This is a genomic window from Nesterenkonia pannonica, assembly GCF_019575955.1.
Lineage (GTDB): Bacteria > Actinomycetota > Actinomycetes > Actinomycetales > Micrococcaceae > Nesterenkonia > Nesterenkonia pannonica.
In genome coordinates this window covers 2,091,237-2,143,805 of record NZ_CP080575.1, presented here as the reverse complement: position 1 = coordinate 2,143,805, position 52,569 = coordinate 2,091,237, and the positions used below count along the sequence as shown (strand labels likewise).

At 66.3% G+C, this 52,569-nt stretch carries 69 protein-coding genes, 2 tRNA genes and 14 pseudogenes (2 of these 85 running past the window's edge); 32 read left to right on the top strand and 53 right to left on the bottom strand.

Annotated elements, in window-relative coordinates; genetic code table 11:
• On the bottom strand, positions 1-617 hold the 5' portion of the coding sequence (locus K0H76_RS15310) for a LysR family transcriptional regulator (protein WP_258933525.1). 286 nt of this gene lie to the left of the window's left edge; the window shows 617 of its 903 coding nt (coding positions 1-617); it begins with the start codon at positions 615-617; its stop codon lies beyond the left edge, outside the window.
• Between the two features lie 71 nt (positions 618-688).
• Here K0H76_RS15310 and gabT point away from each other — a divergent pair, with 71 nt between their 5' ends.
• The 5 genes and pseudogenes from gabT (at position 689) to K0H76_RS15285 (ending at position 5,011) form a co-directional block, all read left to right on the top strand.
• Positions 689-2,020 carry a 4-aminobutyrate--2-oxoglutarate transaminase gene (gene gabT, locus K0H76_RS15305; RefSeq protein ID WP_258933524.1) on the top strand — a complete coding sequence of 444 codons (1,332 nt, stop codon included), beginning with the start codon at positions 689-691 and terminating at the stop codon, positions 2,018-2,020.
• A 44-nt stretch (positions 2,021-2,064) separates the two neighbouring features.
• On the top strand, positions 2,065-2,571 hold the full coding sequence (locus tag K0H76_RS15300) for an aldehyde dehydrogenase family protein (RefSeq protein WP_258933523.1): 507 nt from the start codon (positions 2,065-2,067) through the stop codon (positions 2,569-2,571).
• A 151-nt stretch (positions 2,572-2,722) separates the two neighbouring features.
• Positions 2,723-3,259: an aldehyde dehydrogenase family protein gene (locus K0H76_RS15295; RefSeq protein ID WP_258933522.1), complete on the top strand. Its 537-nt coding sequence runs from the start codon at positions 2,723-2,725 to the stop codon at positions 3,257-3,259.
• The gene (locus K0H76_RS15290) at positions 3,199-3,441 is read left to right on the top strand and encodes an aldehyde dehydrogenase family protein (protein WP_258935437.1); all 243 of its coding nucleotides are present in this window, start codon (positions 3,199-3,201) and stop codon (positions 3,439-3,441) included. Before K0H76_RS15295 ends, K0H76_RS15290 begins: the two co-directional genes overlap by 61 nt.
• A 212-nt stretch (positions 3,442-3,653) precedes the next feature.
• Positions 3,654-5,011 (top strand): annotated as a pseudogene (locus tag K0H76_RS15285) (APC family permease).
• On the opposite strand, the gene K0H76_RS15280 reads toward K0H76_RS15285, so the two are convergent.
• The 19 genes and pseudogenes from K0H76_RS15280 to K0H76_RS15190 all read right to left on the bottom strand — a co-directional run bounded on the left by K0H76_RS15280 (position 4,964) and on the right by K0H76_RS15190 (position 18,246).
• Entirely contained in the window at positions 4,964-5,326 is a 363-nt protein-coding gene (locus K0H76_RS15280) for a hypothetical protein (RefSeq protein ID WP_258933521.1), read from the bottom strand. The pseudogene K0H76_RS15285 and the gene K0H76_RS15280 sit on opposite strands and share 48 nt — an antisense overlap.
• A gap of 136 nt (positions 5,327-5,462) precedes the next feature.
• Positions 5,463-5,636 (bottom strand): hypothetical protein, encoded by a 174-nt coding sequence (locus K0H76_RS15275; protein WP_258933520.1) that lies wholly within the window; start codon positions 5,634-5,636, stop codon positions 5,463-5,465.
• Positions 5,637-5,783: 147 nt separating this feature from the next.
• On the bottom strand, positions 5,784-6,185 hold the full coding sequence (locus tag K0H76_RS15270) for a zinc-binding dehydrogenase (RefSeq protein ID WP_258935436.1): 402 nt from the start codon (positions 6,183-6,185) through the stop codon (positions 5,784-5,786).
• Positions 6,186-6,506: 321 nt separating this feature from the next.
• Positions 6,507-6,667: pseudogene (locus K0H76_RS15265) on the bottom strand (alcohol dehydrogenase catalytic domain-containing protein); the annotation flags it as partial.
• Positions 6,668-6,782: 115 nt separating this feature from the next.
• Positions 6,783-8,144 (bottom strand): cytosine permease, encoded by a 1,362-nt coding sequence (locus K0H76_RS15260; RefSeq protein ID WP_258933519.1) that lies wholly within the window; start codon positions 8,142-8,144, stop codon positions 6,783-6,785.
• Between the two features lie 85 nt (positions 8,145-8,229).
• Positions 8,230-8,460: a hypothetical protein gene (locus K0H76_RS15255; RefSeq protein ID WP_258933518.1), complete on the bottom strand. Its 231-nt coding sequence runs from the start codon at positions 8,458-8,460 to the stop codon at positions 8,230-8,232.
• A gap of 101 nt (positions 8,461-8,561) precedes the next feature.
• The gene (locus tag K0H76_RS15250) at positions 8,562-9,317 is read right to left on the bottom strand and encodes a nitrilase (protein WP_258933517.1); all 756 of its coding nucleotides are present in this window, start codon (positions 9,315-9,317) and stop codon (positions 8,562-8,564) included.
• A gap of 131 nt (positions 9,318-9,448) precedes the next feature.
• Positions 9,449-9,892 (bottom strand): FAD-dependent oxidoreductase, encoded by a 444-nt coding sequence (locus K0H76_RS15245; RefSeq protein ID WP_258935435.1) that lies wholly within the window; start codon positions 9,890-9,892, stop codon positions 9,449-9,451.
• Positions 9,859-10,050: a hypothetical protein gene (locus K0H76_RS15240; RefSeq protein WP_258935503.1), complete on the bottom strand. Its 192-nt coding sequence runs from the start codon at positions 10,048-10,050 to the stop codon at positions 9,859-9,861. Before K0H76_RS15240 ends, K0H76_RS15245 begins: the two co-directional genes overlap by 34 nt.
• Positions 10,051-10,149, bottom strand: a pseudogene (locus K0H76_RS15235) (hypothetical protein); the annotation flags it as partial.
• 1,099 nt (positions 10,150-11,248) lie between these two features.
• Positions 11,249-11,778 (bottom strand): annotated as a pseudogene (locus tag K0H76_RS15230) (cyclase family protein).
• A 47-nt stretch (positions 11,779-11,825) separates the two neighbouring features.
• On the bottom strand, positions 11,826-12,251 hold the full coding sequence (locus K0H76_RS15225; protein WP_258933516.1) for a nuclear transport factor 2 family protein: 426 nt from the start codon (positions 12,249-12,251) through the stop codon (positions 11,826-11,828).
• Positions 12,235-13,252, bottom strand: a pseudogene (gene speB, locus K0H76_RS15220) (agmatinase). Before speB ends, K0H76_RS15225 begins: the two are co-directional and overlap by 17 nt.
• On the bottom strand, positions 13,249-13,539 hold the full coding sequence (locus K0H76_RS15215) for an Lrp/AsnC family transcriptional regulator (RefSeq protein ID WP_258933515.1): 291 nt from the start codon (positions 13,537-13,539) through the stop codon (positions 13,249-13,251). Before K0H76_RS15215 ends, speB begins: the two are co-directional and overlap by 4 nt.
• Before the next feature lie 251 nt (positions 13,540-13,790).
• Positions 13,791-14,228 (bottom strand): Lrp/AsnC family transcriptional regulator, encoded by a 438-nt coding sequence (locus K0H76_RS15210; RefSeq protein ID WP_258933514.1) that lies wholly within the window; start codon positions 14,226-14,228, stop codon positions 13,791-13,793.
• Positions 14,182-15,558: a cytosine permease gene (locus tag K0H76_RS15205; protein ID WP_258933513.1), complete on the bottom strand. Its 1,377-nt coding sequence runs from the start codon at positions 15,556-15,558 to the stop codon at positions 14,182-14,184. The genes K0H76_RS15210 and K0H76_RS15205 overlap by 47 nt, the downstream gene beginning before the upstream one ends.
• A gap of 278 nt (positions 15,559-15,836) precedes the next feature.
• Positions 15,837-17,207: pseudogene (locus K0H76_RS15200) on the bottom strand (phosphomannomutase/phosphoglucomutase).
• A 297-nt stretch (positions 17,208-17,504) separates the two neighbouring features.
• Positions 17,505-18,044 (bottom strand): hypothetical protein, encoded by a 540-nt coding sequence (locus K0H76_RS15195; protein WP_258933512.1) that lies wholly within the window; start codon positions 18,042-18,044, stop codon positions 17,505-17,507.
• A 111-nt stretch (positions 18,045-18,155) separates the two neighbouring features.
• Positions 18,156-18,246 (bottom strand) — tRNA-Ser (locus tag K0H76_RS15190).
• A gap of 207 nt (positions 18,247-18,453) precedes the next feature.
• Between K0H76_RS15190 and K0H76_RS15185 the strand changes: the two genes are divergently transcribed.
• Positions 18,454-18,738, top strand: a complete 285-nt coding sequence (locus K0H76_RS15185; protein WP_258933511.1) for a hypothetical protein — start codon at positions 18,454-18,456, stop codon at positions 18,736-18,738.
• Positions 18,739-19,010: 272 nt separating this feature from the next.
• Here the strand turns inward: K0H76_RS15185 and K0H76_RS15180 are convergent, their stop codons facing one another.
• The 9 genes from K0H76_RS15180 to K0H76_RS15140 all read right to left on the bottom strand — a co-directional run bounded on the left by K0H76_RS15180 (position 19,011) and on the right by K0H76_RS15140 (position 24,895).
• Positions 19,011-19,751 (bottom strand): hypothetical protein, encoded by a 741-nt coding sequence (locus K0H76_RS15180; RefSeq protein WP_258933510.1) that lies wholly within the window; start codon positions 19,749-19,751, stop codon positions 19,011-19,013.
• 5 nt (positions 19,752-19,756) lie between these two features.
• Positions 19,757-20,227 (bottom strand): hypothetical protein, encoded by a 471-nt coding sequence (locus K0H76_RS15175; RefSeq protein ID WP_258933509.1) that lies wholly within the window; start codon positions 20,225-20,227, stop codon positions 19,757-19,759.
• The gene (locus K0H76_RS15170) at positions 20,212-20,373 is read right to left on the bottom strand and encodes a hypothetical protein (RefSeq protein ID WP_258933508.1); all 162 of its coding nucleotides are present in this window, start codon (positions 20,371-20,373) and stop codon (positions 20,212-20,214) included. The genes K0H76_RS15175 and K0H76_RS15170 overlap by 16 nt, the downstream gene beginning before the upstream one ends.
• Positions 20,374-20,379: 6 nt before the next feature.
• A complete protein-coding gene (locus K0H76_RS15165) occupies positions 20,380-20,613 on the bottom strand; it encodes a hypothetical protein (RefSeq protein WP_258933507.1) in 234 nt (77 codons plus the stop codon).
• A 40-nt stretch (positions 20,614-20,653) separates the two neighbouring features.
• Positions 20,654-21,415, bottom strand: coding sequence for a hypothetical protein (locus tag K0H76_RS15160; protein WP_258933506.1), 762 nt, complete (start codon positions 21,413-21,415; stop codon positions 20,654-20,656).
• A 139-nt stretch (positions 21,416-21,554) separates the two neighbouring features.
• Positions 21,555-22,265, bottom strand: coding sequence for an ABC transporter ATP-binding protein (locus K0H76_RS15155; protein WP_258933505.1), 711 nt, complete (start codon positions 22,263-22,265; stop codon positions 21,555-21,557).
• On the bottom strand, positions 22,240-23,679 hold the full coding sequence (locus K0H76_RS15150) for a thiamine pyrophosphate-dependent enzyme (RefSeq protein ID WP_258933504.1): 1,440 nt from the start codon (positions 23,677-23,679) through the stop codon (positions 22,240-22,242). The genes K0H76_RS15155 and K0H76_RS15150 overlap by 26 nt, the downstream gene beginning before the upstream one ends.
• Positions 23,673-24,164, bottom strand: coding sequence for a thiamine pyrophosphate-binding protein (locus tag K0H76_RS15145; RefSeq protein ID WP_258933503.1), 492 nt, complete (start codon positions 24,162-24,164; stop codon positions 23,673-23,675). The genes K0H76_RS15150 and K0H76_RS15145 overlap by 7 nt, the downstream gene beginning before the upstream one ends.
• An 89-nt stretch (positions 24,165-24,253) precedes the next feature.
• Complete coding sequence (locus tag K0H76_RS15140; RefSeq protein ID WP_258933502.1) at positions 24,254-24,895, bottom strand: TetR/AcrR family transcriptional regulator; 642 nt, start codon at positions 24,893-24,895, stop codon at positions 24,254-24,256.
• A gap of 307 nt (positions 24,896-25,202) precedes the next feature.
• Here K0H76_RS15140 and K0H76_RS15135 point away from each other — a divergent pair, with 307 nt between their 5' ends.
• On the top strand, positions 25,203-25,484 hold the full coding sequence (locus K0H76_RS15135) for a Flp family type IVb pilin (RefSeq protein WP_258933501.1): 282 nt from the start codon (positions 25,203-25,205) through the stop codon (positions 25,482-25,484).
• A 112-nt stretch (positions 25,485-25,596) separates the two neighbouring features.
• Positions 25,597-25,689: pseudogene (locus K0H76_RS15130) on the top strand (pilus assembly protein); the annotation flags it as partial.
• A 14-nt stretch (positions 25,690-25,703) separates the two neighbouring features.
• Here K0H76_RS15130 and K0H76_RS15125 read toward each other — a convergent pair.
• Positions 25,704-25,841, bottom strand: a complete 138-nt coding sequence (locus tag K0H76_RS15125; RefSeq protein ID WP_258935502.1) for a hypothetical protein — start codon at positions 25,839-25,841, stop codon at positions 25,704-25,706.
• A 114-nt stretch (positions 25,842-25,955) separates the two neighbouring features.
• Here K0H76_RS15125 and K0H76_RS15120 point away from each other — a divergent pair, with 114 nt between their 5' ends.
• The 12 genes and pseudogenes from K0H76_RS15120 to K0H76_RS15065 all read left to right on the top strand — a co-directional run bounded on the left by K0H76_RS15120 (position 25,956) and on the right by K0H76_RS15065 (position 32,863).
• The gene (locus tag K0H76_RS15120; RefSeq protein ID WP_258933500.1) at positions 25,956-26,324 is read left to right on the top strand and encodes a pilus assembly protein TadG-related protein; all 369 of its coding nucleotides are present in this window, start codon (positions 25,956-25,958) and stop codon (positions 26,322-26,324) included.
• Positions 26,325-26,334: 10 nt separating this feature from the next.
• The gene (locus tag K0H76_RS15115; RefSeq protein WP_258933499.1) at positions 26,335-26,703 is read left to right on the top strand and encodes a hypothetical protein; all 369 of its coding nucleotides are present in this window, start codon (positions 26,335-26,337) and stop codon (positions 26,701-26,703) included.
• A 33-nt stretch (positions 26,704-26,736) separates the two neighbouring features.
• On the top strand, positions 26,737-26,994 hold the full coding sequence (locus K0H76_RS15110) for a hypothetical protein (RefSeq protein ID WP_258933498.1): 258 nt from the start codon (positions 26,737-26,739) through the stop codon (positions 26,992-26,994).
• A 10-nt stretch (positions 26,995-27,004) separates the two neighbouring features.
• The gene (locus tag K0H76_RS15105; protein ID WP_258933497.1) at positions 27,005-27,190 is read left to right on the top strand and encodes a hypothetical protein; all 186 of its coding nucleotides are present in this window, start codon (positions 27,005-27,007) and stop codon (positions 27,188-27,190) included.
• Positions 27,187-28,197, top strand: coding sequence for an RcpC/CpaB family pilus assembly protein (locus tag K0H76_RS15100; protein ID WP_258933496.1), 1,011 nt, complete (start codon positions 27,187-27,189; stop codon positions 28,195-28,197). The genes K0H76_RS15105 and K0H76_RS15100 overlap by 4 nt, the downstream gene beginning before the upstream one ends.
• 14 nt (positions 28,198-28,211) lie before the next feature.
• Positions 28,212-28,901 carry a hypothetical protein gene (locus K0H76_RS15095; protein ID WP_258933495.1) on the top strand — a complete coding sequence of 230 codons (690 nt, stop codon included), beginning with the start codon at positions 28,212-28,214 and terminating at the stop codon, positions 28,899-28,901.
• The gene (locus K0H76_RS15090; RefSeq protein ID WP_258933494.1) at positions 28,898-29,119 is read left to right on the top strand and encodes a hypothetical protein; all 222 of its coding nucleotides are present in this window, start codon (positions 28,898-28,900) and stop codon (positions 29,117-29,119) included. The genes K0H76_RS15095 and K0H76_RS15090 overlap by 4 nt, the downstream gene beginning before the upstream one ends.
• Positions 29,107-30,361 (top strand): annotated as a pseudogene (locus K0H76_RS15085) (CpaF family protein). Before K0H76_RS15090 ends, K0H76_RS15085 begins: the two are co-directional and overlap by 13 nt.
• A 58-nt stretch (positions 30,362-30,419) precedes the next feature.
• Positions 30,420-30,704: a hypothetical protein gene (locus K0H76_RS15080; RefSeq protein ID WP_258933493.1), complete on the top strand. Its 285-nt coding sequence runs from the start codon at positions 30,420-30,422 to the stop codon at positions 30,702-30,704.
• Positions 30,705-30,736: 32 nt separating this feature from the next.
• Complete coding sequence (locus K0H76_RS15075) at positions 30,737-31,255, top strand: type II secretion system F family protein (RefSeq protein WP_258933492.1); 519 nt, start codon at positions 30,737-30,739, stop codon at positions 31,253-31,255.
• A gap of 75 nt (positions 31,256-31,330) precedes the next feature.
• The gene (locus K0H76_RS15070) at positions 31,331-32,230 is read left to right on the top strand and encodes a type II secretion system F family protein (RefSeq protein WP_258933491.1); all 900 of its coding nucleotides are present in this window, start codon (positions 31,331-31,333) and stop codon (positions 32,228-32,230) included.
• 372 nt (positions 32,231-32,602) lie between these two features.
• Positions 32,603-32,863 carry a hypothetical protein gene (locus K0H76_RS15065; RefSeq protein ID WP_258933490.1) on the top strand — a complete coding sequence of 87 codons (261 nt, stop codon included), beginning with the start codon at positions 32,603-32,605 and terminating at the stop codon, positions 32,861-32,863.
• Positions 32,864-32,879: 16 nt separating this feature from the next.
• Here K0H76_RS15065 and K0H76_RS15060 read toward each other — a convergent pair whose 3' ends face one another.
• The 5 genes and pseudogenes from K0H76_RS15060 to K0H76_RS15040 form a co-directional block, all read right to left on the bottom strand.
• Entirely contained in the window at positions 32,880-33,089 is a 210-nt protein-coding gene (locus K0H76_RS15060; RefSeq protein ID WP_258935501.1) for a hypothetical protein, read from the bottom strand.
• Positions 33,086-33,505, bottom strand: coding sequence for an alanine:cation symporter family protein (locus K0H76_RS15055; protein WP_258935434.1), 420 nt, complete (start codon positions 33,503-33,505; stop codon positions 33,086-33,088). The genes K0H76_RS15060 and K0H76_RS15055 overlap by 4 nt, the downstream gene beginning before the upstream one ends.
• Before the next feature lie 64 nt (positions 33,506-33,569).
• Positions 33,570-34,048, bottom strand: a pseudogene (locus K0H76_RS15050) (alanine:cation symporter family protein); the annotation flags it as partial.
• Between the two features lie 414 nt (positions 34,049-34,462).
• Positions 34,463-34,765, bottom strand: a complete 303-nt coding sequence (locus K0H76_RS15045; RefSeq protein ID WP_258933489.1) for a metal-sensitive transcriptional regulator — start codon at positions 34,763-34,765, stop codon at positions 34,463-34,465.
• Between the two features lie 8 nt (positions 34,766-34,773).
• Positions 34,774-36,706 (bottom strand): annotated as a pseudogene (locus tag K0H76_RS15040) (heavy metal translocating P-type ATPase).
• A gap of 48 nt (positions 36,707-36,754) precedes the next feature.
• On the opposite strand from K0H76_RS15040, the gene K0H76_RS15035 reads away from it, so the two are divergent.
• Together K0H76_RS15035 and K0H76_RS15030 are read left to right on the top strand one after the other, a co-directional pair.
• The gene (locus K0H76_RS15035) at positions 36,755-36,940 is read left to right on the top strand and encodes a hypothetical protein (protein WP_258933488.1); all 186 of its coding nucleotides are present in this window, start codon (positions 36,755-36,757) and stop codon (positions 36,938-36,940) included.
• Positions 36,941-37,236: 296 nt separating this feature from the next.
• Positions 37,237-37,479 carry a hypothetical protein gene (locus K0H76_RS15030; protein WP_258933487.1) on the top strand — a complete coding sequence of 81 codons (243 nt, stop codon included), beginning with the start codon at positions 37,237-37,239 and terminating at the stop codon, positions 37,477-37,479.
• Positions 37,480-37,484: 5 nt separating this feature from the next.
• On the opposite strand, the gene K0H76_RS15025 is transcribed toward K0H76_RS15030, so the two are convergent.
• The gene (locus tag K0H76_RS15025) at positions 37,485-37,664 is read right to left on the bottom strand and encodes a hypothetical protein (protein ID WP_258933486.1); all 180 of its coding nucleotides are present in this window, start codon (positions 37,662-37,664) and stop codon (positions 37,485-37,487) included.
• Positions 37,665-37,860: 196 nt separating this feature from the next.
• On the opposite strand from K0H76_RS15025, the gene K0H76_RS15020 reads away from it, so the two are divergent.
• From K0H76_RS15020 to K0H76_RS14995, 6 genes are all read left to right on the top strand, one after another.
• Positions 37,861-38,370 (top strand): cytochrome P450, encoded by a 510-nt coding sequence (locus K0H76_RS15020; protein ID WP_258933485.1) that lies wholly within the window; start codon positions 37,861-37,863, stop codon positions 38,368-38,370.
• A 40-nt stretch (positions 38,371-38,410) separates the two neighbouring features.
• Positions 38,411-38,872 (top strand): ABC transporter substrate-binding protein, encoded by a 462-nt coding sequence (locus K0H76_RS15015; RefSeq protein WP_258933484.1) that lies wholly within the window; start codon positions 38,411-38,413, stop codon positions 38,870-38,872.
• Entirely contained in the window at positions 38,818-39,396 is a 579-nt protein-coding gene (locus tag K0H76_RS15010) for an ABC transporter substrate-binding protein (protein WP_258935433.1), read from the top strand. Before K0H76_RS15015 ends, K0H76_RS15010 begins: the two co-directional genes overlap by 55 nt.
• 552 nt (positions 39,397-39,948) lie before the next feature.
• Positions 39,949-40,206 (top strand): hypothetical protein, encoded by a 258-nt coding sequence (locus K0H76_RS15005; protein ID WP_258933483.1) that lies wholly within the window; start codon positions 39,949-39,951, stop codon positions 40,204-40,206.
• 54 nt (positions 40,207-40,260) lie between these two features.
• Positions 40,261-40,383 (top strand): hypothetical protein, encoded by a 123-nt coding sequence (locus K0H76_RS15000; protein WP_258933482.1) that lies wholly within the window; start codon positions 40,261-40,263, stop codon positions 40,381-40,383.
• Between the two features lie 40 nt (positions 40,384-40,423).
• A complete protein-coding gene (locus tag K0H76_RS14995; RefSeq protein WP_258933481.1) occupies positions 40,424-40,942 on the top strand; it encodes a MarR family winged helix-turn-helix transcriptional regulator in 519 nt (172 codons plus the stop codon).
• Positions 40,943-40,995: 53 nt separating this feature from the next.
• Here the strand turns inward: K0H76_RS14995 and K0H76_RS14990 are convergent, their stop codons facing one another.
• From K0H76_RS14990 to K0H76_RS14950, 9 genes and pseudogenes are all read right to left on the bottom strand, one after another.
• The gene (locus K0H76_RS14990; RefSeq protein WP_258933480.1) at positions 40,996-41,676 is read right to left on the bottom strand and encodes an L-lactate permease; all 681 of its coding nucleotides are present in this window, start codon (positions 41,674-41,676) and stop codon (positions 40,996-40,998) included.
• Between the two features lie 98 nt (positions 41,677-41,774).
• A complete protein-coding gene (locus tag K0H76_RS14985; protein WP_258935432.1) occupies positions 41,775-42,215 on the bottom strand; it encodes an L-lactate permease in 441 nt (146 codons plus the stop codon).
• 62 nt (positions 42,216-42,277) lie between these two features.
• Complete coding sequence (locus tag K0H76_RS14980; protein WP_258933479.1) at positions 42,278-42,517, bottom strand: hypothetical protein; 240 nt, start codon at positions 42,515-42,517, stop codon at positions 42,278-42,280.
• 58 nt (positions 42,518-42,575) lie between these two features.
• Positions 42,576-42,929 (bottom strand): universal stress protein, encoded by a 354-nt coding sequence (locus tag K0H76_RS14975; RefSeq protein WP_258933478.1) that lies wholly within the window; start codon positions 42,927-42,929, stop codon positions 42,576-42,578.
• A gap of 169 nt (positions 42,930-43,098) precedes the next feature.
• On the bottom strand, positions 43,099-43,251 hold the full coding sequence (locus K0H76_RS14970) for a universal stress protein (RefSeq protein ID WP_258933477.1): 153 nt from the start codon (positions 43,249-43,251) through the stop codon (positions 43,099-43,101).
• A 10-nt stretch (positions 43,252-43,261) separates the two neighbouring features.
• Positions 43,262-43,585, bottom strand: coding sequence for a universal stress protein (locus tag K0H76_RS14965; RefSeq protein ID WP_258933476.1), 324 nt, complete (start codon positions 43,583-43,585; stop codon positions 43,262-43,264).
• An 857-nt stretch (positions 43,586-44,442) separates the two neighbouring features.
• Positions 44,443-44,970 (bottom strand): Hsp20/alpha crystallin family protein, encoded by a 528-nt coding sequence (locus K0H76_RS14960; protein ID WP_258935431.1) that lies wholly within the window; start codon positions 44,968-44,970, stop codon positions 44,443-44,445.
• Between the two features lie 208 nt (positions 44,971-45,178).
• Positions 45,179-45,825: pseudogene (locus K0H76_RS14955) on the bottom strand (response regulator transcription factor).
• Positions 45,822-46,157: a hypothetical protein gene (locus K0H76_RS14950; protein WP_258933475.1), complete on the bottom strand. Its 336-nt coding sequence runs from the start codon at positions 46,155-46,157 to the stop codon at positions 45,822-45,824. The pseudogene K0H76_RS14955 and the gene K0H76_RS14950 overlap by 4 nt, the downstream one beginning before the upstream one ends.
• A gap of 44 nt (positions 46,158-46,201) precedes the next feature.
• On the opposite strand from K0H76_RS14950, the gene K0H76_RS14945 reads away from it, so the two are divergent.
• The gene (locus tag K0H76_RS14945; protein WP_258933474.1) at positions 46,202-46,483 is read left to right on the top strand and encodes a hypothetical protein; all 282 of its coding nucleotides are present in this window, start codon (positions 46,202-46,204) and stop codon (positions 46,481-46,483) included.
• A 156-nt stretch (positions 46,484-46,639) separates the two neighbouring features.
• Here K0H76_RS14945 and K0H76_RS14940 read toward each other — a convergent pair whose 3' ends face one another.
• On the bottom strand, positions 46,640-47,080 hold the full coding sequence (locus K0H76_RS14940) for a GAF domain-containing protein (RefSeq protein WP_258933473.1): 441 nt from the start codon (positions 47,078-47,080) through the stop codon (positions 46,640-46,642).
• Positions 47,081-47,082: 2 nt separating this feature from the next.
• Positions 47,083-47,445, bottom strand: coding sequence for a GAF domain-containing protein (locus K0H76_RS14935; RefSeq protein WP_258933472.1), 363 nt, complete (start codon positions 47,443-47,445; stop codon positions 47,083-47,085).
• A gap of 443 nt (positions 47,446-47,888) precedes the next feature.
• Here K0H76_RS14935 and K0H76_RS14930 point away from each other — a divergent pair, with 443 nt between their 5' ends.
• The 3 genes and pseudogenes from K0H76_RS14930 to K0H76_RS14920 all read left to right on the top strand — a co-directional run bounded on the left by K0H76_RS14930 (position 47,889) and on the right by K0H76_RS14920 (position 49,155).
• Positions 47,889-48,365, top strand: a complete 477-nt coding sequence (locus K0H76_RS14930) for a universal stress protein (protein WP_258933471.1) — start codon at positions 47,889-47,891, stop codon at positions 48,363-48,365.
• A gap of 50 nt (positions 48,366-48,415) precedes the next feature.
• Complete coding sequence (locus K0H76_RS14925; protein WP_258935430.1) at positions 48,416-48,703, top strand: universal stress protein; 288 nt, start codon at positions 48,416-48,418, stop codon at positions 48,701-48,703.
• 82 nt (positions 48,704-48,785) lie between these two features.
• Positions 48,786-49,155 (top strand): annotated as a pseudogene (locus tag K0H76_RS14920) (metalloregulator ArsR/SmtB family transcription factor).
• Between the two features lie 22 nt (positions 49,156-49,177).
• Here K0H76_RS14920 and K0H76_RS14915 read toward each other — a convergent pair.
• The 6 genes and pseudogenes from K0H76_RS14915 to K0H76_RS14890 all read right to left on the bottom strand — a co-directional run.
• Positions 49,178-50,117, bottom strand: a pseudogene (locus K0H76_RS14915) (cation diffusion facilitator family transporter).
• A gap of 218 nt (positions 50,118-50,335) precedes the next feature.
• A pseudogene (locus K0H76_RS14910) lies at positions 50,336-50,389 on the bottom strand (hypothetical protein); the annotation flags it as partial.
• 959 nt (positions 50,390-51,348) lie between these two features.
• A tRNA-Thr gene (locus K0H76_RS14905) sits at positions 51,349-51,424 on the bottom strand.
• A gap of 80 nt (positions 51,425-51,504) precedes the next feature.
• Positions 51,505-51,654 (bottom strand): universal stress protein, encoded by a 150-nt coding sequence (locus tag K0H76_RS14900; protein WP_258933470.1) that lies wholly within the window; start codon positions 51,652-51,654, stop codon positions 51,505-51,507.
• A gap of 2 nt (positions 51,655-51,656) precedes the next feature.
• Entirely contained in the window at positions 51,657-51,881 is a 225-nt protein-coding gene (locus K0H76_RS14895) for a hypothetical protein (protein ID WP_258933469.1), read from the bottom strand.
• On the bottom strand, positions 51,878-52,569 hold the 3' portion of the coding sequence (locus K0H76_RS14890) for a universal stress protein (RefSeq protein ID WP_258933468.1). Its footprint extends 52 nt past the window's final position; 692 of the gene's 744 nt are visible here — the last part of the coding sequence; its start codon lies off the right edge, out of view — the gene reads right to left on this strand; it ends in the stop codon at positions 51,878-51,880. The genes K0H76_RS14895 and K0H76_RS14890 overlap by 4 nt, the downstream gene beginning before the upstream one ends.

Sequence of the window (52,569 nt, the reverse complement as noted above, 5' to 3'; positions counted from 1 at the left end):
TCCAGCAGCTCCCGCGCCCTGAACTCGCCGGACGGGGTGATGATGACCTCCTGGGCCAGGTCCGCCGTCTCGACGGCCTCACGCTCTGCCCACCGGTGATGAGCGGGGACGTAGGCCCACACGGGCAGGCGCGCCAGATCAAGCGTCTGGGCGGGCAGCCCCGTGGGAAGCGCTGATGCGGGGCGGGCGGTGACCACCAGGTCATGCTCGGAGAGTGATCGCTCCAGGTCGGGGTCGATGCTGATCTCGCTCACATCAGGCACGGGGTCCTGCTGGCGGAAAGTGGCCACAAAGGGTGCGACGATGTCGATCAGCGTGGTCCGCGGCGCCGCCAGCGACACGCTGGAGAGCTGCCCCTGAGCCAGCACCTGCGCCAGCTGCGAGGCCTCGGCCTGCTTGGCGAGCACAGCCCGTGCGGCGCCGAGGAACTCGCGCCCCTCCGAGGTGAGAATGTTGCGCGTGCCTGCCCGTGTGAACAGCTGAAGGCCCACATCCTGCTCCAGCTTCTTCATCTGCCGCGAGAGCGAGGGCTGGCTGATCCGCAGGACCGACGCGGCCTCAGAGACGGTGCCGTGCTCAGCGACGGCGGCGAAGTAGCGGAGCAGACGGAGTTCCATGCCTGAAGCGTATACTCAAACGCCCAATCAGGCATTGGACGGCATGAACAGCTCACCCTGATCATCGGAGTATGACGTCTGCCTCCACGCCCCTGCCCCAGTCCCGCTGCCTCGTCACCGACCTCCCCGGCCCCAAGGCCGCCGAGCTCCTCAGCCGCCAGAAGGCCGCCGTGCCCGCGGGCGTCGCGTCCCTGATGCAGACCTTTGCCGTGCGCGCAGAGGGCGGCATCGTCGAGGACGTCGACGGCAACCGGCTGATCGACCTCGGCTCGGGCATCGCGGTGACGTCCGTCGGCGCCTCTGCGCCCAGGGTCGTGGTAGGCGTGCAGGAGCAGGTCGAGCAGTTCACGCACACCTGCTTCATGGTCACTCCCTACGAGGGATACGTGGCCGTCGCCGAAAAGCTCGGAGAGCTCACGCCGGTGCCGGGACCCACGCGCACAGCGCTGTTCAACTCCGGGGCGGAGGCCGTGGAGAACGCGGTGAAGGTCGCCCGCGCCTTCACCGGCAAGCAGGCAGTGGCCGCCTTCGACCACGCCTATCACGGGCGGACCACGCTCACCATGGCTCTCACCTCGAAGTCGATGCCCTACAAGCACAGCTTCGGCCCCTTCGCCTCCGAGATCTACCGCGTTTCGGGCTCCTACCCCTACCGGGACGGACTCAGCGGAGATCAGGCCGCCGATCGCGCCATAGACCAGCTCGAGAAGCAGATCGGAGCATCCAGCCTCGCCGCCGTCATCATGGAGCCCATCCAGGGAGAGGGCGGCTTCATCGTGCCCGCCCCGAGCTTCCTTCAGCGCATCACCCAGTGGTGCCGCGACAACGACGTGGTCTTCATCGCCGATGAGATCCAGACGGGCTTCGCGCGCACCGGACAGTGGTTCGCCTCCGAGCACGAGGGCATCCAGCCCGACGTCATCACCACCGCCAAAGGAATCGCCGGCGGCATGCCGCTCTCGGCCGTCACCGGGCGCGCGGACATCATGGACGCCGCGCACCCCGGCGGCCTGGGCGGCACCTACGGCGGCAATCCTGTGGCCTGCGCGGCAGCACTGGGCGCCATCGAGACCATCGAGCAGGACGACCTGCTCCAGGAGGCCTCTCGCATCGAGGCCATCGCGATGGAGCACCTGCGCGCCGCCCAGAAGCAGGACGCCCGCATCGGTGAGATCCGCGGCCGCGGCGCCATGCTCGCCTTCGAAGTGGTCGACCCCGGCACCGGAGAGCCCGACGCGGCCCTGACGTCCGCCGTCGCCGCCGCAGCGCGCAGCGCGGGCGTCATCACCCTGACCTGCGGCACCTACGGCAACGTGATTCGCCTCCTTCCGCCCCTGACCATCAGCGACGAGCTGCTCCGCGAAGGGCTCAGCGTCATCACTGACGCGCTTGCCGCACACTGAGCCGCCCGAACCGCTTCGTTCCTACGACCAGAGAGAGACCGCACATGACGACGCTCACCGTCACCAACCCCGCCACCGGGGAGACCATCAGCACCGTCGCCGACACCGCGCCCCACGAGGCCGCGGCTCAGGTGGACGCGGCTCAGGCCGCCTTCGAGCAGTGGCGGACCTCCGCACCGCGTCACCGTGCGGAGGTGCTCATGGCCGCGTTCCACGGCATGCATGCGCAGGCGGAGCGGCTTCGGGACCTGATTGTTGCGGAGAACGGAAGTCGCGGGCCGACGCGACGGCGGAGGTCACCTATGCGGCAGAGTTCTTCCGCTGGTACGCCGAAGAGGCTGTCCGGACTCCCGGCCAGTACGCCGAAGCACCCGCCGGGAGTGCGCAACGTCGTGACCCGGCATCCGGTGGGGGTGGCCGTGCTCATCACCCCGTGGAACTTCCCCGCCGCGATGGCCACGAGGAAGATCGGTCCGGCGCTGGCCGCAGGCTGCTCCGTGCTGCTCAAGCTTAGCTGCCGAAACTCCGCTGACCGCCTTCGCCATCGCTGAGATCCTCCGCGAAGCCGGGCTCCCGAAGGTCTCGTGCAGGTGGCAGCGACCTCTGATGCGGCGGGGTCGTCTCCGCGTGGCTGGCCGATGACCGGGTCCGCAAGCTCTCCTTCACGGGCTCGACCGGGGTGGGCAGCGTGCTGCTGCGCCAGTGCGCCGAGCGTGTGATCAACACGTCCATGGAGCTGGGCGGCAACGCCCCTTCATCGTCACCGCCGACGCGGACATCGACGCTGCTGTGGCTGGTGCCATGGTGGCGAAGTTCCGCAACGGCGGTCAGGCCTGCACCGCGGCGAACCGCTTCTACGTCCACGAGGATGTGGCTGAGGAGTTCAGCGCGAAGTTCGGCGAACGCATCGCAGCTCTGCGGGTCGGCGACGCGGCGCAGGGTGCGGAGATCGGGCCGGTCATCAGTGAGAAGGCGGCGGACGGCATCCGCACCCTGGTGGAGGCAGCAGCGGCAGACGGTGCCCAGGTGCGCGCTCAGGCTGAGCTGCCGCCGTCAGTAAGCCCCACCTTTGTGGCGCCCCAGCTGCTCACCGGGGTCGCCGCAGACGCAGCCATCCTGGGGAGGAGATCTTCGGTCCTGTCGCTCCTCTGGTCACGTGGCGCGACGAGGATGAGGTCATCGCTGAGGCCAACCGCGCCGCCGTCGGACTGGCGTCCTACGTCTACGCGGGCGACCTGAAGCTGGCCATGCAGATCGGCGAACGCCTCGAGGCGGGGATGGTTGGGATCAACCGCGGCATCGTCTCGGACCCGAGTGCGCCGTTCGGCGGTGTGAAGCAGTCAGGCATCGGCCGCGAGGGAGGGCAGTTCGGCATCGAGGAGTTCACCGAGCCGCAGTACCTCAGCGTCGACTGGAGCTGACTGCAAGGATGCCTCAGAAGCATATGTAGGATAGCTCGGTCGCATTAGCGCTTGCGTCCTTCGTGGCCTCAGAATCTGTGGGACGCATCACTCGCAGGGAGAGGATCACACTGATGGCTACAGAGGCCGCAGCAGAGCACCAGGGACGGGCGGATCGCCTTTTCCGGAAGACGTTGGGCAAGTACGAGCTGTTCTTCCTGGGCTTCGGCTCCATGATCGGCTTCGGGTGGATCACCCTGACCGGCGGTTGGATCCAGGACGCAGGGGTGGGCGGCGCCGTCGCCGCTTTCCTCATCGGCGGGGCGATCATGGCCCTGGTGGGGCTCGTCTACGCAGAGCTGGCAGCTGCCATGCCCTTCGCGGGCGGGGAGCACAACTACCTTCTGCGCGGCATGGGCCCCAGGCTGGCGCTGCTGGGCTCGTGGGGCATCATCGGCGGCTACGTGACCGTCTCGATGTTCCAGTCGGTGGCCGTGCCGCGTTCGGCCACCTACCTGTTCCCGATCTGGCGCAGATTCCGATGTACACGATCGCTGGCACCGAGGTGTACCTGACGTGGGCGCTGCTGGGCGCCGGGACCTCTGTGCTGCTGACGTTCCTCAACATTCAGGGCATCCGCCAGTCGAGGCCTGCTGCAGTCCTCAGCGGTCATATTCCTGCTGGTCGTCGCCGTCGTCATGCTCTTCGCGTCCTTCTTCGGCGGAGAGCCCGAGTACATCGAACCCATGTTCACCGGCGGCGGGTGGCATCATCGCGGTGCTCGTGGTGGTTCCCTTCCTGTTCGTTGGCTTCGACGTGATTCCTCAGTCCGCGGAGGAGGCGAACCTGGCACCCCGGAAGATGGGCCAGCTGATCGTCGTCTCTGTGGTGGCCGCCACCGTCTTCTACATCGTCATCGTCAGCACCACTGCGCTGGGCGCGCCCGCAGACGAGCTCGGACGCTTCGACCTCGCCACGGGCGACGCCATGGCGTACATGCTCGGACACGAATTCTGGGGCCAGCTGGTCATCGCCGGCGGGCTCGCTTACGTCATCACGTCTTGGAACGCATTCCTCGTCGGAGCTTCGCGCCTGCTGTGGGCGCTGTCCAACGGGGATGGTGCTAAGCCTGGTTCGGCCGCATGCACCCGAAGCACGGAACGCCTGTCAATGCGCTGCTCTTCCTCGGCGGGCTGACCACCATCGCCCCGTTCTTCGGCCTGGCCATGCTGGACTGGGCGGTCGACGCCACCGGACCGGCCGTCGTCATCACCTTCCTGATGGTCTCCATCACCTTCGTCATTCTGCGTCGCCGCGAGCCGAGCATGGACCGTCCCCTGAGGGTCGGCGGTCGGAAGCTGGGAATGGCCGTCGGCGTCGTCGCCGTGATCTCCACTGCAGTGATGCTGGCTCTCTACCTGCCCGGCCTTCCGGCGTTCCTGACGCTCGAGCCGTGGATCATCTTCCTGGCATGGTGGACCCTGGGCATCATTTTCGCCCTGCGGCTGCCGGGCGGCATCAAGGAGGTGCCGATGCGGAGCGCTTACTCCTGGAGGCACTGGACAAGCGTCAGGCCGAACGCGGCAGCTGATCGGCGCCGGGGCGTCTCCGGCGTCCTCAGCCAAAGCGGCCACGGCCGCGACCGCTGCCTGCAGCGCGAGCTCGAGCCCTTCGCGGGGCGCTCTGCCGTCTCCGTCACGGAGCGGATCAGTGCGTAGCCGTCGGTGCCCGGCGGGCGCCACAGAGGCAGAGGGCTCGATTCGTCCAAGGCGGAGCCCAGAACGATGGCGTCGAGCATGGCTGCCGCTGCGGGCCACCGGTCAGCCGGAACGCCTCCGTCGCGAAGAATCCCGAAGAGGTCCTCGTAGATCTGCAGGGTGGCGTCGTCGTCCACCGGCGCGCGCACAAACAGGGGAATCGAACCGGGAACCGATGCTGACGCGTCCCTGAACTCTCGTATCCACGCTGCCAGGCGCTCCTGCCAGGGGCGGGAGCGGTCGGCGAGAGATCCAGGTCGATGGCCGAATAGAGCTCCCTGCGCATCAGCGCGATGATCTCCTGGCGCCCTCCTGGGACGTGGTGGTAAAGGGATGAGGGTTCACCCCCAGAGCCTTTGCGATACCCGGAATGGTGAAGTCCTGCTCACGTTCGGTCATCGTCAGCGCCGCGCGTGCGATCTTGCGTGCGGAGAGGATGTTCTGACGGGGACGCGGCATGGTCCGATCCTTTCATGCAGGCCGGAATGCCCTGCCGCGTCCCCGGCGTCTCAGCTCATCAGTAGACGATCACGCTGCGTCCGGCGGCCCCGGCGCGCATCAGGGAGAACGCCTCATTGACGTCCTCGAGAGCGAAGCGACGCGTGATCAGCCGATCGATCGGCAGTAAGCCGCTGAGGTACAGCTGCGCCAGCAGCGGAAGTCTCGGGCCGGCACCGTGCTGCCATAGTTGGAGCCGATCAGCGTCTTTCCCTGCTCGGCCAGTGCGAGCGCATCGATCGACACCGGAGCGTCCTCAGGTGGGAGCCCGACGATCACCGCTTTTCCGCCGCGGCGAACGCAGTCAGGCATGATGCCGATGGTCTCCGGTAGGCCGATCGCTTCGAAGGCGTAGTCGACGCCGTGGCCCGTGATCTCCCGCACCGTGTCCGGCAGGTCACCATTCGACAGCACAGTGTGGGTGGCCCCGAACTCCTCCGCCAGCGCGAGGGCCTCCGGATTGATGTCGGCTGCGATGATCTTGCCCGCGCCCGCGGCGACCAGGCTCATGATGAGCGAGAGCCCCACGCCGCCCGCCCCGATCACCAGTGCTGAGCGTCCTGCCTGCACGCCCGCGTCGTTGACCACTGCGCCGAACCCTGTGACCACGGAGCAGCCGATGAGCGCGGCGACGTCGAACGGCACCTCACGGCTGATCGGGACCAGAGCGTGACGGGGACGACGGCGTACTCCGCCATGGAGCCCACGGCGAGGTAGGGAAGGCCTCTCGGTCATCCTTGCGCAGGGGGTGCTTCCGTCGGGGAGTAAGCAGCCCTCACTGGAGGCGTTGTCGCACACCCATGTGCGGCCCTCGGCGCAGGAGCTGCAGCGAAGGCACGGCTGAAACCACGTGATGATCACGTGGTCGCCCTCTTCGAGGTCGGTGACCCCCTCACCCATGCTTTCGACCGTGCCGGCCCCTCGTGCCCCAGGACGGTGGGCGAGGGCATGCTCCACTCCCCGTCCAGGACGTGCCGGTCGGAGCCGCACACCCCGGAGGCGCCCAGCCGCACCCGGACGAGGCCCGGACCCGGCTCAGCGACCTCCACGGTGTCCACGGTCAGCTCGCGGGCCGCGGGGAGGGGTGGAACGCTGCTCGTGCGCTGATCATGAGGCGCTCACTTTCGGTGCGGCCTCTTTCGAGGTTCCTCGGCCGTAGAGGACTTTGCTGAGGACGAGGTAGGAGATGGCCGCGATGAGCACGGTGGGAATGGAGGCAGTCACGTAGGAGAAGGCCGCGTTCGTCTCGAGGCTCACCGGGTCGTAGAGGAAGACGTACAGGACGGCGCCGACGGCGACGCTGGCCAGTCCGGCGATGTTGACCCCGCCCTTGTACGCGTAGAGGGTTCCCTGCTGCCCGAGGTGCAGCTCACGCAGGTTCATGCGCTGTCTGCGCAGAATGAAGTAGTCGGCCAGCGCAACGCCGCACACTGCGGTGAGGAACGCTCCGGAGTAGGTGACGAACAGCATGAACTGCTCGTACATGAACTGCGGGAAGAACGTCATGATCGCGGGGAGTATGAAGAAGAGCGCGCTGAGGCCCTTCCACGGCACCTTCGCCAGTGCCTGCCCGGATGACTGTCGGATCGCGAGAACTGTGGAGTAGACGATCGATGACATCGAGGTGATGTTCGCGAAGGCGATGAAGGCCAGGATCCCGATGCCGAGCAGGGGTCCGCCGAAGGGCACCATCCACACGGTCGGGTCGGACTCGCCCAGGGTCAGTGCCGCGGCGAGGCCGACGGTCTGGGCCAGCACGGTGGCGAGGAACAGTCCGAGGAATGAGGGCCAGAGGGCGGCTCGTCGGCTCTTGGCCATGCGGGCGAGGGAGCCCATGATGGGAACCAGGAGACCCCGACGCCGATGTTGAACTCCACGGCGATCATGAAGTTCAGCGTGTCGTCCTCGAACGGCGCGATGGGTGCAGCTGAGTTGAGCGCGTCCCATGACGTGTTCATGACGAGGAAGATCATCATGCTTAAGCGACGATGAGCGCCAGACCGGGGGCGACGATGGCGTTGAGACGCCCGATGGTGATGGGGCCGCGGGAGAGGATGAACCAGGCCAGGCCGATGGCGACCAGCGCTCCCACGGTGACGAGCGGGCCGTATTGGGAGAGCTCCGCCCCGTCACCTCCCCGGTGATCTGGCTGGCGGCACGGTAAGCCATCACGGCCAGGAGTGAGGACCAGCCCATCTCGGTGATCAGCACGATGGTGAAGACGAGGACGCCGACGCCCACGACTCCGAACGCCCCGCGCAGCATCGTGTACTGTTCCGAGCCGTAGCGCTGGGAGGCGGCGGTGGCCGCCAGGACCATGAAGGACAGGCCGATCGCGTTGCCGATGATCATGGCGAGCACGCCGTCGCGGAATCCGACCATCAGTGCGGTGGAGCCTCCGACGATGAACGCCCAGGTGGCGATGGCGAGGGAGGTGTTGACCCACGTGAAGTCGGCGAATGACCACACGCGCTCCTTCTTCAGGAGGGGAAGGTGCCGAACCTGTGCTCTTCGCTGAGGAGGCGGTCTGTCTCTGTGCTCGAAGCCTTGGCGCTCATGCGAGGACTCCCAGGGCGACGGCGCAGATTCCGGCGCAGACGAGAAGGTACACGGCGATGTCGACGGGAGTGAGCGCCCTGTGCGCTGCGTCGTCGGCTTCGTCGCTTTCGATGATCTGGATGCGACGCTCGAGCTCTTCGGCGACGACGGGCTCCATTCCCTTCTGCAGGAGCGTGTCGACGAATGGATTCGCCTGCGGGGCCGCTTCGGCACGCGGTTCGCTCATGGTGTGTTCCCCTTCGCTAGTGACAGCCCCGGAGGTGCCCGGAGCACGCATGGTCCCTGCCTCAGAAACCAAATGCGATTTGGTTAAGAGTGTCGTGTGCGTCACACATGCCTGTCAATAGCGGACTGCGCATTTAATGAACTGTTTACATTTTCGCCCGCCCGGACAGCCCCGATGCCGCTCTCAGAGCCAGCGGCGGTGCAGGTGGGCCCGACGGTCCTGCCGGTACCAGGGGCCCTCAGGGCCTGCTTCTGAGGGTGCTTAAGCACGTCAACGATCAGCAGGTCAGGCTCGGCTGCGGCGGCCGCCAGAGGATGCCCGCTGATGTCGAGCACGACGCTGCCGCCGTCGAACGTGAGCCCGTCCTCGGTGCCGCAGTGGTTCGCATACGCCAGTGCCACGCGGCTTTCGAGGGCGCGGGCGGAAGCAGGATGTCCTGCACGGTAGGCTCCTGCGCCAGCGCGGTGGGAACGAGGAGCAGGTCGGCGCTCTGCGCGGCCGCGGCTCGGACCATTTCGGGAACTCCACGTCGTAGCAGACGAGCAGACCGAGTCTGCGGCCCAGGTGCTCCACCACGGCAGGGGCTCCTCGCCTGCGACGAAGGAGGCCTTCTCCTCGGGTCCGAACAGCTGCACCTTCTGGTAGCGCGCGAGCACCGCCCCGTCGTCTGCGATCAGCAGGGCAGTGATGCCCCGCTCCTCGGGGCTCTCCCGCCCGGGCAGGCTCGCGACGATGCTGATGCTGTGCTCCCGGGCGATGCGGCGCAGGGCATCCTCCGCTGCGTGCACGGGCTCCTGGCCGAGTTCGGCACGGATACGGGCTGGTGCGTAGCCGGTGACGAACAGCTCCGGCGTCACCAGCAGCTCGGCGCCTAGCCTGCTTCGCGTCGGCTGCCGCGCGCTGCACGGCCGAGAGGTTGGCGTCGATGCTCAGGGGCTCGGCTTGGGCTTGCAGGACGGCGATGCGTGTCATTGGGGGTTCGGCTCCTTCAGCTCAGGCGGATCGGAGCCAGGTGCGACCACATGTCGCCCGGGCCCGGGTTGTCGGGATGGCTTGCGCCGCCGAGGTGGTGCACCACGCCCCACACGGCATTCAGTGCTGTGGTCACCGCCCCTTCGGCCCAGTAGGCGGTGAATGAGATGTCGTCGCTTACCAGGAACAGGCCGCGCTGGTGCTCCGGGAACCCATCCTGGACGAAGTGCCCGAACAGCAGCTCCTGGTAGCGGTAGTGGCCGGGCAGGTTGTTCTTGAACGCCCCCATGAAGTTGGGGTCGGCCTCCCACGAGACGGTGAGCGGCTCACCGATGATGTGCGCCCCGATGTCGATGGTCGGGTAGATCTTGTGCAGAGAGTGGAGCATGAGGCGCGTGCGCTCCGATGCGTCGAGCGCCAGCCACTTCAGCGCGTCGTCGTTCCACGTGTAGGAGAGCAGGATCGATGCGGGGCCCTCGTCTCCGCCCTCGTCCAGGAGGTAGGTGGCGCGGGGAGCCGGTCGGTCAGCGTCATCGACATCACCGGCTGGCCCGTCTCAGGGTCGGTGTCCCGCCAGAAGGGACGGTCCACCAGCACGAACGTCTTGGAGGAGAGCATGTAGTGGCTCTTCTCGATGGCGCGCCACATCGACGGGGTGAAGAGCGCCTCGTCGGTGTCGATCCGTGAGGACAGCAGCCATGACTGGCACGTGACCACCGCGGCCGCGAACTCTCTGGTTCTGCCCCACTTCTCGGTGATGCTGATGCCGCGGCGGAAGGTCGGCACGCTGGCCGCGGTGGATTCCTGTCACTGCGCCTCGGGGCGCGCCGCCGTGCAGGCTGGCGAGTGAGGTCCCCTTCGGCCAGTGCACGAGGTCCTCAGGCGTGTGGTGCCAGAGCTCGACGGGGAGGCGCTGTGCGCCGCCGACGATGCTGCGGTGGTTGTCGTCGGCGTCGGTGAACACCACGCGCAGGACTTCCAGAATGGAGTTGGTGAAGTCGGTGTCCCAGCCTCCGGTGCCGAATCCCACCTGCCCGAACGTTTCGAGGTGCTCGTGGCTCAGTTGCCGAAAGGCGTCGGATCCGGCCAGGAATCCGTAGAAGGACTGGTCGTCGAGTCGTTCCACCAGGTCGTTCCAGAGGCGCTTCAGCGTGTCGACGTCTCGAGCGCGGATCGCGTCCTGCACAGCATGGAGCTGAGCGTCCTGCTGCAGGGCGCTCTTCCACCCTTCGGCCATCTCGCGGTAGAACTCCGGGAGATCGTCGGCGGTTCGGGCCCAAATCGGCTCCCCTTGAGGTCGATGACCGTGGAGGGGTCGCGTCCGAGAGCGGGTTCGGGAAGGGGCGGGTCTCCAGGCCCAGCATGTCCACGTAGTGGTAGAAGGCGCGCCCGGATGTGGGGAAGCGCATGCCGCCGAGGTCCGCCGCCACCTGGGGCGGCGTCGAACCTCTCGGTCTTCAGCCGTCCGCCGATGCTGCTTAGCCTCGTAGATGACCGGCTTCAGCCCCATCCTCATCAGTTCGAAGGCGGCCACCAGTCCCGCGGCCCCGCTCCGATCACGGCCACCTCTGTGCCTCGTGCGCTCTCGGGGACGGCGCCGAGCCCGTGCGGATCCTCCAGGTAGTGGTCATAGCTGAAGGAAAGTCCGGGCTGAGCATCGTGAGCGGCTGAGTCGTCAAAGGGGCTCCTCGGGGGCGAAGCGGCGTGCGGTGCGGATGCTCATCACTCTAGCCAGCCGTGCGTGGGTCATGAGTGAAGGCGACGGCTCGGACGGGAGCGCCGTCGCCCTCATAGCGCAGCGGGAAGATGCCCACCTTCACGTACGAGGGAGGTGCTCGAGGCCGCGCAGGTTCTCCACGATGAGCCCGTCCCGTCCGAGCACCACCTCATGGACAGGGAAGGCAGACGTCGGGTCGTCCGTGGGGTCGGGACTGAGCGTGTCCACTCCGAGGACGCGCATGCCGCGGCTCCACAGCTCATCAGCAGCGCGGGGAAGCAGCCACGGATGGTTCAGGGCGCGCGGGCTGCCGAAGTTCGGCGCCCATCCGGTGTCGACCAGGACGATCGACGGCAGACGGTCAGGCACCGAGGACCCGTCGAACTCCAGGTCGTCCAGGCCGTACGGCTCTCCCTCGCCTGCATGGGGTGCCCGCAGCACGGCGGCCTCCCGAACAGCTCGTGCAGGTCCACGTCGGCCATCGTGGGGCCGCCCGCAACGGTGTGCGCTGGGGCGTCGACGTGAGTTCCGCTGTGGGAGCCGAGGGTGAGACGGGCGACCTCCACGCCGTCGGTGGGGATCCTCAGCGCGGGTGCGACGGCGACGGCGGGGTCTCCCGGGTACGTCATCATGGAGTCACGGATCGGATGGCTCAGATCATGGAGAATCTCTGTGCCTATGCTGCCGCTCCTGCTCGTCGCTCAGGCATCGTGGGCTGAGAGGTGCTCGTGAACGGCGAGCAGTCTGCCGTCCTGCAGCGCGAAGACGATGGTCTCGCGCTCACGGTAGGACTCTGGGCCCTGTGGGGTCTCGACGGCGGTGTGGACGGTGTGCGAGAAGACCGCGCCCCGGCGAAGGTCTGCACGTGACGGTCAGTCGAGGTGCAGGAGACGACGCGCCAGCCGTCCGCCCTCCAGCTGTTCCAGAGCTGCTCGTAGGCGTCGCGGCTGGGGAGCCGCTGCGGCTCAGGATGGAAGATAAACGTTGCCTCGGGTGCAAAGCCGGCGAAGTAGCGAGGCCCATCGTTGGCGGCGAAGGCATCGACGATGCGTTCCGCCGCGGCCTCGACGTCGGTGACGCTCGGCTCAGCCGGGGCGCTCATGCGTTCGGGCCTTCGGGTGAGGAGGCCGCTGCTGCGGGAGCGCTGTGTGGGCCGGTCTTCCCATGGCTGAGACGAGCTCGTAGACGACGTGCGATGCCGCCACCGCGGTCAGCTGCGCGTGGTCATAGGCGGGGAGACCTCGACGACGTCGGCGCCCACGATGTTGAGGTCCGCGAGGCCGCGGATGATCCGCAGCAGCTCGCGGCTGGTCATGCCTCCGGCTTCGGGGTCCCTGTGCCGGGGGCGTGGGCGGGGTCCAGCACGTCGATGTCGATCGAGATGTACACCGGCCTGTCCCCGAGTCGAGCCCGCAGCCGCTCCAGGGCCGCGTGGACCCCGTGCTCCTCGATGAACTCGGTGGTGGTGATCTCGAAGCCGAGCGTGGCGTCGTCCTCCAGGTCCCCTTGCCGTACAGGGGCCCGCGGATGCCCAGGTGCGCACTGGCGGTGAGGTCGATGAACCCGTCCTCACTGGCGCGGCGGAACGGGGTGCCGTGGGTGATGGGGGCGCCGAAGTAGGTGTCCCAGGTGTCCAGGTGGGCGTCCGCGTGCAGCACGGCGATGGGCCCGTGCTTCTCGTACATCGCTTTCAGCAGCGGGTAGGCGACGGTGTGGTCCCCGCCGATCATGACGAAGCGTCCCGCGCGCTGCAGCAGGTCCGCTGCGCCCTGGTAGACCTGCTGAATCGCCTCGTCGAGGTCGAAGGGTTGGCCACGATGTCGCCGGCGTCCGCGACCTGCTGCACGGCGAAGGGGAGACGTCCTGGGCTGGGTTGTAGGGGCGCAGGAGCCGGGAGGCCTCCCGCACGTGGCTGGGCCCGAACCGAGCCCCTGGACGGTAGCTCACCCCGGAGTCGAACGGGATGCCGGCGACGGCGACGTCGGCGGTGCCCACCTGGTCCAGGGAGGGCAGGAGCGCGTAGGTGGCCTGGCCTGCGTAGCGAGGCGTCGCGCTGCTGTCGCGGGGTCCTGTCGGCGTGGTGCCGGAGGGTGTCTGTGTCATCGGGTGCTGCTCTCCATCAGGGTCTGTCGGTGGGGGCGGGTGGGGGTGGTCATCGGCTGGGAGTAGTCCTCCTTATGGGTCCTGACATGCATCCAGGTCTCCATGTGGTGGACCTCGGGCAGTGAGCGCAGCTGCTCCAATCGTCCCGCGATCTCCGCGGGGTCGGAAGAGTTCAGCGTCGCAATGAGGTCGAACCGGCCGAGGGATTCGGCGGCGAACTCGACCTCCGGCATCTGCACGGCCGCGGCCACCGCGTCGTGGTCCTCTCCCGTGAGGCACAGGCCCACTCCCACCTTCACGCGGCCGCTCTGGGGCGTGTGGGGATCTGCGCGCTGATCCGCAGCAGACCCGCCTCCTGCATGCGCCGGACCCGGCTTCTGACGGAGGTGGGGAGAGGTGGACCGTCGCGGCGAGGTCGTTGAAGCTCATCCTGCCGTCGGTGCGCAGCAGCTCGATGAGCGCGGTGTCCGTCGCATCGAGTCTCCCGTCCCCGGAGGGTGGGTGCTGAAGGCGCTCTTGACCACGTGGTGGTAGAGGGTCACGGCTGCCGTGCGGACGCTGGGGTGCGATCGGACTCTGCGCAGCGCGCTGTGCAGCGCCTCCACGGTGGGCGCCCTGACTTCGAGGACGAGGTCGTGGGTGCTTGCGACCGCAGAGACCAGGGAATGTCCTCCTGGTCCATGAGGTGCCCGATCGCGTCCTCCGCGTTCGGCGCGCACCGCAGCGCGACGTGCGCCAGCACGTGGTGGCCGGTGGCGCCGTGCGCCGCGGTGGCCACGATGCGGATCTGCCCAGTCTGCAGCAGCCGTCGGACGGTGCTGGAGACAAGGTTGCGCGGGGCTCCCAGCTCTGTCGCAAGCTCGTTGTAGGTGGCCCGGCCGTTGTGCTGCAGGGCGTGGATGAGCTGTTCCGGGAGCCCTCGCGCATCGTCAGCGAGACGCTTCCAGAGATTCGCCGGTGTCGGCTCGCTTGGCACGCCTGTTCCAGGAGAGCGCGAGGTAGAGCACCGCGGAGAGGACGAAGGCGGGGATCGCGGATCCGACGGCCGGGGGCACCCAGATGTAGCCCAGGATGTAGGTGGCTGCGGCCCCGATGACCCACACGACGATGGCCGCCCAGTTGACCCCGCCGGAGAACCAGTAGGCGCCGTCGCGCGCCTTGAGGATGTCACGGCCGTAGCTGGCGCGGCGGATGATGAAGTAGTCGACGAGCATGATGGCGAACACCGGGATGAAGAACGCGCCGATCAGGGCGAGGAAGTCCGCGAACGCGTCCAGCAGCGCCATCCAGGTGGCGCCGATGATGCTGATCAGGCCCAGTCCCAGTGCGGTGGGGAGGAAGCGCAGCCGCAGGTGGCGCCCGGTGTGGGAGGTGACGGCGGAGGTGGTCATGCCGTAGACGACCATCGTGTTCGTGGCCATCACGGAGAGGAAGATGACCAGGGCCACGACGGTGCCGAAGCTGTCGACGAACGGCGTCGGGTCAAACTCTGCTGCGCCCTGGCCGCGGGCCAGGAAGTAGGAGATGCCGGTGAGGCCCATGAGCATGGCCAGAGTCGTCGAGGCGGTGTATCCGAGGCCGGCGCCGACGGCTCCTGCGCGCGGCGAGCGGGCGAATCGGTTCAGGTCTGCGGAGAGGACGGTCCACGAGATGGCCGTGTAGATGACGATGTCCAGGACCACGACCCCGTCGAGGCCGAGTGCCGGGTCCGTGGGCAGGTTCTGGAAATCTGCTGGGCTGAATGCGGAGAAGGCGGTGTAGAAGACGAAGCCCATCAGGCCCAGGATCAGCGCGGCCAGCCACGGCTCGATCTTGGCGATGCCCTGGTGGCCGAAGATGGCGAGGGCGACGACGATGGTCTGGCAGATCACTGACCAGAGGATGGGGTTCGAGGCGGCGCCCGTGTAGGTGGAGATGAGGTGGTCGACGGTGATGCTTACCAGCATGGCCTGCACCCAGGACCAGCCCATGAGGATGATGATGTTGGCCGCCACCGGAAGCATGGATCCGCGCAGTCCGAAGGGCGCACGGGTCAGGGCCATGGTGGCCAGCCCGGTGCGGGTGCCGATGGAGCCGATGGTGATGAGCACGACGGCACCCAGCAGCGTGCCGACGAGGATGCCGAGCGCAGCGGTGGAGTAGTCCACTCCCGGCACGAAGAGCGTGCCGGTGAGCATGGTGGTGACGACGAGGTTGGCGGCGAGCCAGATCATGAAGATCCGGGCCCCGCTGAGGGTGCCGGGAACGGGCTCTCCGGTCTCGGAGTGCTCGTGCAGGTGAGCGTCGAGTCGACGGTACAGGTTCATGCTCTCAGCCCTTCAGTGTGCGAGTGATATGCATGAACTTAGGGCCAGCGCTTACCAGTTCAATCCCCATCCGGCGAAGAGTGACGGATCATCTGCGCATCTGCACGGTAGATCGGCGTTCTGTGCACCGTAATGCTGTCACGATCCGCATTGACTTCGGATGTGCATCAGCCTGCGGAATTGACTTGCGAATCGAGAATACTTTTAGGTCCGCGCGAATTAGCTCTTTGAGAGAGCCTAATGTTTCGCGAATGTTTCCTGCGGGTGGGCTGCGCCCTCTATCGGCGCACCAGCGCAAGCACTTCGTCGCGGGTGCGCTCCATCGTTTCGGCCGTGCGGGCCTCTCCGTTGAAGCGCAGGTACGGCTCGGTGTTGGAGGGCCGAAGGTTGAACCACCACGTTCCGTCCTCCGCCTGGACACGCAGCCCGTCCATCCGGTCGACCAGCACGTCGCGCGTCTCGAAGGCCGCCTCGACGGTCGCCATGGCGTCCTCTTTGCTCTGGACCTTCGAGTTGATCTCGCCGGAGGCGACGTAGGGGCTGAACTCTCGGCTGAGCTCGCTCAGCGGCAGGCTCTGCTGGCCCAGCGCGGCGAGCATGTGCATCGCCGCGAGCATGCCGGTGTCTGCGTTCCAGAAGTCGCGGAAGTAGTAGTGGGCGGAGTGCTCTCCGCCGAAGACGGCTGCCTCGGATGCCATGACCGCTTTGATGAAGCTGTGGCCCACGCGCGTCTCGACGGCGCGTCCGCCCTCCGCTGCGACGAGCTCCGGCACCGCCTTGAGGTGATGAGGTTGTGCACGATGGTTTACTCCGCCTCACCCGCAGCCTTCGCGCGGGCGATCTCGCGGCGCGCCACCAGGGCGGTCACGGCGGAGGGGGAGACGGGCTGTCCCTTCTCGTCGATGAAGAAGCATCTGTCGGCGTCGCCGTCGAAGGCCAGCCTGATGTCCGCACCGTGCTCCAGCACGGCGGCTTGGAGGTCGCGCAGGTTCTCCGGCTCGAGCGGGTTCGCCGGGTGGTTGGGGAACGTGCCGTCCAGCTCGAAGTACATCGGGACGATCTCCAGCGGGAGGCTGGGGAGGCGTTCGCCGCCGAGCACGATGGGGGTGGTCAGGCCTGCCATGCCGTTGGCTGCGTCGACGACGACCTTCAGCGGGCGGATCGAGGAGAGGTCGACGAGTTCGCGCAGGTACGTCGCATAGTCGGTGAGCATGCTCTCGGCGTCCACGGCGGTGGGCTCTCCGAGTGAGGGATCTCCCTGTTGTCCAGGTAGGCCTGCGAGATCACGCGGATGTCTTCGAGGCCGGTGTCGGCGCTGATGGGCACCGCGCCTACTTTGGCCATCTTCATGCCGTTGTACCCGGCGGGGTTGTGGGAGGCGGTGAACACGACCCCGGGGCGTTGAGCTTCCCGCATGCGAAGTAGAGCATGTCGGTGGAGATCATGCCGAGCTGGGTGACGTTGGCTCCGCGAGCGGTGGCGCCTTCGGTGAAGGCCTCGATGAACTCGGCCGAGGTGGGGCGCATGTCGCCGCCTACGAGCACCTGCTCTCCTGCGAGCTGCAGGGCGTCGACGAATCCGGCGCCGACGGCGCGGACGGATTCGGCGCTGATGGTCTCACCGACGAGACCGCGGACGTCATAGGCCATGAAGGATTCGCTCAGATCGATGCTCACCCGCCCATCCTAGGCGCACCGGCGGGACGGCGAGGTGCCCGCGTAGAATGGCGCGCATGGAGCTTCTGGCGATCGCGATGGTCCTTGGCGTTCTGGTCTTCCTGGGTCTTCGTCTGCTCGCACAGCGACAGGCGCCTAAGGTGGCCGAACGGCTGCAGCAGGAGGTCACCCTCGAATGGCCCGTGAGGCGGCGCTCGCTCTGGACGACGAGCAGCACAAGGCGGTGTACCGGCACATTGCCGCGGGCAATGGGCGCCAGGCGATGGCGTCCTATAAGGAGTTTACCGGGGTGGGGCTGCGCGATTCGGTGGTCGCCATCCACGCGCTGAACCAGTATCCGCAGCCGTCGCCTTCGGAGCTTCGGCTGGATGAGGAGCTCGATGGGGGCGGCTCCTTCGATGAGGAGTACCTCGAGGACTCGATCGATGCGGTGCGTGAGGACACGGACTCCAGCCCGTTCGAGGAGGAGAGGCTTACCGATGAGGGGCCTCTGGCTGAGGCTGATCCGAACACGGGCGAGATCATCGGCCAGAACGAGCAGAATGTCCCGAACATCCCGGGCGCTGATTCGTCGCAGCGGGAGGGCGATGACGTGGATGCCAGGGCCCGCGAGCTGATGCGGGAGTCCGGATTCGACCCGGAGGCGGAGCTGACCATCCCTGACGAGTGGGCGGCGCCCGAGGCTGACGATGAGCTTAAGCAGGCTTCCACCTGGAGGTGCAGAGGGGTGAGGAGAAGATCACCCTGTCCCACGAGGATCTTGAGCCGTGGGTGCATGATCAGCTCTATGCGCTGCTGCGCGATGATCACGTGGATGAGGCGGCTTCCTGCTCGCCTCGAACTCTCCGCTGACCGAGGAGGAGGCCCACCGCTTCCTCGTGGTGTTCAAGGACCAGTCGTAGCCGAGCCGTTCTTTTCGTATGGCGGTGCGGGTGGGATTCGAACCCACGGAGCAGGGTTGCTGCTCAACGGTTTTCAAGACCGTCTCCTTCGGCCGCTCGGACACCGCACCTTGGCGTGAACGCCGACGCACCACTATACGCGACGTATAGACTCATTGCGTTATGAAGATCATCCCGCCGGGCCTCTTCGCAGGCCGCCGCCAGGCTCGCCGCAAAGAGCGCGAGCTCGGAGCCGGGCTGTGGCGCCAGGCGTACGACAGGTTCGAGCGCGGCATCGACCGCTACCACCAGATTCTGGGGGCGTGCAGGACGACGCGGTGCACAACCAGCTCGTCGTCATCGGCGACCAGCTCGCCGACCAGCTGCCCGTGGTCTATGACCTCTGCCGCCGTGCCAACGAACGGTGGCCGGGGAACTCACTCCAGATCCCCGGCGGCTCACGAGATCTCCACGCAGCCCTCTCGCGGGCGGCCAACCACGTGGCAACCACGGCGGAGGCGGAGGCGATGGTGAGGCTGCAGCACTCCGAAGTGGCCTCTGTGCAGCGCCGGGCGGATCAGGTGCTGGACTGTCTCAAAGAGGCCGAAGGCGCCATCGACTGACCGGCATGCTCGAGGCGTCGCCCTAGCCTTGGCGTGCACTGACGGTGCGGTCCCGGAACCAGACCCTGGGGACGAACCACACGTAGAAGATCATCCCCAGCAGCTCCACCAGCGACTGGATGACGATCACCATGGGCACGATCTCCCACCCTTCGGGCAGCGAGAGCGCAAACGGCAGGACGATGAACGAGTTGCGGGTGCCGAGTGAGAAGGCCAGCGTTCGTCCCTGCTGGGCTTAAGCAGCCGGAGAACCGAGGCGATGACCCTCGAGATCAGCAGCGCGGCCACGAGGAACATCCCGCCGCACGAGTCCCACCCACGGCAGCAGGGCCAGATGCTCCTGGACCGGCCCAATGTGCGAAGCAGACACGAACAGGATGACCACTGCCAGCAGCGGCACAGGAACCACCCAGCCCGCTCACGCACCTGACCCAAAGACTCAATGCGTGAGGACCCGGCTTCCGTGAGGATCGCGGCCGCCAGGGGAGGGCGAGGACCATCACCGCAGGCCACACGGCCCGGATGTCGAAGACCCCGCCCAGGTCGAAGTCCGTCATGAGGAGCAGATACAGCGGCAGCAGGCCCAGCTGAAGGAACAGCGCCACCGGGGTCAGAGCGGAGGCGCGCACGGCATCGCCGCGCCCCAAACTGCTGAAGGTGATGAACCAGTCGGTGCACGGCACCAGCAGCACCAGAAGCAGTCCAAGGGTCAGCGCGTCCTGGGACGGGACCAGGGAGACGATCCCGAACACTGCCGCGGGGATGATGATGAAGTTGCCCGCCAGGGCAGCGAGGAGGAACCAGGTGTCCTGCAGCGCCCTGGGCACATCGGCGAGGTTCATCTGAGTGAAGGTGGTATAGAGCAGCAGCGCCAAGGCGGGCCACAGCAGCGCGTCGAGCCGTTGGCTGCCCTCCGGCCAGGCCATCCCCATGCCCGCGCCGAGGAGAAGGCCTGCGAGGTATATCCAGACCTGATGCTGCTCCAGGTAGTCGCGCGATACGCGTGCTATCACGCGGTTCAGGCCCTGCTGATTTCGCGACGGTTCCACCCCAGAAAGCCGACCGCGATCCCGGCTGCGCCGATGCCGGTCAGCCAGAGCACCGGCGGCCACGCGATCTCCTCCACCGGGTACTCAGCCAGGTGCCCGAAGAGGTTCAGGCTCTCCACGAACTCAGGCAGCTCCAGGAGGCCGCCGAAGGTCGACATGAAGCCGGCGAACCCGACGACGACCCAGCCCGCAGGGACGGCAAAGCGCGGGGCCCACCCGAAGAGTGCGATCACGATGCCGATCACAGCCAGCACTGCAGGGGCCTGCGCCAAGGAGCCCACAAGAATCTGACCGAAGTGTCTGCCGCCGTCCTCTTCGAGTGAGGCGAAAGCACTGATTCCCATGGCGACGCCGACCAGCGCCAGGATGAGCAGAAGGCCGGTCAGCAGCACCGCAACGTGCGCGCCGAGCCAGGCGCTGCGGCTCAGGGGCGCTGACATGAGGTATTCGGCACGGCCGCTGGCCTCCTCGCCTCTGACCAGCTGGAGGCCGCCGACCCCAGCGGCGGCGACGAACACCCCATGAAAACGGCCATGTAGGCCAGGTAGCCCAGCATGATGTCATCGCCTGCGAAGATCTGTGCCATCTCCGCTTACAGGTCGTCGGCGGTGTCGAGCATGGTCTGGGCGAATCCGCCGTACATCAGGCCGGTGATCACCAGTGCGATCGCCCACCCGCGCAGGGTGCCGCGCAGAGTGCGTGCAGCGATCCCTGCCGGGGTGCCCAAGGCGGCCGACGCTTCGGGTCGGCCCGGTCGGGTGTGCATGAGACTCGCCCCGAGGTCACGCCTCGTGGAGAGCCAGAACCCCAAGGACATGAGCGCCACCGCGAACCCGACGGGCAGCGCGAGCGGCCACCACTGATCCTCAACATAGGGAGCGCTCTGCTGGGCCCATCCCAGCGGCGAGAACCACGAGAGGACGCTGCCGCCCACCTCGACGGCATCCCCTCCCATGCGGATCAGATAGGCGAGTCCCAGCAGACCTCCGGCCATCGCCGAGGCGCCGCGGGAGGACTCGCTGAGCTGCGCACTGACGGCTGCCGCCCCCGCGAAGAAGAGCCCCACGGCCAGGCCGCCCGCAGCCACGAGGGCAGATCCTTCCAGGGAGTAGCCCGCTGTGAGCGCGGCGACCAAGACGAAGCTTAGCGGCGATGATGTTCGCGGCCGTGACCAGGACCAGAGTGGCGGTGAGTATGGCATGGCGGCCCACCGCGTTGGACCGCACCAGTTCGGCTCGTCCGCTCTGCTCCTCGGCGCGGGTGTGGCGCACCACGGTGAAGACGCTCATGAGTGCGGTGAGGATGTAGATGAACAGCACGTACCCGGCGGCGAAGAACCGCTCATGCGTGGGGGCGTCCATGCCGAAGGCGGGGCCGGTCATCATCCGCCCCACCGGGTCGGTGAACATGGTGGTCAGGTTCGCCAGCTCCTGATCGGTCTCTGCGACGATCTGGATCGCGTGGGCCACGTAGAAGCCCATCAGCGCAATGCCGAGGACCCATGCTGGGGTGTAGACCCGGTTGCGGCGCAGCATGAGCCGCAGCAGCGTGCCGGTGCTTACCAGCGTCGATCTGCGCGCGCCCGGGCTCGCCGTTCGTGCGGAGTCGTGACCCAGGGCGGTGCTCATTCCTGCTCTGTCCCTCAGGGTCGGCGTCCCCGTAGTAGCGCATCAGCAGCTGCTCCAGCGTCGGGGGATGAGCCACCAGGAGCGGACACCCAGGGCGGTGACCTGCTGCATCACAGCATCGATCCGGTCCCCGTCCACCTCAAAGATGGTGCGCTCGCCACCACGAAAGTGGTGGACGCCGGGAGTCTCGGCCAGCGCGCCGGCTGGGCTTCGCCGTCTCGACTTCGATGGTGGTGCGGGTCATGTGCCGCAGCCCGGAGAGGGTGCCGGACTCGACGATGCGTCCGGCGCGGATGATCGATATGCGGTCGGAAAGGGCTTCCACCTGGGCGAGGATGTGGCTGGAGAGCAGAACTGATCGTCCCTGTGTCACGGCCTCCTTGATGACTTCCTGGAACGTATGCTCCATCAGCGGATCCAGGCCTGAGGTCGGCTCGTCGAGCATCAGCAGATCCACGTCGGTCGCCAGCGCTGAGATCAGTGCGACCTTCTGCCTGTTGCCTTTGGAGTAGGTTCGGGTCTTCTTCCGCGGATTCAGGTCGAAGCGCTCGATCAGCTCGTCCCGCCGCTGCGTGGTGTGCTTGGACCCGGCTGATCGGCTGCGCAGGCGAAGGAACATGTCGATCACTTCTCCGCCGGTCAGGTTGGGCCAGAGCTCGACGTCTCCCGGCACATAGGCCAGGCGCCGGTGGAGCTCGCTGGCGTCCCTCCACGGGTCGCGGCCGAACAGGGTGACGGTGCCGGAGTCCGGCCGCAGCAGCCCGAGCAGCACGCGCATGGTGGTGGACTTGCCGGAGCCGTTGGGACCGAGGAAGCCGTGGATCTCACCCGGTTCGATGTCGAGGTTCACGCGATCCAGCGCGCGGAGCGAGCCGAACTTTTGACGAGGTCCCGGGTATGGATGACCGGCGAAATGTGTCCCAACGCGGTGTCCTCCTTAGGGTGCTGCTCCGTGGGGAGAGAGCGATCCTGTTCGATGGCCAGGTACTGCTGCATGAGGGCGGCGGCACTTCCCGCCTCGGGCTCATGCGCCAGGCCCTGTTCCATGCCCGGCGCCATGGACAAAGCGTACGGAACCGGCGGAAGCAGGGGAGCGTCCGGGTCCGTGTGAATGTCGACGACGACGGGCCGATCAGCAGCGAAGGCCTGCCGATATGCTCCTTCAAGCTCGGCCGTCGATCGGACGGTGATGCCCAGCAGGCCGTTGAGCTCTGCGAATGCCGCATAGTCGAAGCGGGGAGGCTCTGGCTCTGTGGGAACCGCGGCTCATTCTCCTTCTCCCGCTGCTCCCAGCTGACCTCGGCGAGGTCGCTGTTGTTCAGGACGGTCACCACAAAGCGAGGGTTCGCCCACTGGTGCCACCGTCGCCCGAGGGTGATGAGCTCATTGATGCCCAGCATCTGCATGGCACCATCCCCGCTGAGGGCCGCCACCGGCTGCTGCGGGAAGGCCTCCTTGGCTGCGATGCCGTAGGGGATCGAGCAGCCCATGCTGGCCAGAGTGCTCGACAGGTGCGCGGTGCCTGCCCGCGGCACGGTCATCTGCCGCACGTACCAGTACACGCTGCTCCCGACGTCGAGAGCCAGGAGAGCATCCTCCGGCAGGTGGGCGCTCAGGGTGCGTGCTGCTGCCTCCGGGTTGACGGCCCTCATCCTCACCTCCGCGCGCCGCTCGGCGGTGAGCGCTTCCTCCTGGACCAGACGGTGGACGGTGTCACGCCACTCATCGGCGCCCTGCGGCTCCACCAGAGCGGTCAGGCGCTCCACGGCGGCCCTCGCATCGGCGACGACGCCCACATCGACGGGGTAGTGGTTGCCCACCTTGGCCGGATCGTTGTCGATCTGGACGGTGACGCACGAGCCGGGGACCGGGTAGTACTCCGTCCAGGGGTCGTTCGATCCGATGATCACCAGGGTGTCGCAGGACAGGAGCACCTGCGCGCTCGCCGTGGTGCCGAGGTGGCCCATGGTTCCGGCCGCCAGCGGGTGCGACTCGTCCACGTAGGGCTTGCCCAGCAGGCTGGTGGTGACGCCGGCGCCCACTTTCTCCGCCAGCTCCAGGACCTGGGGTCCGCAGGCGCGGGCGCCCTGGCCGACGAGGAAGGCGATCCGGCTGCCTGCACGGAGGACCTCGGCTGCGCGTTCGAGGTCCGATTCCTCGGGCCACGCGCGGCGGCTGCCAGGCGGGGGTGGTCTGGACGTAGCCGTGCTCGTGCGGGATCTCGGGGCAGGTCCGGACTGCACGTCCTGAGGGATGATCACCACCGCAGGGCCTGAGGAGCTGAGGGCCTCCCTGAATGCTTTGTCCAGGGCCAGTGGGAGCTGTTCGGGGTGGAGACCTGCAGGGTGAACCCGGAGACGTCTTGGAAGAGCGTGTGGAGATCGACTTCCTGCTGATCACCCGAGCCGAGTGTGGTGGTGGGCTGCTGCCCGATGATCGCCACGACGGGGACGCTGTCGAGCTTGGCGTCGTAGAGGCCGGTGAGGAGGTGCAGCGCCCCTGGTCCCTGCGTGGCGGTGACGACGCCGGGGAGTCCGGAGTATTTGGCGTAGCCGACAGCCATGAAGGCTGCGGACTCCTCGTGCCGGGCCTGTATGAATTCGAGGGGCTGCTGGTGGTGCTGGGAGCGTCGGATGGCGCCGACCAGAGCGTTGTTGCCGTCCCCGGGGTAGCCGAAGACGTGGTCCACGCCCCACTGCTGCACTCGTGAGACGACGAAATCGGCGCCGTTGGGCTGCTGCTCGGTCATTTGTCTCTCCTCCTGACCGCGCGTGGGGCAGTGGCTGCTCGGCGCGTGATCTCAGTACCGCACGGGTTTCCGTGACGTTGGTTCCGACATTACGGCCGATCAGCGGCGATGCCTAGGTCTTGAGGGGGATCAGACGGGTTCCGGAGCGGTCTGGTCGGGCGCGTTCTTCGCTGGGTGGGGTAGCCGTCGCTGACCATGTTGAAGGCGTCCTGAATGAGGCCGGGGAGGTCTTCGTCAGGCAGCCCGCGGAGGGACCAGATCGCGAGCGATGCGCTGACTGCCGAGATGGCGGCGGCGGCGACCAGGGATGGATAGAGGTCGGTGTTCGCATCAGTTCCGGTGCACTCACCGAGGCGGTAGGAGAGTTGTCCGATCATCTCCACCTCCCGCTCGACACGGAATTTCCGAAGACTTGGATTCTTCAGCTCCAGAGCAGTTACCTGGGCGGCTTGTCGCAGCTGGGTCGGGTTTTCGCGAGCGTAGTCGTACATGAGCTCGCAGAGCGTCTGAAGTGGTGGGCCCTCGGGGCGGCGGGACGAGAAGTCATCGAGTACTTGGTCCACGCCCAGGTTGAACGCGCCGAGCACGGCTTCTTCCTTTGACGCAAAGTAGTTGGAGAAGGTCCGGGGTGAGACGAAGGCTTCACGGGCGATGTCGTCGATGGTGACATCATCGAGGCCTTTTTCCTCGGTGAGCTGCAGTGCGGCGTCAGCGATCGTCTTGCGTGTCATCTGCTTCTTCATCTCGCGCAGACCTAAGCGCCCCATATCCATGCAGGAGATTATACCGCGTGACTGTGCTGCTCAACCCTTTTCCCGTTCAGCAAGATTCTTCTTGTGGGTGACGCGAAGATGCGGAATCGGCGCATTTGCGAGCCTGCAACAGCGGTGGGGTCAAGTGGTGCGATCCCGGTGAGCTCAAGCTGCCTGAGATCTGACCACAGAACTGGCAACTATGCACACTATGAAACTGGGCCTAACATGCAAACTTGCAGACCATGCAAACAGATGTCAGAATTCTTTTGGATCTTGATCACGCATGGATGCAGGAATCTCGCTCCGCCGCCCTACCACTTACCTTGATGTAAAGGAATGCCTCATGATGCGCGCATACTCACTTTTCGCAACCCTCCAGTCCATGGTTTCTGAGCGCGTGGACAGCCGTAAGGACCGCGGCGCCACCGCCGTGGAGTACGGCCTGCTCGTCGGCCTGATCGCAGCGATCATCATTGGAGCAGTTGTCCTCCTCGGTGGGACGCTCGATGGAATCTTCACAGATGTAGAGACAACCCTGGACTCAGAAGTCAACCCAGGAGGATAAGGCCATTTCGGAACCGCTAGGCGGTGAGTTGCCGGTGGGCCCGCATCAGGGTCCACCGGCAACTGGCGTACGGTCACCCCACTGATAACCCAGCCCCGTGAAGAGGACCCAAATGAGAACACGCGAGCGTGACCGTGGGGCTTCGGCGGTGGAGTTCGCGTTGGTTGCTCCGGTCCTTGTCGCCCTCCTTCTGGGGATCACCGCGTTCGGCCACGCATTTCATGTGCAGTCGGTGCTCTCGAACGCTGCACGTGACGGGGTCAGGATCATGGCGCTGAGCGACGACTCCGACGAGGCAAGCGAGACGGCCATCTCATCGGCTTCTCCGTCGGCCAGCGTCGCCTCGTCCCAGATCACAGTGTCGCCTTCCTCGTGCGAAGCAGGCGACACGGCCACCCTCGTGATCCGTTACCCGTTGGAACTCTTGGGCCTGGGCACTCCCATCACGCTGACGGGCAAGGGAACCATGCGATGCAACGGCTGAAGAACAACGACCGTGGTGCGGTCGGCGTCATCGTGGCGCTGATGCTGGTGCCGATCATGATTCTTGCCGCACTCGCTATCGACGTGGCCGCGATGCATGCGACGAAGCAGCAGCTGCAGACTGGGGCGGATGCTGGAGCGCTGGCCATCGCGCAGGACTGTGCCCGATATGAGGACGATGCCAACTGTGATGCAGGCACTGCGGCTGGTACGGCGCAGCAGATGGCCACAGCCAACGTCACCATCGGTTCGGCAGACGGGGATCGGCCCAGACGGTCTCGACACGTCCGCAGGAACAGTCGCGGTCGAGACTGCGAGTGTCTTCGATCACTGGTTCGGACCCATCGTCGGCATTGATGAGACCCCTTTGGAGGCGGAGTCCAGCGCACGCTGGGGCTACCCCACGGGTGGGACTTCCGTTCTGCCGTTTGTGATCTCCTGGTGCGAGCTCGATGGTGGCTCTGACGGCATCACGGTGCTCCGGGACCCCGAGACCAACGCCGTGACTGGAGTCGACATACCTTCCTCAACTCCAGAACGCGTAATCAAACGCGCCGACTTCGACGAGGAGTTGGACGCCGACTGCGAGGATCCCTTCGGAGGTGCGCAGAGTGGGGAGGACCAGAAGCTCCCGGGCGGTTTCGGCTGGGTGGATACCAGCGGGCAGTGCGGGGAGAACACGTCGGCCATCGGGGGTGGGTCGGATCTGACCCCGGCAACAACTTCCCTGCAATGATGAGAACGACATCAAGAGCCGAGTGGGGAGACCGTGCTGCTGCCGATCTTCTCTGAGGTTCGGGGCGAAGGTCGGAGCAGGGAGTACCGTATTTTCGGATACGCGGCCTTCAAACTCACGGGTTACCGCTTTTCCGGTGCGAGCTACCAAGCACCCTGCAGCGGCAGTAGCCGCTGCATCAGCGGCAGCTTCGTGCGTTTCGTCGATCTGACCGAAAACTTTGATTACAGCCCCGACGGACCGCGCCTCGGGGCTTCCGTGGTGGCCCTGACCCCGAGCGCTTCCGAGTAAGGATTACTGATTGTCCCGTCGTATTCTGGCCGCCCTCATTGCAGCAGTCCTCGCAGTCATAGCTGCCGTACTCGTCATCAACTACGTCACCCAGGCGGATGAGCGCGCGATGGCCGACATGGAGCCGGAGACGGTGCTCGTCGTCTCCGACCAGGTCCCCGAAGGCACACCGGCCTCCGAGCTGGGGAGTACGTGACCGCCGACGACGTGCCCGCCGCCACCGTGGTGCAGGGTGCGCTCACCTCGCTCGAGGACGTCTCCGGTGAGGTCACCATCACCGCCCTTTACCCCGGTGAGCAGCTCGTCCCGGGACGGTTCGCTCGCCCCGAGGACCTCGAACCCGATGATGAAGTCCAAGCACCTGAGGGCTACCACCAGATCACCGTCCAGCTCCCCACCACGCGGGTCATCGGCGGCCACCTCGCCGCCGGGGACACCGTCGGGTTCTTCGTCAGCGCCGGAGAGACCGAAACCCAGCTGACGCTCCAGAAGGTCCTCGTCACCCGGGTGCAGGGCGGGGTCAGCGTCGTGGAGGACGAAGAAGGCAACGAGACCACCGAAGCAGCGGCAGACAGCCTCATGGTCACGCTCGCCGTCGAGGCGCCGGACGCCAAGCTCGTCGCCCACGCCGCCGAATTCCACGGGATCTGGCTGTCCCTGGAACCGGACGACGCCCCGAGGATGAGACCGGTCCCGTCAGCCCCGAGGATGTGCTCGAATGATCCGCATCGCCGTGGTGGCGCAGGCCTCGACGTCGAAGCCGCCTACGCCCAGGCGGTAGGCGTGGCCTACATGCCGCTGCCCGCACCCGAGTCGGAGGCCCCATCGGACCTGCTGGGACGGCTCAACGGTGCCTCAGCCCCCGAAGTTCTGGTCCTCGACGCCCGGGAGGACCCAGAGCTGGCCCTCTCACTGGCCGCACGATTCTCGGCCGAGCACCCTGACACCGTGCTGCTGATGATCGCCGACGACGCCGAAACACTGGGCCTGCGAGCCATGCGGGTAGGCGTCAAAGACCTGGTGCCCTCCGACGCCGACGAGCACCAGGTGGAACAGGCACTCGGCAGCGCCGTCCAGCTGGCAGAGAAGCTCACCGCCCGGCACGCCGCCGCCCAGGACCAGGAGCCCACCGGCCGTGTCATCACCGTCGTTTCGCCCAAAGGGGTGCCGGCAAGACGACCATCGCCACCAACCTCGCCGTAGCCTGCGCCGTCGCCGTGCCGCACTCCACCGTCATCGTCGACCTGGACCTGCAGTTCGGCGACGTGGCCACCGCCCTGAACCTCACCCCCGAGCACTTCCTCCCCGATGTGCTGCAGAGCGCAGCCAGCGGCGACACCATCGCGCTCAAAACGCGGCTCACCTTGCACGAGACCGGGCTCTACGTCGTCCCCGCACCGGAGAGCCCGGCGGCAGGGGACAGCATCACCAGCGGCCAGATCAGCCAACTGCTCCAACTGCTCAGCCGCGAGTTCGAGTACGTGGTGGTCGACACCTCACCCGGCATCTCCGATCACACGCTCGGCGCCCTCGACCAGACCACCGACCCGCTGCTGCTCACCACGCTGAGCGTGCCCGGGGTCTCCGGGCTGCGCAAAGTGGTGGACACCCTCTCCGTGCTGCAGATGTTCACTGGTAACTACCACGTGGTGGTCAACTTCGCGGACACCACCCACGGCGTCACCCGCAAGGACGTCGACGAGACGCTGGGCGTTGCGGTCGAAACCTCAATACCTGTGTCCAAGGCGGCGCCCGCCTCACTGAACGTCGGCGTGCCCCTCATGCAGTCGGGCATCCGAGACCCCCTGGTGAAGGCGCTGGCTCCGCTGGCGAGCAGCCTGCTGCCCGACGGCGTCGACCTGGACCGGCGCGGACGGGTTCGCGAGCGACGGAGGAAATCACGATGAGCCTGTCCGAACGGCTCCAAGCGGCGCAGCGGCGTCAGCAGCAGTCCAACGGCCGCTCCGCCCAGAAGTCCGCAGACACCTCCGCCGACGCCGAGACCCCTGAGGATTCCGGCCCGCCCCAGTCACCCGGGCGGCCATCCGCAAGGCAGGCGGCGGCACCAAGAAGCCCGCGGCCCCCAAAGCCGAGTCAGAACCCGACGACGCGCTGCGGCAGCTGAAGGACGACGCCGCCGCCACGCTGTTTAAAAGGATCGGGGCACGGCTGAACGACCCCTCCCTGGCCGAGCACCAGCTCCACTCTCTGGTCCGGGCCGAGCTGAACACCGTGATCGAGAAGTCCTCCATCCCGCTCAGCAGCGAGGAGCGACGACGGCTCACCGCAGAGGTTCAGGACGACGTCCTCGGCTACGGTCCGCTGCAGCGCCTGCTCGATGACCCCGAGGTCACTGAGGTCATGGTCAACGGGCCCGAGAAGATCTACATCGAGAAGTCCGGCCAGCTGCAGCAGGCCGCCAGCCGGTTCGCCTCGGAGGAGCACCTGCGTCTGGTGATCGAACGGATCGTCTCCCGGATCGGGCGCCGCATCGACGAGTCCGCCCCCATGGTCGACGCCCGGCTCCTCGACGGCTCGCGTGTCAATGCCGTCATACCCCCGCTGGCGTTCAACGGCTCATCCCTGACCATCAGGAAGTTCAGCAAAGACCCCTTCAAGGCTGCTGACCTCGTCCGGTTCGGCACGCTCAGCCCCGAGATGGTCGAACTGCTGGATGCGTGTGTGGCGGCCAAGCTCAACGTGATCGTCTCCGGGGCACCGGCTCCGGCAAGACGACCCTGCTCAACGTCCTTTCCTCCTTCATCCCCGAGGGCGAACGCATCGTCACCATCGAGGACGCCGTGGAGCTGCAGCTGCAGCAGGACCACGTGGTCCGGCTCGAGTCCCGTCCCCCAACGTCGAAGGCAAAGGCGAGGTCAGCATCCGAGATCTGGTGCGCAACTCCTGCGTATGCGCCCGGACCGGATTGTGGTCGGCGAGGTACGCGGCGGGAGAGCCTGGACATGCTCCAAGCGATGAACACCGGCCACGACGGCTCCCTCTCCACGGTGCACGCCAACTCCCGAGGGACGCCATCTCACGCCTGGAGACCCTGGTGCTCATGGTAAGCATGGACCTGCCGCTGCGCGCCATCCGTGAGCAGATCGCCTCAGCGGTGGACGTCATCGTGCAGCTCACCCGACTCCGGGACGGCACCCGGCGCGTCACCGCGGTCACCGAGGTGCACGGCATGGAGGGCCAGACCGTCACCCTCCAGGACGTCTTCCTCTTCGACTACTCCGCAGGCGTCGACGAATCCGGCACCTTCCTCGGCAAACCGGTCTCCACGGGCATCCGGCCGCGCTTCACCGATCGTTTCGAGGAGATGGGCATCACGGTGTCTCCGCACGTCTTCGCTCAGCCATAAGCCGGGACGGGGCGATGAACGAGCTGCTGGAGCGGCATCCGCAGTTGCCGTCGCCGTGGTGGCAGGCGCGCTGGCCGTCGGGCTTCTCTGCTATCTGCTGCTGTCTCCTGGGCCGGTCCGCATTCCTGTCAGTCGCAGACGGCCCGGATACGTCCCGAGGCCCAGTGCGCTGCAGCGGGGTGCGGCGGCTGCCACCGGTGCCATCGAGCGCGCGATGGGGCGCCGCGGCACCCCGGTAAGCGAATCCACCCTGGAGCTGGCGGGGATGAAGACCCGACCGCAGGACTTCGTGTTCCTGATCCTCGTCGGCTCACTGGTCGGCGCAGCCTGGGACTTCTGCTGAACGGCCCGCTGCTGGCGATCGTCCTCGCGGCCGTGGTGCCGCTGGGCGCCAGGATCACGCTGAGCATCCGCATCACGAAGCGTCAGAAGCAGTTCGCCGAGCAGCTCGACGACTCCCTGCAGCTCATGGCATCCAACCTGCGCGCAGGCCACAGCCTTCCGCAGGCGCTGTCCTCCGTGGCCAAAGAGGCAGACAGCCCGACGGCTGAGGAGTTCGCGCGCATCGTCAACGAGACGCGCGTGGGACGGGACCTCGGTCTCGCCCTGGACGTCACCGCGGAGCGCATGGCCAGCGAAGACTTCTCCTGGGTCACCCAAGCCATCGCCATCAACCGTGAGGTCGGCGGCAACCTCGCCGAAGTCCTCGACGGGGTGGCCGACACCATCCGTCAGCGCAACGAGATCCGCGGGCAGGTCGCCACCCTCAGCGCCGAGGAAGGCTCTCTGCCCTCATCCTCATGGTGCTTCCCTTCGGACTGGCGGCGTTTCTGCTCGTCACCAACCCCAGCTACCTCGCCCCGTTCACCGAAAGTCTGCTCGGATACGGGCTGATGGTCACGGCCGTGCTGATGCTTATCATCGGGGACTCTGGCTGCGGAAGACCGTCGAGGTCAAGTTCTGATCGCCATGCCTGACATCGTTCTGATCGCCGCCGCATGTGCCGCACTGGCCGCGGGGCTCGGCGCATGGGTGACATGGACCGTCGTGGACCCGGTCCGCCGCGGTGCCCGGGCCAACCTGCGGCGCGGCGGCGTGAGCCTCATAGCCGCCACCAGTGATGACCAGGGCACCAGGTCAGGCCGGGCGTCTGTGTCGCTGGCCCGGCGAATGACGCCGGACCTGGTCGTCCGCGTGCTGGACCGTCAGCACACGCTGGCCGGGCGGCCCGCAGCCTGGACCCTGGAGAAGCTGCTCACGCTGAAGCTCCTGTGGATTCCGACGGCCCTCGTGCTGAACGTGCTGATTATGCTTTCCGGCCCGGCGCCTCTGACGGTTCTAATCGCACTGCTGGTCACAGTGGTGGTGTACTTTCTGCCCGAGCTGCTGCTCAACAGCCACGGGCAGAAGCGCAGCCAGCAGATCGAACTGGAGCTCGCCGATACCCTGGATCAGATGACCATCGCGGTGGAGGCAGGCCTCGGGTTCGACGCCGCCATGGCGCGTGCCGCCGAGAACGGCAAGGGGCCTCTCGCGGAGGAGCTGGTGCGCACCCTGCAGGACATTCAGATGGGCAGCTCACGGCGCCAGGCATTCGAGAGCCTCACCGAACGCACCACCGTGACGAACCTGCGCCGGTTCGTCCGCGCCGTGATCCAGGCCGACGCCTATGGGGTCTCCATCGCTGGAGTGCTGAACACTCAGGCCGATGAGATGCGCCTGAAGCGCCGGCAGCGGGCTGAGGAGAAGGCTCAGAAGATTCCTGTGAAGGTGCTTCCGCCTCTGATGCTGTTCATCCTTCCGGTGATCTTCATCGTGGTCATGGGCCCGGCTGCCATCAACATCGCTGACACCTTCGGGGGCATGTGACGGTGGACCCGCTCTGGGCTCTGCTGGCTGCGGTCGTCGTCGCGGCGCTGGCCGCCTGGCTCCTCACCCCTGCCGTGAGAACCTACGACGAGGCCGGGTCCGTGTGGCTCAGGGTGCGAGCCCACGTACCGTGCGCGGCGCTGGCCGGTGCGGGCGCTGCATGGCTGGCCGGAAGTGCCGCGGAGCTGGTGGCGTTCGCGGCCGCCGGCGTGGGGTGCTCGCTGCTGGTGGTCGTCGACCTTGCCGAGCGACGCCTGCCTGACCCTCTGGTGATGGGCACGTTCGCGGCTCTGGCGCTGCCGCTGACTGTCGCTGCGGCCGTCCAGGGGAGTGGGGAGTCTTGGTCGGGGTCTGCTTGCAGCACTGGCCCTGGTGCTGGGCTATTTTGTGCTTGCGCTCATCGCCCCCTCGGGCCTGGGGCTCGGCGATGTGAAGTTCGCGGCCGTGATCGGCCTCTTCCTCGGCTGGTTCGGGTGGACGCACGTCGGCGCGGGGACGCTGCTCGGGTTCATCCTCAACGGAGTCGTCGCCCTCATTGTGGTGCTCATCCGGCGCCGGGGTCAGGGCGTCGACATTCCCTTCGGACCGTCCATGGTGCTGGGCGCGGCCCTGGCCACAGCCCTCCTGGCCTGAGCTCTCGTCTGGACGGCTACGTCCGTGCGGCGGAGCGCTCGTCCATGTAGTACTGGACGTCCTCCTTGCCCCAGCATTCGACGTTCTTCAGCTCCGGGAGGTCGGTGTCGGTGAAGACGGGCTGCAGCCCCTGCCTGCGCTGGTCCTCGTAGTGCCGCAGCAGCTTGAACGCCTTCGGCGAGAGGATGCAGATGACCACCAGGTTGAACAGGGCGATGATGATCATCGCGACTCCGCGATGGCCCAGGCGAGGTCGACTGCGATGGTGGCACCGATGAAGACGACGGCGGTGAGCACCACGGCGAACGTCTTCCGGACCGTCTCCGAGCTCGAGAAGAACAGGACGTTGGCCTCGCCGTAGGAGTAGTTGCCCAGGATGGACGTGAAGGCGACAAGGAAGATGATCGCTGCCAAGGCGATGGCGCCGAAGACTCCGAAGGCCTGTTCCAGCGCGCTCTGTGTCAGTTCGGCACCGACGTTCGCGTCCGCCTCCATGGGGTCCGAGTAGGTGACGAGGATGATGAAGGATGTGATCGAGCAGATCAGCCAGGTGTCGAAGTACACCCCGAGCGTCTGCACGAGTCCCTGCTTGACGGGGTGGGAGACGTCTGCGGTGGCGGCTACGTTGGGCACTGAGCCCATGCCTAGCCTCGTTGGAGAGCATGCCGCGCTGAACGCAAGCAACGATCATCGCACCGAATGCTCCACCGGCGATCGCACCGAAGTCGAAGGCCTCACTGAAGATGGAGGAGATGACAGCTGGCAGCTGGTCGATGTTGATGATGACCACGAGGATGCCGAGCACCAGGTAGAGAGTGGCCATCAGGGGACTACGTTCTGGGCCACCTGGGCCACTTTGCGCAGCCCGCCGAAGATGACGACCGTGCCCGTCAGGAGAACCAGGATGATCGCGAGTGCCCATGTGAGAGTCGCCTCGTCACCCATCTCGGCGGTCGCGGCAGCACCGGTGACGGTGTCGACGATGGTGTTGGCCTGCAGTGAGGTGAAGCTCAGTGCGAAGCAGAAGATGAAGAGCACCGCGAAGACCATGCCAGCCTTGCGGGAGCCGAGCCCGCGTTGGATGTAGTAGGCGGGCCCGCCTTTGAAGGTGTCGAACCGGCGGGTCTTGTAGAGCTGGGCCAGCGTGGATTCGACGAAGCTCGCTGAGGCGGTGAACAGCGCCATCACCCACATCCAGAACACGGCACCGGCACCGCCCATCGCAATCGCCCCGGATACGCTTGGCGATGTTGCCGGTGCCCACCCGAGCCGAGGCGGTCACCGCGAAGGCTTGGAAGGCTGAGAGTGACCGGGTGCGTCCGCCGTCGTCCCGCTGTGCGCGCTGGGTGATGGCCCGAAACATGTTGGGCAGGTGCCGCAGCTGCACCACGCGGGTGCCGAATGTCAGGTACAGGGCCGCGATGGTGATGACGGGGATGCCCACCCATTGCCAGGCCGGATCCTCCACGGCTTCCAGCGTGTCCACCAGCTCGTCCATCTCATACCCCTAAGAATCGGACCAGCCCCTTGTCAGGCCGGATGCGCAGTCTATCGAAGTGCCTCAGCCGGTCGAAGGGCCGTGGACGGCCGCTCGCGGGTTCAGGACTTCACGAGACGAGCGATCGCCGCAGAGGCTTCGTTGATCTTCTCGTCGGCCTCTGCCCCGCCTGCTCTGGCGGCGTCTGCGACGCAATGCTTGAGGTGGTCGTCCAAAAGTCCCAGAGCGACGTTCTCGAGGGCGGAGGTCAGCGCGCTGATCTGGGTGAGGATGTCGATGCAGTACGTGTCCTCCTCGACCATGCGATGGATGCCTCGGGCTTGGCCCTCAATGCGTCGCAGGCGTGTGAGGTACCGGTCTTTGTCGCTGATGTAGCCGTGGCCGGTGGGGGTCTCTGTGGGCATGGTGGCTCCTAGGTGGTGAGGCTGCGGGTGGAGACGTCGGGCCGCAGGTCCAGGCGGCGCAGCAGCTGGGCGTTGAGGGCGACGACGACGGTGGAGGCGGACATCAGGATCGCGCCGACGCTCATCGGCAGCACGAACCCGATGGGAGCGAGCACTCCTGCGGCCAGCGGCACGGAGATGAGGTTGTACCCGGCGGCCCACCAGAGGTTCTGCTTCATCTTCCGATAACTGGAGCGGGAGAGGTCGATCACCGAAAGCACCGATCGCGGGTCGGAGCTGGCGAGGATGACCCCGGCCGAACCGATGGCCACATCGGTGCCTGCCCCGAGGGCGATTCCGACGTCGGCTTGAGCCAGGGCGGGGCGTCGTTGACTCCGTCGCCGACCATGGCCACTTTCTGCCCTTCCTCTTGGAGCTCCTTGACCTTGGCGGCTTTGTCCTCGGGGCGGACTCCGGCGAAGACCCGATCGATGCCAAGCTCGGCCGCGACTGTCTCGGCGACGGCCTGGGCGTCTCCAGTGATCATGACCACCTCGGCGCCGACGGCGTGCAGTGCTTCGACGGTGGCGTGAGACTCGGGGCGAATCTCATCGGCCAGGCGCAGGGCGCCGATCACCTCGCCGTCGGCGAGCACGTGGAGGATGATCGCCCCCTCGCTTCGCCAGGTGTCGGCGACGGGAAGCTCCTCCCGGCGGCTTCCGGCGAGCAGATGGGGACCGCCGACCTGAATCGCCCTCCCTTGAACTGTGGCGCGCACGCCGACGGCTGGGGATGAGGAGAAGTCTTCGGCAGCGGGAACCTCCAGACTGCGATGCTGCGCTGCGCCGACGATGGCCCGGGCCAGCGGGTGCTCGCTGTCGCTCTCGGCTGCCGCAGCCAGGGCCAGGACCTCATTGTCGGCGCAGCCCTGGGCAGGTTCGACACCGGTGACGGTGGGCTGTCCCTTGGTGAGGGTGCCGGTCTTGTCGAACAGCACCGCGTCCACGGTGCGCATCGATTCCAGGGCGAGCCGGTCCTTGATGAGCACCCGCCCCGGGCGGCCCGTTCGGTGGCGATGGAGACCACCAGCGGGATCGCCAGGCCCAGGGCGTGCGGGCAGGCGATGACGAGCACGGTGATGGTGCGCACCACAGCCGCCTCGGGCATGCCGAGCAGCATCCAGGCGGCGGCCGTGAAGACTGCTGCAACCAGGGCGAACCAGAACAGCCACCCGGCGGCCGTGTCGGCGATGCGCTGGGCACGGGAGGACGATGCCTGAGCGTAGGCCACCAGGCGCTGAATGCCTACCAGAGCAGTGTCGTCGCCGGTGGCGGTGATGCGTACCCGGATGCCGGAGTCGGTGGCCACAGTTCCGGCGACGACACGGTCGCCGTCCGCGCGGCGGACTGGCTTGACTCACCGGTGACCATCGACTCGTTCATATGTGCCGACCCGTCGACGACCTCACCATCAGCGGGCACAGAGGCGCCGGGGCGGACAATCACCACATCATCGACCACCAGCTCATCTGGTGAGACCCTCTCGACGCCCTGATCGGTGACCTTCTCTGCCTCATCGGGCAGCAGCTCCGCCAGCGAATCCAACGCTGAGCTGGTGCGGGCCAAGGAGCGCATTTCGATCCAGTGGCCCAGCAGCATGATGACCACCAGCAGGGCAAGCTCCCACCAGAAGTTCAGCTCATGGTCCAGCAGGTGCAGGCTCGCGCCCCATGAGGCGATGAACGCCACGGTGATGGCCAGCCCGATCAGCAGCATCATGCCCGGTTTGCCGGAACGGATCTCTGAGACGGCCCCGGTGAGGAACGGTAAGCCGCCCCAGGCGTAGATCACGGTGCCCAGGACAGGGAGACCCACCACACCCAATCGGCCTGGGGCAGGGGTATCCGAGCAGACTCGCGAACATCTCGTTGAACCCCACCACCGGCACTGCCAGCCCCAGCATGATCCAGAACAGCGCACGGAATTGCCCAACGTGATCACCATGATCCCCATGGCCACCGTGTTCGGCGTGTGCCGCGTGGTCGTGCTCGCCATGGTCTTGGTCGGAGTGGTCTTCATAGTGCATGGCATGACCGTGGTGTGCGTGCTCGTGCTCTGTCATGAGTTCCTAACCCTTCTCCCACAGGCTCTCGGCCTGTTCGATCTCAGGCTGCTGGGTGCTGTTGCCCTTTCATGACTATACCCCTAGGGGTATCGCTGTACACGGGGTGAGGTGTGGTTCCGCTGGCGACCCGAACGGAATGTGCTACGCGGAGCCTTTCCGATTTCAGCACCGCTGGCGAGAAGGGGTTGGAATTTGTTGCTATATCAACTGTGATCTGCTTCACTAGTTGCTATAGCAACAAAGATGCGGTCTCCAGTTCTCGTCTGGGTCCGGGCACGACAAGCAACCATTAAGGAAGCGTTCGAATGGACACGACCACCCGTTCCACTCCCGTCAGCTCACCGTTGGATCCTTTCTCGCGCACAGCTATGGCTGACCCCGAGCCTTTGGACCGTGAGCTCCGCGAAGCCGGACCCGTGGTGTGGCTTGAGAAGTACGGGATCTGGGCGACGGGCAGGCACTCGATCGCCGAGACGATCTTCCGAGACCCAGAAACGTTCAAGTCGTCCTCCGGAACCGGGCTGACGAACATCCAGAAGCAGGAGAACTGGCGCAAGCCAAGTGTGATCCTGAGTCTGATCCGCCCGATCACGGGAAGTACCGCAAAGTGATGGCCTCAGTGCTTTCGCAGAGAGTGGTGCGCCGTCTCAAATCCGATTTCAAGGAGACAGCAGATGAGCTGGTCCGTGACGTCATCGCCGGGGGCGAGTTCGACGCGGCCAAAGACCTGGCTGAGGCATTTCCTCTCCGGGTCCTCCCTGACGCCCTTGGGCTGGCGCCCGAGGGACGTGAGCATCTGCTGCCATACGCCAATCTGAACTTCCAAGCACAGGGTCCGCGCAACGAGCTGTACTACGAGGCTGAAGCCAAGGCAGAGGAAGCTAAGGAATACGTTGCCTGGCAGATGCGCCGGGAGGCATTGACGAGACAAAGCTGGCGGGCATCATCTTCGCCGCAGCAGACAAAGGCGAGATACCCTCGAAGACGCCGGCATGCTGGTGCGAACGTTCCTCTCTGCGGGGCTCGACACCACGATTCTCGGAATCGGGGCAGCGATCAAGGCCTTAGCGGAGAACCCGGACGCATGGAATGCCCTGCGTGCTGACCCGGGGAGAGCCCGGACTGTCTTCGAAGAGACCCTTCGCCGCTTCCCGACCAGCCCCTACATCGGGCGAACCGCCGCTCGAGACGTCGAGCTGGCTGGGGTGAGCATCAAAGCCGAGCAGAAGGTCCTGATGCTCCTGGGAGCAGCGAACCACGATCCGCGGCGATGGGAGAACCCGGAACGCTTCGACATTGAGCGAGACACCACCGGTCACCTCGCCTTCGGAACGGGGATTCACGGCTGCGTCGGTCAGATGATGGCCCGGATGGAAGCAGAGTGCCTCCTCGGGGCCCTCGCTGAACAGGCCCAATCCATAGAACTCATCGACTCGCCGGCGCCGACGTTCTCGAACTGGCTCCGCGGGTATGACTCGCTTCCGGTGCGAGTCACCAGCTGAAAACCATGAACGCCTGCAGGACATACAGAGAGGACAAGTCATGACAAAGATGTTGACTTCCGCACTTGCTGCCGCAGCAGCACTGGCGCTGGCCAGCTGCGGCAGCGCCTCCACGGCCGAGGAGAACTCCGCATCAGAGCCCGACGAGCTGCGAGAGGTGACGGTCGGCGCCGTCCCCGTCGTTGATGTCGGAGCCCTATACGTCGGACTCGAGCAAGGCTTTTTCGAAGAGGAAGGCATTGATCTCAGCATCGAATTCGCACAGGGCGGCGCAGCTCTTGTCCCAGCCCTGACGAACGGCCAATATGAGTTCATCTACTCAAACTCCATGGCGGCTCTGCAAGCTCGGGAGCGCGGCCTGCCGCTGGTGGCGGTTGCTGAAGGTGGGCGCTCAACAGGTGTTGAGGGCGAAGACCATGGAGGCCTGCTCGTCGCCGCGACAGCGACATTGACTCCCCGGCGGAGCTCGAAGGCAAGACCGTTGCCGTCAACACTGTGCTGAGTCTGCACGAGGTTGCCGTCCGCGAATCGGTGAAGAACGCCGACGCCGACCCGGACGAGGTCGAATTCATCGAGCTTTCGCTGGGAGAGATGGAGGCGGCCCTGCAGTCGGGCCAAGCAGACGCCATCGCCACGGCCGAACCGTTCCTGGGCGTCGCCATGAACAACGGTGCCGAGCTGATCGCCAGCCAGTACGTCGACATCCACCCAGAATTCATTCCCGCCATGTACTTGGCCACGGAGCAGACAACAGCTGAGGATACGGACCTGGTGGAGCAGTTCAACACCGCATTGCAGAGGTCCATGGAGCACTCGACCGAGAATCCCGAGGAGCTCCGAGCGCAGTTGGACGAGTTCACGGAGATCGATCCCGGTGTCGCTGAGGAGATGATCCTGACCACCTTCGGCTGGGGACTCCCGGAGGACACGGTGTCCCGGATCGCCGAGGTCTCAGCTGACGCCGGTGTGATTGACGATCCGGACGCCACTGCAGAGGGTCTCCTTTCCTACATTTCGGGCGAATAGGCAGCACATCTTCCCGTCAGCACCCAGTGGAGCGAATGATGACAAACGAACTGATGAACCTTGAAGTGATTGCGAAGGAGACCGTCGCCGGAGCCGTAGTAACCGTGGAGCTGGCAGATCCCGCAGGACTGCCGCTGCCGTCATGGGCACCGGGCGCCCATATCGATCTTCATGTGCCCGGGGAAGGAGCCGATGCTGTACGCCAATACTCACTCTGCTCCGATCCGGGGAGCTGGCCAGCTATCGGATCGGTGTCCTGCGTGAGGAAGAGAGCAGGGGAGGAAGTCGGTATCTGCACGACGACCTGCCCGTGGGTGCCAGGATCCAGGTCTCAGCCCCGCGGAACCACTTCGAACTCGTCCCAGCCGAGCGCTACATCTTCATCGCTGGAGGCATCGGCATTACCCCGCTGCTGCCCATGGTGAGAGAAGCTCGACGAAACGGCGCCGCCTGGCAGCTGCACTACAGCGGCCGCAGCCGCAGCTCGATGGCATTCCTCGACGAGCTGGCCTGGGACGAGGTATCCCTTGTTCCCGGGATGAGCGGGGCCGCTTGGACATTGCTTCGATCCTGGCCGAATCGGACTCAGATACCCACATCTACTGCTGCGGTCCCGAATCGCTGCTTGACGCCGTTGAGCAGGCAGCCAGCCACTGGCCAGCAGGGAGCCTACATGTGGAGCGGTTCGCCAATCACGAGGTTCTCGCCAAGGCCGATGACCATACGTTCGAGGTGGAGCTCGCCGAGATGGGAAAGACCATCGCCGTCGAACCGGGAGTCTCTATTCTGGACGCGGCTGGCGCAGCTTAGGCCCAGGTCTTCTCATCGTGCAAGGGAGGCACATGCGGCACCTGCGAGACATTCGTGCTGGACGGTGAGGTGGATCATCGAGATGCTGTCCTGAGCGACGAGGAGAAGGCAGAATCGGAAGTGATGATGATCTGCGTCTCCCGGTGCATAGGTGAGAAACTCGTGCTGGAGCTGTAGTGGACACGTAGAGAGGCAGGCAGATGACAGGGGATCTTCAGTGAGTGGTTCCGGAGTATCACGTGATCCCCTGCCCCACGCCATCAGTCGGGACGACTACGCTCCAGCGACGATCTCACTGCTCTCCAACACCCTCCTTTGGGGCGGCTCCCGCACGTATCACCAAAGGTTCGGCATCCGCACCAACGAGTGGCGTGTGCTCAGCGCCCTGGGCGGCCGCCCAGGGGCGACAGCGGCAGAAGCCGGTGAACTCCTGGGACTCAATAAGTCGGTGGTCTCGAGGAGCGTGGCCCTGCTGCGAGAGCAGGGAATGGTGGTGCTGGAACGAGAGCCTGGCGCCAAGCGGCTGTATCTGACCGACCGCGGGGTGGAGGTGCACGACGCCATTCTGCCGATTGCATTGGCCCGGGAAGAGAGTCTCTTCGAAGGTTTTACAGAGGAAGAGGCCGCACAGATGCGGTCATTCCTCTCTCGCATGTACTCAAATGCCGCACGCCTGAAGAAATACGACGAATCCTGCTTGCAGAGAGACTCCAGCAGCGAGCAGAGCACGCGCTAGGTCAGCGTGCAAGGCCGAGGGGCGCTCGCCGCGGCCTCGGTGTGGCTTCGTGATCAGCCCAGCCATTGGGCGAAGGCGAACGCCAGCAGGCCGCCGAGGGTGACGTAGAGCGCCGCGAGCGGGAATATGGAGCGCAGCACTCGGCCCTCCTGGCCGGTGAGGCCCACCGTCGCGACGGCGGCCACGATGTTGTGGGGACAGATGATGTTGCCCGCCGAGGCCCCGAATCCCTGCGCCCCCAGCAGCGGCAGCGTCGGAAGCTCCGCAGCGCGAGCCGTCGTGGCCTGGAGCTCGGTGAAGAGCACATTCGACGCTGTCGCTGAACCTGTCACGAAGGTCCCGAAGGCGCCGACCGCAGGGGAGAGCAGAGGCCATGCCGCCCTGATCCCTGCAGCCGCAAAGGCCAGCTCGTTCGTCATGCCCGCATGGGACATCGTGCGCGCAATGGTGATCATCGCGACCAGCGCCACCAGGACCGGGCCCAGCTGCCGGGTCGCAGTCACGATCGCGTGGGCAGCGTCGCGTCCTGACGTGCGCTGCAGGACCGCCCTGGCTGCGAAGGCCACCGTCAGCAGCATCGCCGGATGGGACAGGGGCTGAACGCTGCCGGAGAAGCCCAGGCCGGTCTCCCATTCGACCACCACACTCCCCAAGGCATCAGCGACCGGAGGGATCAGGCGGGTCCCGAGGACCAGCAGAACAAGGACCAAGTATGGGGACGCTGCGCGCAGCATGTCACCCGGGCTCGACCGTTCTGCATAGATGCAGCCGGTGGCGACGGCCTCGATGTTCCGTCGTCGCAGCAGGACAGCGGCGAAGATACCGACGCCGATCAGTGCGCCCCCAAGGTGGGCAGCTCGGGTCCTATGAATACGGCGATCAGGCCGTAGGGAACCAGGAACGAGACGGCGGCGAGGATTCCCCACGTCCACAGCCGCTGGGTGCCGGGCAGGGCACTCCTGATGGTGATGATCAGCGCAGTCATCAGCAGGCCGCCGAGGACGACGTGGTACGGAACTGTGGCTCGGGCCAGCTCTGACCCCGAATAGTCCACGAGGGCGCTCTGGGCCAGCACGGGCGTGCCGATGGCGCCGAACGAAACGCCTGCGGCGTGCCCGAGCATCGCGGCGACGACTGCCTGAACCGGCGGGAACCCTGCTGCCACCAGGAACGGTGCCGCCAGCGCCACGGGGTGCCGAAGCCCGCCGCCCTCAAGGAAGAGCGCAAAGAACCAGGCCACCATGAGCGCCCCGAGGCGAGGGTCCGGGTGCAGGCGCGCCAGCCCCGCCTGCAGTCGGTCCGCTGCGCCCGTGCGCTGCTGGAGGTAGTGGATTCCTAGTGCCTACTGATGATGCTTACCACCGCAGCAGCGATGAACGTCGCCTCAGCAAACACCCCACCCGTGCCGGAGAGGATGCTGAACTGGTCGGCCGGACCTCCGAATCCGAACGCCGCCACCGCGAGCGCGAGGGTGACGACTGACGTCACCAGACCCGCCCGGGCGGCCGACCACCCGGCAGCGGTCATGAGCACCAGGACGAGCAGCACCGGGACGGCGGCGAGAAGCGCCAGCATGTCGTCGTCGGCTATCCCGCCGGGTCGAGATTCGCCGTCGCGGCGGCCGCGGCGCTCGTCATGCCTGCTGCTGGGGCTCGGGCTGGTCGCTGAGCCGCTCGTCCTTCAGGTCCGGGACGATCATGACTGGGTAGGCGGCACGCAGGACCACACCGCGGGACACCGAGCCCATGAGTGCCCCAGTGAACCCGCTGCGCCCTCGTGTGCCCACCACGGTCAGCTGAGCATCACGAGCAGCCGCGGTCAGCTGCGCGATGGGATCGCCCGGGTCGACGGCCGCCTCGATCGTGAGGTGAGGGAAGTGGGTGCCGATCCATGCTGCTTCGGCCTGCAGATCACGCTCCAGCTCAGCCTTCCTGCGCTGGACGACCCCTTCTCCCAGGGGTCCAGCTCGGGGTACCACTCCAACCACCCTTTGAGGGCGGGCAGAGCCATCAGCAGCCGAAGCGTCGTGCCTCGGTCATCCGCTGCCTGGGCGGCGTGCAGAGCCGCTACCCGGCTGTGCCGAGACCCATCCATCCCCACGATCACCGGACGGGAGTCCGGTTGCGGTGCGAAACGGGCAGCGCCCTCGGCGTCGCTCACCTTGAAGTGCCGGGGCACAACGATGGTGGGACAGTAGGCGTGGTAAGCAGGGCTGAGGAGACTGATCCCAGCATGCGCCCCAGAAAGCCGCCGTGGCCGCGGGCCCCGACCACCATGAGCTCGGCCGAACGGGAGAGCTCCTTGAGCACCCCGGCGGCGTCACCCTGGCGCCGCGAAAGGCGACTTTCCCGGGTAGCCCTCCAGATATCGGCGGGCGTCGTTGAGCACTATCGAGGCTGCTTCGAGGGCGTGAGTCGCGTCGGACCCCTCCGGCAGTGCAGCCAGGGTCGAGTAGACCTGAACCGGAATGGTGAACGCGGTGACCACCGTCAGCTCCCGCCCGCTGCGCTGTGCTTCCAGGGCGCCGAAGTGGAGGGCCAGGATGGACTGCGTCGAGCCGTCGAATCCCACCACTACACCCAGCTCGCGGGAGGTGCGCTCGAACGCGATGGGCTCCGGCGCGGCGTGCGGGTCGATGTTCATAGTGCTCACCCTCCCCAAGGAGGACGGCTCGAGTAGGGTCCTTGGTCCTACGCCCGAGGCCAAACCTCTTGAAGGCTTCGCAGCCTGACGCCGAACCGGGCCGCGGTCTGTCCAGCATCTGCGTGGGCCAAGCAGTCGTGCAGCATCACCTCCACCAGAGGGGCCGGGAGTGAAGGCAGCACGCGGGCCAGAAGCCGTGCGAGTCCACTGGGCACATGACGAATGCGCACACTGGGGCCGTTGATGTGCTTGACGAATTCATCGACGGTCAGGGGATTCGGTCCAGCCAGCTCGAACGTGCCAGTCGGTGTCGTGTGGTCAGTAGCAGCGCGAATGAGAATCTCAGCGACATCCTCTCGCGCAATCCAGCCATAGCGCTGCTTCCCGAACCCAGCACCGTGACGGGCCGGTCTCGCGATGAGAGCATTGCTTGCGCCGTAGGTCCGGGGACGGCGGAGACCCCACGATGTGCGCAGCCCGGAAGATCACTGCAGGGACGCCGGAGGCGCGGATGAGCTCTTCCGCTTCCGCCTTGAATCGCAGGTACGGGTTTGTCGACGACATATCGGCGTCCAGATAGGACAGGAATACCACGCGCCGGGCTCCGGACCCTCCATGGCGGCCATCGTGGCCCGGACAGAGTCAAGGTTCGCAGCCTTGTAGGTGTTGGGCCGCTGGGGCCGCAGGCTCCCGCCAGGTGTACCACGGCTGATGCGCCCGCAAACGCATGAGCCAAGTCGCTATGTCGGCCTACGGCTCTTGTTTCGTTCGGCCGTTCGGCCAACTGCGTCCTCACGGCGGTGCCGACCTGACCGTCGGCGCCGACGATGGCCACGGGCCCCTGCCCTAATCTCATGTCAGGCATCGGTCAGGACTTGCATCACGAGGCGAGTGCTGGACTGCGGACCTGACGCGCGTGCGGGCCGCCTGTGTGCGAGGGTGCTTTCGGCCCCTCGCGTCGCAGACGCGGAGTCGGTCTGCGGGGACCTGTGTTGGACTGGTGGGAAGCTCGATCCGAGAGGACGGGCTGGTTCCTGGAGAGCGGAGCACTCTGTCTCTCCCGCCCATGGGACGGTGATGCTCAGGTGTCCGTCGGAGAACTCAGCCGTGGCCCTCTCCACGCGGCTCTCCGGCGGGAGGGCCACGCTGCGAGAGAAGCCGCTGCTTCCTCGGACCGCGTACTGCTCGTCGGCTTTCTCGTACCGCTCCGCCTGGATGAGCAGGTGACCGGTGCTGATGGTCAGCGTGATGTCCTTGGGCCCGAAGTGCGGCAGAAGCGCTTCGACGACGATCGCTCCGCCGTCTTCGCTGCGCACGCTGAACGTGTGCAGCGTGCCCCGCAGGATCTGAAGGATGTCAGCCTCTGGAATGTCCACCCGAGGCATTTCGGCACCGGTGAAGGGATCGCAGCGCACAAGGGTCTCCGCCATAAGGCTTTCTCCCGCTCTCGGTGGTCTTGAAGGGGCAACGGCAGCTGCACATACTCTCCGCCGCGACCCGGTCGCGCCATAGGGCCGTTGGTCCCACGGCAGCGTCATCGGCACCAGCGGGAGTGTGAGCGGACTCGCGAGACCCTGGCTCAGGGGCGTGCCGCTACGCGGAGGAGGGGTCGGCCCGCCGTGCCGCGCCGTACGCGGCGACCTGTGTGCGGCGCTGCATGCCCAATTTGGTGAGCAGGCCCGAGACGTAGTTCTTGACGGTCTTCTCCGCCAGCCCCAGCTGCTCCCGATCTGCCGGTTCGTGAGCCCGTCGGTGATCAGCTGCAGAACCTGTGATTCCCGGAGAGTGAGGTCCCCGCCGGAGGCATCGGAGCTGGTCGACTGTTCAGTGACCGACCTGCGCACCCGTTCGGCGAGGTTGCGGCTGATGAGGTTCTCGCCGCGGGAGACCCTGTGGATCGCGTCGATCAGGCTCCGGTTCCTGATGTTCTTCAGCACGTGGCCTGAAGCCCCCGCCATGACCGCGGCGACGCTTGCGGCGTCATCGTCGTAGCCGGTGAGGATCAGGCAGCGGATCTCCGGGTGATCTGAGCGTATGCTGCGGCACAGATCGATGCCGCTCCCATCCGGAAGATGGACGTCGAGCACAGCGACGTCCGGGCGCACTGCTGCGATGCGGACCAGAGCTTCCCGGACCCCAGCGGCTTCGCCCACGATCTCCAAGCCCGGCTCGGCGCTGAGCAGCTGTGCGATGCCGTGCCGGACGATCTCGTGGTCGTCGACGAGGAAGACCCGGGTCATGGAATCTCCTTCACGAGGGGAACGGTCCACTGTGCTCGAGTCCCGCCGAGCTCGTTCGAGCTGACGGCGAATGTCCCGCCGTGCGCCCGTGCCCTCGCTGAGAGGTTGGCCTTGCCGCTGCTCCGGTCCGAGTGGGCTGAGAGGCCGACCCCGTCATCGTCGACGGTGAGCGTGACATCGGACTCCGCGGCGCTGATCTCGATGCGGACTGCCTTCGCATCGGCGTGCCGGGCGATGTTCGTCAGCGACTCCCGCAGGACGGCCACTAGGTCATCGGCCAACAATCCGGAGACGACGAGGTCCACCGGTCCGGCGAAGGCAAGTCGCGGCATCGTCGCCAGCCTCCCGAGAACTCGGTCACCACACTGAGGAGGCGATGCCGGGGAGTGTCGGAGGAGGAACGGGTCTGGAGGGTGAAGACGGCCGTACGAATATCCGATATCGCGGCATCGATGAGAGCGACCTGCTCCTCCATGGCGTCTGCGCATTCGGGGTGTGCAGATGCGTGCGCCTGCAGGCCGAGTCCTGCGCCGAAGAGCCGTTGGATCACGTGATCGTGCAGATCCCGTGCGATGCGTGTGCGGTCCTCGACGATCTCAAGACGCTGCCGGTCGGCTCGGGCCCATGCCAGCGCGACGGCGAGACTGGCCTGGCTTAGCGAACTCCGAGAGCAGGGTGAGGTCCTCTGCGGCGAATGGGCTCCGGTGCTCAGAGCGGGTGACGCACAGTGCAGCGGCACGGTCTCCCTGGACCTCCAGCGGCACGGCCATCACCGAGGCCTGGGGCACCTCCGCGAGGAACGGGCCCGGCTCGCTCAGCGGTCCTGTCCAGAGGCTGGGCTGACCGTCCATGGCCCGCGAAACAGCACCGTCATGGGGCGGGGGCGGAGTGCAGTTCCTTCGGCGAGCCCCGCACCGGTGCCCCACGCATCCTGGACGCGCAGTCCGTTCTCCTTCCCGTCGGAGACGATCACGCTGGCCATGTCCGCATCGGTGAGAGAGGCCAGGTGCCGTGTGACGATGCTGAACGCGTCGTGGTGCGGTGATGACAGCAGTGCGGCGGTGACGTCGTTGAGCGTCTCGCTCAGCCGCTGGGCACGGCAGGCGTCGCCGTACAGTCTGGCGTTGCTGATCGCAATCGCCGCGGTGGCAGCCAGAGTGGTGACGAGCTCCTCATCGTCGGAGGTGAAAGGACCGCCTGCACGGTTCGTGAGGTAGAGATTGCCGAACGTCTCACTGTCAATAGTGATCGGCACCCCTAAGAAGCTGTCCATGGGGGATGGTTCTCAGGGAAGCCGACCGCTCTGGGGTCTGTGTTGAGATCCCGCAGGCGGATCGGGCAGGCACTGTCGATGACCGCGCCGAGGACCCCGTGCCCCTCCGGCAGATGCCCGATGCGCTCGACAGTGTCTTGGGGCATGCCGACGTGGATGAACTTCTCCAGCCCACCGCGCGACGACAGCACTCCCAGAGCGCCGTACTGGGCGTCGACGAGAGCGACGGCCGATTCGGCGATCTGACGCAGAACATGCTCAAGGTCCAGTTCGCCGGTGACGCGCTGACTTGCCTCAACCAGGCTTCGCAGCCGCCGCTGCGCAGCCCGGGCACGTGTGTCAGGCACAGCATCCTGGGGCGTCGGCCATGTCACCGAGTTCTTTCTCGGTGCGCCATCACCAGAATGCGGAACAGACATCGTGGTCCTCAATGAGCCATCTCGGACAGTACGGGCTGGGCCCTATTGTGCGGTCAGCACCTGCTGCAACTCCTGTCCCCTGGGCGGGTAAGTCCAGGGACTTTAGACCCTACTCTGAGGAGTCCAGCAGGTCTACGGTCAGGCTATGAATCCTTCGAACGAAGCGCACGATGACCGCACCCCGGCGTCCTGGTGGGGTTGGACGGTTCGCCCGACAGTGAGCGGGCGTTCCGCGCAGCGCTGCGGATCGCGGAGAAGCGGGGCCTACCCCTGCGGCTGGTGGGAACTTTCGCGTACCCGGTGGTGACGGATGCCTTCTATGTGCCGTCGATGATCGAGTTCCTCGACATTGTGGTGGGGAGACCCAGAAGGTGCTCGACGGGTACGCGGCACAGGCGGAGGAAGTCGGAGTTGAGGTCTCCACCCTGGCCGTGGAGAGCGACCCGGCGGCGGCGCTGGTCAGGGAGAGCCGCTCCGCGGAGGTGGCGGTGGTCGGCAAGCGCGGTCGGAACAGGTTCACCGGGCGCATGCTGGGCAGCGTGTCGGCGAAGCTGGCCGCGCACAGCCATTGCCCGACGCTTGTCATACCGGCCAAATGGGAAGCGGGGTCGACCGAGGAGCTTCTCGCCCCGGCCCAGGAGCACCCCAGCGCAGAGGGGGTCCCGGATGAGCCGATGACTGCGATGGAGGAGTCGGCGCCTCGAACGCATAAGCGGCGCAGGTTCTCCAACGTCTCCCATGACTTCAACTTCGACTCAGAGGTCGTGGCAGGCGTCGACGTCGACAGCGCGGCCAAGCACGTGGTGGATGCGGCGGCGCAGGCGGCTCAGCTGTGGAACGGCCTCTGACGCTGCTCTCTGCGGCTCCGTTGGATGGTGTGCACTGGTACCCCAACACGGTGGAGTACAACCTGGAGCTGCCCAGCCTGCGCCGCTACTACACCGATCACCTGCATAAGATGGCCCAGTACGTGGCTGAGAACTTCTCGGATGTGGCGGTGCGGTGGCAGTTCATCGACGGGTCAGCGTCCGGGGCAGTCTCCGAGGCTTCCCGGACCGCGGGTCTTGTGGTGATAGGCACCCGCGGCCGCGGCGGATTCGCCGGGCTGCTGCTCGGATCGGTCAGCCAGTCTGTGCTGAACCGCTCAGCATGCCCCGTGCTCGTGGTGCCCACCCACAAGGACTGACGCGCGAGGCGCTCTGGATGAGAAGCGGCAAGGACGTGGCCCGGGGCAGCGGAGGGGCACCCTGTAGCATCGATGTATGGCGATGCCGAAGGCAGCTCAGGAGTCGCACCACGAGGTGGGCGAGGTGCGTGCGGTGGACGCTGCGTCCTCCTTGTTCGGGGCTCGGCGATTCCTCGAGGCTCGTGATCCTTCAGCATCTCCAGCTGGGCGAGCATCGAGTCGTTGACCTGACGGAGCATCTGGGCCTCTCGCAGAGCACTGTGTCGAAGCACCTTGCGTGCCTGCGGGAGTGCGGGCTGGTGAGCTCACGTGCACAGGGGCGCGCTTCCGTCTACTCGCTGAATCACGCGGAGGCCGTCATGCAGCTGCTCGCGTCAGCCGAGTCGGTCCTGTCGCTCACCGGAGATGCCGTGACCTTGTGCCCCCTGCGCGAGGACGCACCACAGCGATAGAGGCACCCATGATGCCTCGGCCTTATGGGTGATCTGCGCCTCCGGGTCCGCAGCGGCTGTGGTCCTCGGTTTCGAGCTGGAACGTCGCGTGCTCGATGGAGACGTCGAAGTGCTCGCTCACACACTCCCGTATGGTCTCAAGGACGGCAGGGGCGTGCCCGTCGTAGAAGCAGGCATCCTCGAGGACAACATGGCCGGAGATGGTGGGAAGCCCTGTGGCCACAGTGGAAGCGTGCAGGTCGTGAACATCTTTGACGTGCTCCAGGTCCATGATGTGCTGCCGGACTTCGTCGAGGTCGAGGCCTTTGGGTGTGAACTCCATCAGCACACGCAGCGTGTCCCGGGTGATGATGGCCGCACGCGGGACGATCATCAGGGCAATGACGAACGCCGCGATGGTGTCGGCTCGGCTGTACCCGGTAGTCATCATCACGATGGCTGAGATGATCACCGCAATAGTCCCGAGAGCGTCCATGAGAACTTCCAGGAACGCGGCTCGCATGTTGAAATTGGCGCTGCGGCCGGAAGACAGAACGGCGACGGCGGCGAGGTTCAGGACCAAGCCGATGATTCCGAACCACAGCAGCTCCCCAGCGAGGACCTCGGGCGGTCTGCTCCAGCGGTCTATACCCTCAATGACCGCATACACGCTCACTGCCAGGAGCAGAAGACCCTGACCGAGGGCGGCCAGAACCTCGACTCGCCGGAAACCCCACGTCCGTTTGGCGCTGGGAGGTCGAACCATGAGGGTGGCAGCGGCAAGAGCCACGAGCAGGCCCGCTGAGTCGGTGAGGAGTGGACCAGGTCCACCAGCAGTGCCAGGCTGCCGGTCATCCACGCACCAATAGCCTGGGCGACGACGATGCCGAGCACCAGACCCAGAGCGATCCCCAACCGGCGACGATAGTCGGGGCCTCCGCCGCCTGTGCGGGCGCGGAGCCGTGCTGATGTCCAGCGCCCATGGTGATCCTCCTCCCGTGTCCGCAGAGCGTCGAGGGCAAAAAGATCGCCCTATGGCGATGTTATGCCTCTGCTTCAATATCAGCCAAAGGTGCGAACACGTAGCGTTATCAGCAAGCCGCGGGCCCGTTGGGGTTCCTTCAGTCGAGGGAGGACGCCTTGCCAAGGCGGGAGCATGATCGGCCCGCACGCCGACCCCTACGCCTCGCACAGGCGGCATGGCGTGCGCAGCATCGCCGATGCACAGAAGCCCGAAGTGCCACCAACGTGTCAGGCGATGCCTTTGACGTCCAAGAGCCCGACGTCTGAAAGGGTCAGTCGCTGAGCGGCCTCCACAGCCTCGGGAAGGGCAGCGGCCACCTCCGTGCGCAGGGATTCTTCTCCTCGCGACCGCAGGGCTGAGCCGGAGCCCCTAGGGATGAGCATTCAGCCTGAACCACCAGACGTCCAGGGGATGGAGAAGGAGACCGCTGGCGCCACGTACGTGTGAGGCTGTTTCAGGCGGCCGAAGTCCGCCACTGTGACCTGCTCGCCAGCGGAGGCGAGGAGTTGTACTTTCTCCACCTTCTCCGCGAAAGTCGCGGAGGGAGTCAGCGTGCTTCTCCAGCACGAGGACATCGATACCCCCGCGCGCCAGCAGCAGTCCGGCCATCATGCTTAAGCAGGGCCTCCGCCTACTATGACGCACGTTGGGACGCTTTCGCTCACGGGCTGTTCGAAAGGCAGGTGGACGGTGGCCCCTCTCAGGACCGACGGTCACCTTTGCCCGGAGCATCATCGTCCTGGGGCTCGTACGCGCCACCCTCGTCGTTCCATCGGTCGAGGCGAGATGAACCCTTGCTTTTCGCTGCTCGTAGGCGGTCCTGCTCTGCCCGCTCCTTCTTGGATTCCGTAGACATTCGACAGCTCCGATCGACATTAGCGGCCAGTGAGTCACTTTCAACGCTACGCGCATTGCCGGTCGATTGATACGCCTGCGGGCCACCTATATGCGAACCCAACGGCAGAGGGCCTTCACTGTCCGGTGAGGCCTTTCTCATACCTGAGAGAAACCATGGCTGATCCGCGACGCAGCATGCTCGACGAGCTGCAGTGTCCTGGGGCAGTCATCACATGGTCGGGGCTGTCTTATTGGCCCTGGTCCAGGACGAGCATGACAACGGTCCAGGCGCAGTGATCACTACTGAGCTCTAGCGATTGACCTGCGTTTCCGGCTCATTGCGCAGGCCCAGGTGGAGCCTCCAACCGGATTTGAACCGGTGACCTTTCCATTACGAGTGGAACGCTCTACCAGCTGAGCTATGGAGGCCTGCGGACGCGAAAGCGCCGCGCGGTGAATCATCCTAGCTCACCACGCGGCACTTTCGCTCATCAGGGCTGGGCGGCGCCTCAGAGGGCGGACGTCGGCTGGTCTGAAAGCCGCTCGTCGTCCATTTCCGGCACCACCATGACCGGGCCCTGCGCGGCCAGCAGCACACCTCGTGACGTGGAGCCCATCAGCGTGCTGGCCACCGCGCCGCGGCCGCGTGTGCCGACCACCGTCAGCTGGGCCTCTCGCTGGCGAGCGCCAGGGTGCCCACAGGGGTGCCTGACTCCACGCCGACGGTGACCTCCAGGTGCGGGAAGTGGCCGCGGATCCACTCAGCCTCGCGCTCCATGTGCTTCTTCAGCTCATTCACCCGACGCTGCACGGAGGTGCTGTCGCTGGGGCCCACACCTGGGTACCACTCCAGGGTGTCGCCCAGAGGCGGCAGGGTGAGGATCATGTGCAGCCACTGCGACGGGCATCAGCCGCCTCGGCGGCCTGCAGGGCTGCGACGCGCGACTGCTTCGAGCCGTCGAGTCCGACCACCACCGGTGCGCTTTCGTCCTTCATGGGCGCGAAGGGGTCGTCCAGGTCCTTCACCGTCTCGGCGTAGGACTTCGGCACCACGACGGTGGGCGTGTGGGCGTGGCCCGGCACGGCCGAGGAGACGGAGCCGAGAATGCGCCCCAGGAAGCCGCCCCGTCCGCGTCCGCCGAGGACGACGAGGTGGGCCGAGGAGGACAGCTCCACGAGGATGCCTACCGCGTCCCCGTGCTCGGCGCGATAGGTCACCTCTCCCGGGTACTCCTCGAGGTAGTCGCGGGCCTGGCCGAGAGTCTCTTGAGCGGCCTTGCGGGTGGCGCTGTCCTCAGGGACCTCAGGGATGGCAGGCAGAGTGGTGTAGATGGCCGAGGGCAGCTTGAACGCGTGCACCACGGTCAGCGGAGCATTGCGCCGCTGGGCTGCGCGGGCGGCGTAGTGCAGAGCAAGCCTGGCCTGCTCGGACCCGTCGAACCCGACCAGAACCCCAGTGGTCGATCGTCCAGACCGTACGACGTGATGCCGGACTGTGTGCCGGTCTCCGAATTGCTCATGCTTCCTCCTGCGGCTCGGGGCTAAGTGCGCAAACAGCGGACATGCCCCTCCCT

What these genes read in the sequence shown, in the direction of transcription:
- K0H76_RS15140 (WP_258933502.1), bottom strand. Translation starts at nt 24,895, where the DNA reads ATGACACGCAAGACGATCGCTGACGCCGCACTGCAGCTCACCGAGGAA.
- K0H76_RS15120 (WP_258933500.1), top strand. Translation starts at nt 25,956, where the DNA reads ATGCAACGGCTGAAGAACAACGACCGTGGTGCGGTCGGCGTCATCGTG.
- K0H76_RS15015 (WP_258933484.1), top strand. Translation starts at nt 38,411, where the DNA reads ATGACAAAGATGTTGACTTCCGCACTTGCTGCCGCAGCAGCACTGGCG.
- K0H76_RS15070 (WP_258933491.1), top strand. Translation starts at nt 31,331, where the DNA reads ATGCCTGACATCGTTCTGATCGCCGCCGCATGTGCCGCACTGGCCGCG.
- K0H76_RS15255 (WP_258933518.1), bottom strand. Translation starts at nt 8,460, where the DNA reads ATGAGCGAACCGCGTGCCGAAGCGGCCCCGCAGGCGAATCCATTCGTC.
- K0H76_RS15090 (WP_258933494.1), top strand. Translation starts at nt 28,898, where the DNA reads ATGAGCCTGTCCGAACGGCTCCAAGCGGCGCAGCGGCGTCAGCAGCAG.
- K0H76_RS14895 (WP_258933469.1), bottom strand. Translation starts at nt 51,881, where the DNA reads ATGATCCTCACCCTGCCGCCTCTGGGCGACACCCTGGAGTGGTACCCA.
- K0H76_RS14960 (WP_258935431.1), bottom strand. Translation starts at nt 44,970, where the DNA reads ATGCCTCGGGTGGACATTCCAGAGGCTGACATCCTTCAGATCCTGCGG.
- K0H76_RS14945 (WP_258933474.1), top strand. Translation starts at nt 46,202, where the DNA reads ATGCCGGGGAGTGTCGGAGGAGGAACGGGTCTGGAGGGTGAAGACGGC.
- K0H76_RS15225 (WP_258933516.1), bottom strand. Translation starts at nt 12,251, where the DNA reads ATGAGCGCCCCGGCTGAGCCGAGCGTCACCGACGTCGAGGCCGCGGCG.
- K0H76_RS15045 (WP_258933489.1), bottom strand. Translation starts at nt 34,765, where the DNA reads ATGCCCACAGAGACCCCCACCGGCCACGGCTACATCAGCGACAAAGAC.
- K0H76_RS15030 (WP_258933487.1), top strand. Translation starts at nt 37,237, where the DNA reads ATGGCTGACCCCGAGCCTTTGGACCGTGAGCTCCGCGAAGCCGGACCC.
- K0H76_RS15275 (WP_258933520.1), bottom strand. Translation starts at nt 5,636, where the DNA reads ATGCCGCGTCCCCGTCAGAACATCCTCTCCGCACGCAAGATCGCACGC.
- K0H76_RS15135 (WP_258933501.1), top strand. Translation starts at nt 25,203, where the DNA reads ATGGATGCAGGAATCTCGCTCCGCCGCCCTACCACTTACCTTGATGTA.
- K0H76_RS15175 (WP_258933509.1), bottom strand. Translation starts at nt 20,227, where the DNA reads ATGTCAGCGCCCCTGAGCCGCAGCGCCTGGCTCGGCGCGCACGTTGCG.
- K0H76_RS14950 (WP_258933475.1), bottom strand. Translation starts at nt 46,157, where the DNA reads ATGCCGCGACTTGCCTTCGCCGGACCGGTGGACCTCGTCGTCTCCGGA.
- K0H76_RS14990 (WP_258933480.1), bottom strand. Translation starts at nt 41,676, where the DNA reads ATGCTGCGCGCAGCGTCCCCATACTTGGTCCTTGTTCTGCTGGTCCTC.
- K0H76_RS15055 (WP_258935434.1), bottom strand. Translation starts at nt 33,505, where the DNA reads ATGGGCTCAGTGCCCAACGTAGCCGCCACCGCAGACGTCTCCCACCCC.
- K0H76_RS14980 (WP_258933479.1), bottom strand. Translation starts at nt 42,517, where the DNA reads ATGCTGGCGCTTCTCGCCGCCGTCCCGGTGCTGCTCGTCCTGGTGCTC.
- K0H76_RS15020 (WP_258933485.1), top strand. Translation starts at nt 37,861, where the DNA reads ATGCTGGTGCGAACGTTCCTCTCTGCGGGGCTCGACACCACGATTCTC.
- K0H76_RS15025 (WP_258933486.1), bottom strand. Translation starts at nt 37,664, where the DNA reads ATGCTCACGTCCCTCGGGCGCCAGCCCAAGGGCGTCAGGGAGGACCCG.
- K0H76_RS15205 (WP_258933513.1), bottom strand. Translation starts at nt 15,558, where the DNA reads ATGAACCTGTACCGTCGACTCGACGCTCACCTGCACGAGCACTCCGAG.
- gabT (WP_258933524.1), top strand. Translation starts at nt 689, where the DNA reads ATGACGTCTGCCTCCACGCCCCTGCCCCAGTCCCGCTGCCTCGTCACC.
- K0H76_RS15300 (WP_258933523.1), top strand. Translation starts at nt 2,065, where the DNA reads ATGACGACGCTCACCGTCACCAACCCCGCCACCGGGGAGACCATCAGC.
- K0H76_RS15160 (WP_258933506.1), bottom strand. Translation starts at nt 21,415, where the DNA reads ATGAGCACCGCCCTGGGTCACGACTCCGCACGAACGGCGAGCCCGGGC.
- K0H76_RS15060 (WP_258935501.1), bottom strand. Translation starts at nt 33,089, where the DNA reads ATGATCATCATCGCCCTGTTCAACCTGGTGGTCATCTGCATCCTCTCG.
- K0H76_RS15035 (WP_258933488.1), top strand. Translation starts at nt 36,755, where the DNA reads ATGGCCACCGTGTTCGGCGTGTGCCGCGTGGTCGTGCTCGCCATGGTC.
- K0H76_RS15170 (WP_258933508.1), bottom strand. Translation starts at nt 20,373, where the DNA reads ATGGCACAGATCTTCGCAGGCGATGACATCATGCTGGGCTACCTGGCC.
- K0H76_RS15240 (WP_258935503.1), bottom strand. Translation starts at nt 10,050, where the DNA reads ATGCTCTCCTCCAAGACGTTCGTGCTGGTGGACCGTCCCTTCTGGCGG.
- K0H76_RS15145 (WP_258933503.1), bottom strand. Translation starts at nt 24,164, where the DNA reads ATGACCGAGCAGCAGCCCAACGGCGCCGATTTCGTCGTCTCACGAGTG.
- K0H76_RS15270 (WP_258935436.1), bottom strand. Translation starts at nt 6,185, where the DNA reads ATGAGCCTGGTCGCCGCGGGCGCGGGCAAGATCATCGCAGCCGACATC.
- K0H76_RS14965 (WP_258933476.1), bottom strand. Translation starts at nt 43,585, where the DNA reads ATGAACATCGACCCGCACGCCGCGCCGGAGCCCATCGCGTTCGAGCGC.